At 56.2% G+C, this 57,204-nt stretch carries 54 protein-coding genes, 1 tRNA gene and 2 riboswitches (1 of these 57 only partly in view); of the genes, 30 read left to right on the top strand and 25 right to left on the bottom strand.

What is annotated here, in order from left to right:
* The 3 genes from GOV88_RS09625 to GOV88_RS09615 all read right to left on the bottom strand — a co-directional run.
* Positions 1–559, bottom strand: the 5' portion of a protein-coding gene (locus GOV88_RS09625) for a sugar transferase (protein ID WP_171124029.1). 17 nt of this gene lie to the left of the window's left edge; the window shows 559 of its 576 coding nt (coding positions 1–559); its start codon is at positions 557–559; its stop codon lies off the left edge, out of view.
* A 513-nt stretch (positions 560–1,072) separates the two neighbouring features.
* Positions 1,073–1,285 (bottom strand): hypothetical protein, encoded by a 213-nt coding sequence (locus GOV88_RS09620; protein WP_171123174.1) that lies wholly within the window; start codon positions 1,283–1,285, stop codon positions 1,073–1,075.
* Between the two features lie 309 nt (positions 1,286–1,594).
* Positions 1,595–2,998, bottom strand: coding sequence for an oligosaccharide flippase family protein (locus GOV88_RS09615; RefSeq protein WP_171124025.1), 1,404 nt, complete (start codon positions 2,996–2,998; stop codon positions 1,595–1,597).
* A 378-nt stretch (positions 2,999–3,376) separates the two neighbouring features.
* Between GOV88_RS09615 and GOV88_RS09610 the strand changes: the two genes are divergently transcribed.
* The 3 genes from GOV88_RS09610 to GOV88_RS20490 all read left to right on the top strand — a co-directional run bounded on the left by GOV88_RS09610 (position 3,377) and on the right by GOV88_RS20490 (position 6,708).
* A complete protein-coding gene (locus GOV88_RS09610) occupies positions 3,377–4,663 on the top strand; it encodes an O-antigen ligase (protein WP_171240274.1) in 1,287 nt (428 codons plus the stop codon).
* Positions 4,664–4,856: 193 nt separating this feature from the next.
* The gene (gene rfbF, locus GOV88_RS09605; protein ID WP_217350997.1) at positions 4,857–5,771 is read left to right on the top strand and encodes a glucose-1-phosphate cytidylyltransferase; all 915 of its coding nucleotides are present in this window, start codon (positions 4,857–4,859) and stop codon (positions 5,769–5,771) included.
* Positions 5,698–6,708 (top strand): NAD-dependent epimerase/dehydratase family protein, encoded by a 1,011-nt coding sequence (locus GOV88_RS20490; RefSeq protein ID WP_371808231.1) that lies wholly within the window; start codon positions 5,698–5,700, stop codon positions 6,706–6,708. Before rfbF ends, GOV88_RS20490 begins: the two co-directional genes overlap by 74 nt.
* A 15-nt stretch (positions 6,709–6,723) precedes the next feature.
* Here the strand turns inward: GOV88_RS20490 and GOV88_RS09595 are convergent, their stop codons facing one another.
* From GOV88_RS09595 to rfbC, 3 genes are read right to left on the bottom strand one after another with little or no spacing between them, the layout of a single operon-like run.
* Positions 6,724–8,046 carry an NAD(P)/FAD-dependent oxidoreductase gene (locus tag GOV88_RS09595; protein ID WP_171240273.1) on the bottom strand — a complete coding sequence of 441 codons (1,323 nt, stop codon included), beginning with the start codon at positions 8,044–8,046 and terminating at the stop codon, positions 6,724–6,726.
* A 1-nt stretch (position 8,047) separates the two neighbouring features.
* Entirely contained in the window at positions 8,048–8,983 is a 936-nt protein-coding gene (locus GOV88_RS09590) for an NAD(P)-dependent oxidoreductase (protein WP_171240272.1), read from the bottom strand.
* Between the two features lie 35 nt (positions 8,984–9,018).
* Complete coding sequence (gene rfbC, locus GOV88_RS09585; RefSeq protein WP_171240271.1) at positions 9,019–9,549, bottom strand: dTDP-4-dehydrorhamnose 3,5-epimerase; 531 nt, start codon at positions 9,547–9,549, stop codon at positions 9,019–9,021.
* A gap of 317 nt (positions 9,550–9,866) precedes the next feature.
* Here rfbC and GOV88_RS09580 point away from each other — a divergent pair, with 317 nt between their 5' ends.
* Positions 9,867–11,036: a glycosyltransferase gene (locus tag GOV88_RS09580; RefSeq protein ID WP_171123188.1), complete on the top strand. Its 1,170-nt coding sequence runs from the start codon at positions 9,867–9,869 to the stop codon at positions 11,034–11,036.
* A gap of 432 nt (positions 11,037–11,468) precedes the next feature.
* Here the strand turns inward: GOV88_RS09580 and GOV88_RS09575 are convergent, their stop codons facing one another.
* The gene (locus GOV88_RS09575) at positions 11,469–12,185 is read right to left on the bottom strand and encodes a sulfotransferase family 2 domain-containing protein (protein ID WP_171240270.1); all 717 of its coding nucleotides are present in this window, start codon (positions 12,183–12,185) and stop codon (positions 11,469–11,471) included.
* Between the two features lie 562 nt (positions 12,186–12,747).
* Here GOV88_RS09575 and GOV88_RS09570 point away from each other — a divergent pair.
* From GOV88_RS09570 to GOV88_RS09545, 6 genes are all read left to right on the top strand, one after another.
* Positions 12,748–13,503, top strand: a complete 756-nt coding sequence (locus tag GOV88_RS09570; RefSeq protein ID WP_171240269.1) for a helix-turn-helix domain-containing protein — start codon at positions 12,748–12,750, stop codon at positions 13,501–13,503.
* Positions 13,493–13,951, top strand: coding sequence for a plasmid mobilization relaxosome protein MobC (gene mobC / locus GOV88_RS09565; protein ID WP_254449206.1), 459 nt, complete (start codon positions 13,493–13,495; stop codon positions 13,949–13,951). The genes GOV88_RS09570 and mobC overlap by 11 nt, the downstream gene beginning before the upstream one ends.
* The gene (locus GOV88_RS09560) at positions 13,945–15,501 is read left to right on the top strand and encodes a relaxase/mobilization nuclease domain-containing protein (protein WP_171240268.1); all 1,557 of its coding nucleotides are present in this window, start codon (positions 13,945–13,947) and stop codon (positions 15,499–15,501) included. Before mobC ends, GOV88_RS09560 begins: the two co-directional genes overlap by 7 nt.
* A gap of 337 nt (positions 15,502–15,838) precedes the next feature.
* A complete protein-coding gene (locus tag GOV88_RS09555) occupies positions 15,839–16,132 on the top strand; it encodes a type II toxin-antitoxin system HigB family toxin (protein ID WP_170700930.1) in 294 nt (97 codons plus the stop codon).
* A 2-nt stretch (positions 16,133–16,134) separates the two neighbouring features.
* Positions 16,135–17,361, top strand: a complete 1,227-nt coding sequence (locus GOV88_RS09550; protein WP_171240267.1) for an ImmA/IrrE family metallo-endopeptidase — start codon at positions 16,135–16,137, stop codon at positions 17,359–17,361.
* Positions 17,362–17,538: 177 nt separating this feature from the next.
* Entirely contained in the window at positions 17,539–17,736 is a 198-nt protein-coding gene (locus GOV88_RS09545; RefSeq protein WP_171240266.1) for a hypothetical protein, read from the top strand.
* A gap of 261 nt (positions 17,737–17,997) precedes the next feature.
* Here GOV88_RS09545 and GOV88_RS09540 read toward each other — a convergent pair whose 3' ends face one another.
* The 6 genes from GOV88_RS09540 to GOV88_RS09515 all read right to left on the bottom strand — a co-directional run bounded on the left by GOV88_RS09540 (position 17,998) and on the right by GOV88_RS09515 (position 24,773).
* Positions 17,998–19,221: a retron St85 family RNA-directed DNA polymerase gene (locus GOV88_RS09540; RefSeq protein WP_171240265.1), complete on the bottom strand. Its 1,224-nt coding sequence runs from the start codon at positions 19,219–19,221 to the stop codon at positions 17,998–18,000.
* A gap of 185 nt (positions 19,222–19,406) precedes the next feature.
* Positions 19,407–19,718: a hypothetical protein gene (locus tag GOV88_RS09535; RefSeq protein WP_171240264.1), complete on the bottom strand. Its 312-nt coding sequence runs from the start codon at positions 19,716–19,718 to the stop codon at positions 19,407–19,409.
* A complete protein-coding gene (locus GOV88_RS09530) occupies positions 19,715–20,314 on the bottom strand; it encodes a hypothetical protein (protein WP_171240263.1) in 600 nt (199 codons plus the stop codon). The genes GOV88_RS09535 and GOV88_RS09530 overlap by 4 nt, the downstream gene beginning before the upstream one ends.
* Positions 20,311–23,757, bottom strand: a complete 3,447-nt coding sequence (locus GOV88_RS09525; RefSeq protein ID WP_171240262.1) for a class I SAM-dependent DNA methyltransferase — start codon at positions 23,755–23,757, stop codon at positions 20,311–20,313. Before GOV88_RS09525 ends, GOV88_RS09530 begins: the two co-directional genes overlap by 4 nt.
* 6 nt (positions 23,758–23,763) lie before the next feature.
* Complete coding sequence (locus GOV88_RS09520) at positions 23,764–24,339, bottom strand: hypothetical protein (protein WP_171240261.1); 576 nt, start codon at positions 24,337–24,339, stop codon at positions 23,764–23,766.
* Positions 24,339–24,773 (bottom strand): helix-turn-helix domain-containing protein, encoded by a 435-nt coding sequence (locus tag GOV88_RS09515; protein ID WP_256368366.1) that lies wholly within the window; start codon positions 24,771–24,773, stop codon positions 24,339–24,341. The genes GOV88_RS09520 and GOV88_RS09515 overlap by 1 nt, the downstream gene beginning before the upstream one ends.
* Before the next feature lie 176 nt (positions 24,774–24,949).
* On the opposite strand from GOV88_RS09515, the gene GOV88_RS09510 reads away from it, so the two are divergent.
* From GOV88_RS09510 to xerC, 3 genes are read left to right on the top strand one after another with little or no spacing between them, the layout of a single operon-like run.
* Positions 24,950–25,171 (top strand): hypothetical protein, encoded by a 222-nt coding sequence (locus GOV88_RS09510; RefSeq protein WP_171240259.1) that lies wholly within the window; start codon positions 24,950–24,952, stop codon positions 25,169–25,171.
* 19 nt (positions 25,172–25,190) lie between these two features.
* Positions 25,191–25,364, top strand: coding sequence for a hypothetical protein (locus GOV88_RS09505; protein ID WP_171240258.1), 174 nt, complete (start codon positions 25,191–25,193; stop codon positions 25,362–25,364).
* Entirely contained in the window at positions 25,361–26,479 is a 1,119-nt protein-coding gene (gene xerC / locus GOV88_RS20760; protein WP_171240257.1) for a tyrosine-type recombinase/integrase, read from the top strand. Before GOV88_RS09505 ends, xerC begins: the two co-directional genes overlap by 4 nt.
* 4 nt (positions 26,480–26,483) lie before the next feature.
* Here the strand turns inward: xerC and GOV88_RS09495 are convergent.
* Positions 26,484–26,559: transfer RNA gene (locus GOV88_RS09495), tRNA-Lys, on the bottom strand.
* Between the two features lie 211 nt (positions 26,560–26,770).
* Here GOV88_RS09495 and dapF point away from each other — a divergent pair.
* Positions 26,771–27,613 carry a diaminopimelate epimerase gene (gene dapF, locus GOV88_RS09490; protein WP_171124010.1) on the top strand — a complete coding sequence of 281 codons (843 nt, stop codon included), beginning with the start codon at positions 26,771–26,773 and terminating at the stop codon, positions 27,611–27,613.
* Positions 27,610–28,866, top strand: coding sequence for a tRNA (N(6)-L-threonylcarbamoyladenosine(37)-C(2))-methylthiotransferase MtaB (gene mtaB, locus GOV88_RS09485; RefSeq protein WP_171240256.1), 1,257 nt, complete (start codon positions 27,610–27,612; stop codon positions 28,864–28,866). Before dapF ends, mtaB begins: the two co-directional genes overlap by 4 nt.
* A gap of 141 nt (positions 28,867–29,007) precedes the next feature.
* Here mtaB and GOV88_RS09480 read toward each other — a convergent pair whose 3' ends face one another.
* The 3 genes from GOV88_RS09480 to petA are packed head-to-tail and all read right to left on the bottom strand — an operon-like array spanning position 29,008 to position 31,738.
* Positions 29,008–29,793, bottom strand: coding sequence for a cytochrome c1 (locus GOV88_RS09480; RefSeq protein ID WP_171124256.1), 786 nt, complete (start codon positions 29,791–29,793; stop codon positions 29,008–29,010).
* A 17-nt stretch (positions 29,794–29,810) separates the two neighbouring features.
* Positions 29,811–31,142 (bottom strand): cytochrome b, encoded by a 1,332-nt coding sequence (gene petB / locus GOV88_RS09475; protein ID WP_171240255.1) that lies wholly within the window; start codon positions 31,140–31,142, stop codon positions 29,811–29,813.
* Positions 31,143–31,153: 11 nt separating this feature from the next.
* A complete protein-coding gene (petA, locus tag GOV88_RS09470; RefSeq protein WP_171124003.1) occupies positions 31,154–31,738 on the bottom strand; it encodes a ubiquinol-cytochrome c reductase iron-sulfur subunit in 585 nt (194 codons plus the stop codon).
* A 485-nt stretch (positions 31,739–32,223) separates the two neighbouring features.
* Here petA and GOV88_RS09465 point away from each other — a divergent pair, with 485 nt between their 5' ends.
* Complete coding sequence (locus GOV88_RS09465; RefSeq protein WP_171240254.1) at positions 32,224–32,667, top strand: cytochrome c family protein; 444 nt, start codon at positions 32,224–32,226, stop codon at positions 32,665–32,667.
* Positions 32,668–32,679: 12 nt separating this feature from the next.
* On the opposite strand, the gene GOV88_RS09460 is transcribed toward GOV88_RS09465, so the two are convergent.
* Positions 32,680–33,291 (bottom strand): FMN-binding negative transcriptional regulator, encoded by a 612-nt coding sequence (locus GOV88_RS09460; RefSeq protein ID WP_171123999.1) that lies wholly within the window; start codon positions 33,289–33,291, stop codon positions 32,680–32,682.
* Positions 33,292–33,346: 55 nt separating this feature from the next.
* Positions 33,347–33,497, top strand: a riboswitch (FMN riboswitch).
* 68 nt (positions 33,498–33,565) lie between these two features.
* Here GOV88_RS09460 and GOV88_RS09455 point away from each other — a divergent pair.
* From GOV88_RS09455 to cobO, 5 genes are all read left to right on the top strand, one after another.
* The gene (locus GOV88_RS09455; RefSeq protein ID WP_171124252.1) at positions 33,566–34,006 is read left to right on the top strand and encodes a 6,7-dimethyl-8-ribityllumazine synthase; all 441 of its coding nucleotides are present in this window, start codon (positions 33,566–33,568) and stop codon (positions 34,004–34,006) included.
* Positions 34,007–34,148: 142 nt separating this feature from the next.
* On the top strand, positions 34,149–35,249 hold the full coding sequence (aroC, locus tag GOV88_RS09450; protein WP_171240253.1) for a chorismate synthase: 1,101 nt from the start codon (positions 34,149–34,151) through the stop codon (positions 35,247–35,249).
* Positions 35,233–35,907 (top strand): HD domain-containing protein, encoded by a 675-nt coding sequence (locus tag GOV88_RS09445; RefSeq protein ID WP_171240252.1) that lies wholly within the window; start codon positions 35,233–35,235, stop codon positions 35,905–35,907. Before aroC ends, GOV88_RS09445 begins: the two co-directional genes overlap by 17 nt.
* A gap of 32 nt (positions 35,908–35,939) precedes the next feature.
* A complete protein-coding gene (locus GOV88_RS09440) occupies positions 35,940–36,875 on the top strand; it encodes a DMT family transporter (protein WP_171240251.1) in 936 nt (311 codons plus the stop codon).
* A gap of 58 nt (positions 36,876–36,933) precedes the next feature.
* Entirely contained in the window at positions 36,934–37,533 is a 600-nt protein-coding gene (gene cobO, locus GOV88_RS09435; protein ID WP_171240250.1) for a cob(I)yrinic acid a,c-diamide adenosyltransferase, read from the top strand.
* A gap of 237 nt (positions 37,534–37,770) precedes the next feature.
* Here cobO and GOV88_RS09430 read toward each other — a convergent pair whose 3' ends face one another.
* Positions 37,771–38,637: a branched-chain amino acid aminotransferase gene (locus GOV88_RS09430; protein ID WP_171212054.1), complete on the bottom strand. Its 867-nt coding sequence runs from the start codon at positions 38,635–38,637 to the stop codon at positions 37,771–37,773.
* A gap of 160 nt (positions 38,638–38,797) precedes the next feature.
* Between GOV88_RS09430 and GOV88_RS09425 the strand changes: the two genes are divergently transcribed.
* From GOV88_RS09425 to dxs, 6 genes are read left to right on the top strand one after another with little or no spacing between them, the layout of a single operon-like run.
* A complete protein-coding gene (locus tag GOV88_RS09425; RefSeq protein ID WP_171123984.1) occupies positions 38,798–39,310 on the top strand; it encodes a MarR family winged helix-turn-helix transcriptional regulator in 513 nt (170 codons plus the stop codon).
* Positions 39,307–40,008: a response regulator gene (locus GOV88_RS09420; RefSeq protein ID WP_171240249.1), complete on the top strand. Its 702-nt coding sequence runs from the start codon at positions 39,307–39,309 to the stop codon at positions 40,006–40,008. Before GOV88_RS09425 ends, GOV88_RS09420 begins: the two co-directional genes overlap by 4 nt.
* Before the next feature lie 52 nt (positions 40,009–40,060).
* Positions 40,061–40,987, top strand: a complete 927-nt coding sequence (locus GOV88_RS09415) for a histone deacetylase family protein (RefSeq protein WP_171240248.1) — start codon at positions 40,061–40,063, stop codon at positions 40,985–40,987.
* Positions 40,984–41,226 (top strand): exodeoxyribonuclease VII small subunit, encoded by a 243-nt coding sequence (locus GOV88_RS09410; protein WP_171123978.1) that lies wholly within the window; start codon positions 40,984–40,986, stop codon positions 41,224–41,226. The genes GOV88_RS09415 and GOV88_RS09410 overlap by 4 nt, the downstream gene beginning before the upstream one ends.
* Positions 41,227–42,093: a polyprenyl synthetase family protein gene (locus GOV88_RS09405; RefSeq protein ID WP_171240247.1), complete on the top strand. Its 867-nt coding sequence runs from the start codon at positions 41,227–41,229 to the stop codon at positions 42,091–42,093.
* Between the two features lie 16 nt (positions 42,094–42,109).
* The gene (gene dxs / locus GOV88_RS09400) at positions 42,110–44,038 is read left to right on the top strand and encodes a 1-deoxy-D-xylulose-5-phosphate synthase (RefSeq protein ID WP_171240246.1); all 1,929 of its coding nucleotides are present in this window, start codon (positions 42,110–42,112) and stop codon (positions 44,036–44,038) included.
* Between the two features lie 100 nt (positions 44,039–44,138).
* On the opposite strand, the gene GOV88_RS09395 is transcribed toward dxs, so the two are convergent.
* The 6 genes from GOV88_RS09395 to GOV88_RS09375 form a co-directional block, all read right to left on the bottom strand.
* The gene (locus GOV88_RS09395; protein ID WP_171240245.1) at positions 44,139–45,035 is read right to left on the bottom strand and encodes a metal ABC transporter solute-binding protein, Zn/Mn family; all 897 of its coding nucleotides are present in this window, start codon (positions 45,033–45,035) and stop codon (positions 44,139–44,141) included.
* On the bottom strand, positions 45,032–45,934 hold the full coding sequence (locus GOV88_RS09390; protein WP_217350996.1) for a metal ABC transporter permease: 903 nt from the start codon (positions 45,932–45,934) through the stop codon (positions 45,032–45,034). Before GOV88_RS09390 ends, GOV88_RS09395 begins: the two co-directional genes overlap by 4 nt.
* Positions 45,927–46,685, bottom strand: coding sequence for a metal ABC transporter ATP-binding protein (locus GOV88_RS09385; RefSeq protein ID WP_171240244.1), 759 nt, complete (start codon positions 46,683–46,685; stop codon positions 45,927–45,929). Before GOV88_RS09385 ends, GOV88_RS09390 begins: the two co-directional genes overlap by 8 nt.
* Positions 46,685–46,816 carry a hypothetical protein gene (locus tag GOV88_RS20615; protein WP_256367674.1) on the bottom strand — a complete coding sequence of 44 codons (132 nt, stop codon included), beginning with the start codon at positions 46,814–46,816 and terminating at the stop codon, positions 46,685–46,687. The genes GOV88_RS09385 and GOV88_RS20615 overlap by 1 nt, the downstream gene beginning before the upstream one ends.
* A gap of 207 nt (positions 46,817–47,023) precedes the next feature.
* Positions 47,024–47,236: riboswitch (cobalamin riboswitch) on the bottom strand.
* A gap of 841 nt (positions 47,237–48,077) precedes the next feature.
* Positions 48,078–51,092, bottom strand: coding sequence for a UvrD-helicase domain-containing protein (locus GOV88_RS09380; protein ID WP_254449211.1), 3,015 nt, complete (start codon positions 51,090–51,092; stop codon positions 48,078–48,080).
* Positions 51,093–51,401: 309 nt separating this feature from the next.
* Positions 51,402–51,926 (bottom strand): hypothetical protein, encoded by a 525-nt coding sequence (locus GOV88_RS09375; protein WP_171240243.1) that lies wholly within the window; start codon positions 51,924–51,926, stop codon positions 51,402–51,404.
* Between the two features lie 456 nt (positions 51,927–52,382).
* Here GOV88_RS09375 and GOV88_RS20480 point away from each other — a divergent pair, with 456 nt between their 5' ends.
* The 3 genes from GOV88_RS20480 to GOV88_RS20755 all read left to right on the top strand — a co-directional run bounded on the left by GOV88_RS20480 (position 52,383) and on the right by GOV88_RS20755 (position 57,181).
* Positions 52,383–55,340, top strand: coding sequence for an AAA family ATPase (locus GOV88_RS20480; RefSeq protein WP_254449205.1), 2,958 nt, complete (start codon positions 52,383–52,385; stop codon positions 55,338–55,340).
* A 59-nt stretch (positions 55,341–55,399) separates the two neighbouring features.
* A complete protein-coding gene (locus tag GOV88_RS09365; protein ID WP_171240242.1) occupies positions 55,400–56,614 on the top strand; it encodes an McrC family protein in 1,215 nt (404 codons plus the stop codon).
* A 288-nt stretch (positions 56,615–56,902) separates the two neighbouring features.
* Positions 56,903–57,181, top strand: a complete 279-nt coding sequence (locus tag GOV88_RS20755) for an Arm DNA-binding domain-containing protein (protein ID WP_371808227.1) — start codon at positions 56,903–56,905, stop codon at positions 57,179–57,181.
* The last annotated feature ends 23 nt before the right edge of the window (positions 57,182–57,204 follow it).

Genomic DNA, 57,204 nt, shown 5'->3' with positions numbered 1-57,204 from the left:
TACACACTGCGCCTACGGTTCGGAAGAGAATCTTGAGGTCGAACCAGAACCCGATTTGCCTTGCATAGTCGCTGTCAAACAGCGCGCGATGCGAGAACTCTACATCGTTGCGATCGGAAACCTGCCACAGACCGGTGATTCCGGGCTTCATCAAACCGTATTCCAGACCCGGATATAGAACCTGCTGTTCAGGCAGCATCGGACGCGGGCCAACCAGACTCATATCCCCCACAAGGACGTTCCAAAGCTGCGGCAGCTCATCCAGCGATGTCATACGGATGAACCGGCCGAACCGTGTGACCCGTGGGTCATTTTCCAACTTTTGATGCTTGCGCCATTCAGCGGCCGCCGCCGGGCATTCTTTCAGATGTTGTTCCAGCATCCGCTCCGCATTCGGAACCATCGAGCGGAATTTCAGAAAGTCGAATTCCTTGCCGCCGATGCCCACGCGTCTTTGCCGGTAAATGGCCGGACCACCATCCAGTTTAACAAGGATCGAAATGACAAGAATGATTGGCAGCACAAATGGTGCACCGATCAGGATAAGAAAGATGTCCAACAGACGCTTACCCTTGACGGCGTAAAAACTTTTTAAATTGCAGAACTCGACAACTTCAGAAATAGAGTTTTGATTTGGTTTGCAAATTTCAGAATCTTCTATCCGAATAGAACTTCGAACATGGTTCATAATAACCCCCAAGACAACACAACAGCACTCAAAACGTCAGCGACAAAACATGCCACATACGCTTCGCCGCACGCTGCTCCGTTAAGTGCGGATGCAGCGGCGACTACAAATTCTATTCGCTCGAATTTGGGGTACAGCGCACCAAGTGCGTGATCCCACCCATGTTATAACCCGACTCGGTGCCAACACCGACCGGGATTATTGCCCCGCAATATGATCGCACCTTTAAAATAAAGAGACAACTTATTTGTTGGAGTTTATCGGAGCTCACAAACTTTTGCATCGAAACAGGGCATCATGGGGGTCAGCAGATGGCCAACCGACTGCAATAGTTTCCAAATTGGAAACAGTAAGGCGCATTTCTGCGCACCGTTTCCAAATTCGTTACTGACCGATCTTCGAGGGCAGTTTACTGAACACTTTCAGGCGCAACTTACGGCTGAACGTGAAATGCAAAACGGCAACCAGAAACGGCGTAAAGCATCCAATCAGCAATCCACCCAGCACGGCCACCCCCGTGCTTGCGCCCGTGAGAATCAGCGCGACACAGCACAGAACGGCAACCAGCGGCCCAGAGAGAAGATAAACGATTACCATCTATTACGTTGCTCTTGTTCGGTCTTTTGTCATCTTTATTTCACCTGCCATTTTGACCTCATGCTCTTGTGTGCTCAGGCAGTTGGTTTTGAATATAGATCGCCCCACACGATAAGCCATCAAGTGACACAAAATCTTGAGATCAGTGACAATCTAACATCATATTCAGCTAACCACGAGGGACCCAATCGCCCGATTCAAGAAACCCATGGCAACTGGGCAAAATTATGCCCACACACTGAAGGAACTGTGGCCAAACAGAGGTTAATATATTGTTAAGTATAATTTTTCCGCAGTGGCAAAGTTCGGCTAACGCGCCCGAGGCCGTATTCTATTCCAGACTGTGACAGCCGCGGTTTGCCGAATGAGTACAAGAGTGACGAACATCGCTAAAGACCCAGCCAAAAGCAAAGCGGCCTGAACGAGCAGCGTTGTAGCGTCTTCAGCCATCACACCGAACGGCACAAAAATCAGCCCCCCTGCAAAGGCTTTGGTCAATTCCCGAACGGGGACTTTCAGCGGATCGACCTTTCGTCCGATGTAGAAATACACGACAAAACTGACAAGGCTGCTGACCAGGAAAGCATAAGATGCGCCGGGGGCTCCGAACAGGTTGATGACAGCCAGCGACAGCAGGGCATGCACGATCAGCGTCCCGAACGTAATGACCAGTTGCAAGCCGGTCTTTTTGGACCTCATGAACGAATAGCTAAAGTAAGCCCCCTGCAGGCCCGTCACAAAAGCCGCGATTGCCAGAACACGCAGGTATCCGGCCGTTTCCTGAGCAAAGCCGTGGTCAAACAACAGGTTCGCGAATACGTCTGCCGCGCTGACCAGCGCCACGACAATGGGCATCGAAATCAGCATCAGGAACGAGAAATAGCGATCAAGAACCGAGTCGGAATGCGCAATTCCCTTAACCTCGTGCGCTTCAAAAACCGACGGCGCAACCACATTCGAAAGCGTACTCATCGTCAGCACAAGGGACCGCATGGTCAGCGCCTGAGCCGCCGCAAAATAGCCGGCCGCCTCGATCCCCACCAGCACCGCCAGCAACGATTGGGTAGACATCGCACGAAAGACCGAGGTTGACCCGACCACGGCCAATGGAAAGCCAAAGAAAAGGTATGTTTTCGCCTCGGCCCGTTTGGGGAAATAGACGCGCGACCGTCCGACCGTAACAAGCACCGCATAGGCCCCTGTCAGCGCGGCACCAAGCGAAATTCCGATCACGGCGCTTTCGTAACCGCCGCCATTGACGATGAATGCGACGGCCAAAGACACGCCCAGCGCATGACGCAGCAGTGTCACGGCCGCAAATTTCGGCCCTTCGTTATACTGCCGCAAGCAAACGGCGCCGATCTCGTGGATCGCATGGCTGATGCAAAACACGGCAGCATAGAAAAAGCTGTTTGCCCAGGCAAAGGGCAGAATGACGTAGGACATCGCCACGATTGCCAGCAAAGCAAAGACAATCAGGACGGCAGCCCCCAGAACCGTTCCGATAGTTCTGCCTTCGAACTCCTTGGCGTGGTGAAAGCGCCCGACTGAAATCACCAGCCAAAAGAATGTGAACGAGAACAACAGCGTGCCCAGCAGCAGGGTCAGGGTATAGCGCCCAAACTCTGCCGGCCCCAGCACACGCGTCATCACCACGAGGATCACAACAGACAGGAATGCGGACAGCATTCTGGGAACAAAATACCACGTCATGAAAGTCCGTTATGCGTAATAGGGCGCGGAGCCGTCATAAAAATACCCAACCGTCAGAAGCTGACATCAACTCATAAGACACAATGCACCCGGAAGTTTTCACATGGGGCCGCTCCCATCAGCTTGCGGGCCAATTCCTGAAAATGCCTCGTGACTACCCGGCGCAGAAACCGAATTTGTTAAACCATATTCCGCGCGCGATGTCGATTTGCTGAAATTATTGGTGAAACTGGGATTTGCCGCGCGCAAACCATCACGGAAACAGCACGAAGATGGACTCAGGCCGTTGGGCTTTGCTAGGCTTGGCTTTGTAGTTTTCTGAGTGATCTGTTGAATCGCGTATTCAGCATTTGGGTATTTGGGTTTGTTGGCCGTGTCATGAGGCATTCCTTTAGCAATATTCCCTATCAGCAGGTGGCGGGCACTTCGTTCCACCACAATGTCCTGCTGATCTGCATGGTCTTTCTGATTCTGGTCGGATCGGACCTTCTGTCTGTCGTCCTGTATCGCAACAACCTTGCCAATCGGATCGAGATCCTCACGCTGCTGCCGATCCTTGCAACCGTTGCTCTTTACTATCGACACCTGTTGCGCGGCGCATTCGCCTCACCCGAAATCGCGCTCATGATTATCATTGCCATTCTGTCTGCATCCTGGAGCGATTACCGATTGCTTACGATGGAGCGCACCGTTCCCTTGGCGGCGACCACCCTGTTTGGCCTGACCTTGGGCAGCATGATGTCCATGCGGGGTCTGGCGCTGTTCGTGGCATTGTATTTTGCCCTTTCCATGGCCCTGTCCCTGGCCGCCATCGGAGCGCTTCCGCAAGCACGTGGATTGCCGCCGTGGGAAAACTCGTGGAACGGCATCTATCTGCACAAGAACGAGCTGGGCGCGAATTCAGTAATGGCAATTCTGTCGTCATTCTTCGCGATGAAGATCACGACCGGACGGCTGCGCATGTTCTTTCAGATCACAGCAGGTGTAGCGGTTGTTCTTTTGATTGCCTCCGATTCAAGAACGGCGCAGATCATCGGGCTGTTTGTGATCTCGGGTTTCCTCATTACCAAAATAATGCCCCGGCTCGAGTTTCTATGGGCCTTGGGCTTCATACTGTTTTCCGCGTTTGTGATTGGAATGGGAACACTTATCCTGGCCTCCGACATTGCCGAGCCACTATTTGCGATGATCGGGCGTCAACCCACGCTGTCCAACAGGATTCCCATTTGGGAACTGACCTGGCCCTATGCCATGGATCGGTTTTGGTTGGGATATGGGTATGCTGGCTATTGGCACGACGCGGCCCCCCATATGCGCATCTACGAAAATCAGTACCAGCTTGGATTCACGCCCTACTATTCGCATAACGGCCTGATCGAAACCTGGCTGAACATCGGTTTTGTTGGCGTCGTGCTGCTGTTTCTTGCCTTCTTTCGGTTCTTCAGCTCGGTGTTTTACTGCATGCGACACCTGAAACCCCGGGATGACTTTGTCCTCGTGTTCGCGCTGAGTGTGGGTTTCATCTTTCTGAATATTACTGAAAGCAACGTTATGGGGCGTCTGGACGGGATGTGGATCCTGCTGGTCATGTACATGACCAAAACGAATCTTGTCGCCAAAGCGCTGGTCGCAGATTTCAGGTTGCGGAGCGCGTCATTGGCATGAGGTACTTCTGCGAAGATAGACAACAGGTTTTTGGGCAGTGCGCTCAAATCAAATCCATCAATTCGATGTCGCCAGCCTTAATTCAAGGCCTCAGGTTTCAACGATTGACAGCGGCCTGCCCTGTATTGTCGACTTTGACCATTCGTCGTTTTGAATCTTTTTTCCAACTTTTGTATCCGTTCGGGAGGCACCATTGAAAACAGCCATTTTTGCAGGTGGTAAGGGTTCTCGCCTGATCGAGGAAACCCGCGTTCGCCCCAAGCCATTGGTCGAAATCGCCAACCGGCCGATCCTGTGGCATATCATGCAGCACTATTCGACCTATGGGCATCATGACTTTGTGCTGGCCCTTGGTTACATGGGTGACCTGATCAAACGCTATATTTCCGATCTGTGTCAGTATGACGGGAATCTCAGGATCGACTTTGCCAAGCGCGAATTGTTCGGCGAGCCCGATTATCACAACAGTGTTCTGGATGCGCAGATGCCGCCCTGGACAGTCGATCTGATCGACACCGGGACGGAAACCATGACAGGCGGGCGACTGGCCCGACTACAACCGTATCTGGGCGACGAGACGTTTATGCTGACCTACGGCGACGGTGTTTCAAACGTCGATCTGGACGCTCTTGTTGCCTTTCACAAATCACACGGAAAGCTGGCCACGATCACGATGGTGCGCCCGCTGACGACATTCGGGCATCTGCAAGTGCGCGAGGACGGGTTGGTCGAAGGCTTCATGGAAAAGCCCGAGACAGCCGCCGACTGGATCAATGGCGGGTTCTTCGTGCTTGAACCCGAAGTGTTCGACGCCGTCGCCAGCGTGAATGGCGACGAGATTATGTGGGAAGAAGGACCCCTGCCCAAGCTGATGGAATTGGGTGAGTTGATGGCCTACCGCCATCCTGGTTTCTGGTATTGTATGGACCATCTGGCGGATAAACGCCGGCTTGAGGAGATGTGGAAAAATGGCAACCGACCGTGGGCAACATGGGAAAATTCAAAAGGTTCTGTTAACGGGTCATCTCGGCTACGTGGGGACGGTCACCGCCCCGGTATTGGCCGAGGCGGGAATCCAGGTGACTGGGTGCGATATAAATCTCTTTGACCGGGCCGATTTCGCCCCCGGCGGTGCCGTTCCCGAAATCCCGAACCTGGGCAAGGACATTCGCGACCTGACGGTTGACGACCTCGAAGGTTTTGACGCGGTGGTGCATCTGGCGGCCCTGTCGAATGATCCCTTGGGACAGCTTCGCCCCGGCCTGACACAGCAGATCAACCACGAAGGCACGGTCCATGTGGCGAAGCAGGCCAAAGCCGCCGGTGTGCGTCGGTTTGTTTTTGCGTCCTCCTGCTCGAACTATGGCCGAGCCGGAGAGGATTTTGTCGATGAAGATGGCCAGCTTAACCCACAGACGGATTACGGCGTATCCAAGGTTCTGGCCGAGCGGGACCTGAAGCCACTGGCAGATGACAGCTTCACGCCCACTTTCCTGCGCTTTGCGACCGCTTATGGTGCAAGCCCCCGAATGCGGTTCGACATTGTTCTCAACAACCTGATCGCACATGCCTATACCTCGGGTCGCATTCTGATGATGTCAGATGGCACGCCGTGGCGTCCGATCATCCACGTCGAAGACATGGCCCGTGCCTTCCTCGCCACGCTCGAAGCCGATCCTACCGAGATTTCGGGCGAAGCGTTCAACGTTTGCCGAACCGAAAACAACTATCAGATCCGCGATCTGGCCGAGATCGTGGCCGACACGGTTCCGGGTGCGAAAATCGATTATGCGGCCGATGCCGGGCCTGACAATCGGTCATACCGGGTCAGTTCAGCCAAGATCGAAAAGTCCATCCCGGGCTTTCAACCCAAATGGGACGCAGTCCGGGGGGCACAGCAATTATATGATGCCGTCAAAGCCTGCGACCTGCAGGTCGAGGATTTCGAAGGTCGCAAGTACAAACGTCTGGCCCAGTTGGAGGCCCTATTGCAGGAAAACCAACTGGATCAGGACTTTCGCAGAACCGTGCCGATCGCTTCGTGATCGGCACGCGCCGCGCTAGATGGCCTGAAGCTCTTGAATGACGGTTCGGGCGCCCCGCTCACCGGATTTGAACGCTTCATCCGTCCACTGATAACCCCACTCCCCGAACCGCCCAACATAGGTAATGCCAACCTCGTCCAGCCACTTGTGAACGATTGGCAGAGCTTCCTCGCGGTCAAGGTCGAAGATGATGTTGGCGTGAGTAATCAACCGGGCATCCGTGTGCAGAATCTTTTCGTCCTCGGCGATCAGGCCAATTTTGACGAGGTCATCAATCACCGGCTGGATCAGCTCTTCGGGCGCGACGTCCAGCGGCCTGTATTTATGTGAATAGTAGCATTCCGCCTGAATAGAGCCGCATCCTGGCGGGCAAGTCCGGGTCGACATCTTGTGGGGGAAGCTCAACCGGGTAAAGACGATGTCCTCATCGTAAATATATGTCCAAGTCGCAGGCGTGAAATCGTCGCGCGCCAGCCCGATATTCACAGTCACACATGTGGTACAGGCCAGTTTTGCCGCAGCATCCAGAACATGCTGGGGCGCCCCTTTGACCATGGGGATCAGGTCAGGCAGCGGGATGGATGAAATCAGCTTGCCATATTCTTCGGTCACGCCGTTTTCAAAACGGACAGTTTTTGCAATGGGATCAATGGCGACAACCTTGTGATCCAGATGCAGGTCAGTCTTTTTCAGGAACGGCTTGAGATAGGAAATGAACCCACCTTCGGTCGGGTAGCGGAAGTCGGTGATATAGTGCACGTCCGGCGTTTCCGCGAAAACCGCGCCGCGGATCACCTCTTCCATCGACGGGCGGTACAAACGCGGCCCCATCCAGACCGTGCTCATCTGATCGGCGTCAACGGTATGGTATTTCTTGCCATAAACCGCTGGAAAATGCGTGGCAAAGGTCTCACCAAAGACCGAGATTAGCCATTCCAGATAATTGGCGGGTTTTTCCACCACGTCCTGCTTGGAGGCTTCGATAAAGTCCAGAATACAATGGGTTTTCAGCTCATCCGGCAAGTTGTGCAAATTCGCCTGCGCCGGATGTTTGACCCATGCGCCGTGGTAATAATTGTTCACGTAAGCCTGCAGTTTCTCAAACTTGCCATCCACATTGCTTGAAAACAGCTCTTGAATGCGGGGGTCCTTCGAGAACGAGATATGCGGGCCGTCGTCAAAGATGAAACCGCTGTCATGCGCGAATGTCGCGGTATGACCACCGGGGAACGGGTTTTTGTCATACATTCTGCTCGTCACGCCCTCAGAATGTAGATGATGCGCAGCGCCGAGTCCGGCCATGCCAGAGCCAAGGATAACTATGTTCTCGTTACTCATATCAGGATTCTTTCACAATTTCGCGGCGCCACCAGGCGATGGTATCCGCAACTCCGGTTTCCAAATTAAACTTCGGGGACCAACCCAGCTCGCGACACAGGCGCGAGTTGTCAGCCTCGACCAAGGGCGGATCACCTGCGCGTGCTTCCCGTGCGCCCAACCGAACCAAGTCTTCGGCGTCGATCTGACGGGCGATCTCGGTTATCAGGTCGGCCAGCGGGATCGCGGTGCCGCTGCCGATATTCAGCGGGCCTTGCAGATCGCTGCCCAGCAGATCAACAAAAGCGCGGGCAACATCGTCGACATGCAGAAAGTCCCGTTTCTGACGGCCATGCGTGCACAGGGCTTCGCGACCTTCCAGCAGCGAAACGATCACATCCGCCGCAAGCCGTTTTGGGCTTTCACCCGGTCCATACAGGAAGAACGGCCGCGCCCATGCACCAGATAGCCCCAGCGCAGCACACATCCGTTCAAATACAACCGAAAGGCCAGCTTTGGCCGCGCCATATTCCGTGGCCGGAACCAGCGGAGTCACGCCTTCGCGCAGTTTGACGGGCGCACTCCAGTCATACTCCATGCACGAGCCGCAAAACACGACACGCTGCCCCCCGGCCTCGGCAAAAGAGAACAGCAAATCCACCGAATGCTGTACCCAGCGAAAGTTTTCCAGCGACTGCTGGTTGCCCGGCCCCATATACCAGGCCAAGGCCAGCAAGTGGCTGGGCTTCTGGCCCTGCAACAAGTCTCTGACCGCAGCGGTATCTTCCATGTCGACCTTTACCCACTCCACATCGCCATCCATTGGCGGCGGTGGATCAGTTCGATGGGTCGCGATGACCCTGTACCCGGCAGCAGCAAGGTTTCGCACACAAGCCCGACCGATGAAGCCAGAGGCACCCGTGACCAGCACTTTTGAATTTTGGGTCTTCAAATTCATCTGGTTTCAAGCTCCGGTCACAGAATCTGTGGGCGTTACGTGTCTAGCAGAGGCCAGGACGCGTCCTTTTCGGAAACAATACTGACTTTAATGGGCCATTGTATCCCGAGAAAAGGGTCATCGTATCGAATCCCCCCCTCCACACCGGGCGTGTAGAATTCACTGGCGGAATAGAACGCCTGCGCGCCGTCCGTCAGTGCAAGATAGCCATGCGCAAACATCTCTGGCACGTACAGCGCACGACGGTTCTGCGCGGACAGCTCAATTCCGAAATGCTGGTGATAGGTCGGGCTTTCCGGCCTTAGATCGACGATAACGTCGTAGATAGCGCCCGAGATACAACGCATGAACTTGGCCTCGGCCGCAGGTGCGTTTTGGTAATGCAGGCCACGGATCGTTCCCTTTTTCTCGTTATATGAGAGGTTTACCTGTGCGACCGCTGGTTTGAGGCCGTGCTGTTCGAATTCCTCAGCACAGAAGGCGCGGGCAAAAAAACCGCGATCATCCGAGATTTCCTGCAGATCGACAACAAAAGCGCCCTGCAAAGGCGTTTCAGTAAAAATCATTAACCATCCGCCTGTTCCAACGGTCACCAAATATCGGGTGGTTCAGATTCTGAGACCGGGCGTGGATCAGTGGTAAGAAAAATGACCCTAAAAAAGAGCCCGCGAAGTGAACCAGACGTAAAAACTTAACCAGACAACGCGGATTATTTCCATAGTTTTTGAAGCGGTCAGCCGATATCGTCCGGGCAATGCTGAAATCTCGATCTTACAGGGCAATCAGCCGGGCAAGTTGAAAGGTTCGGGAAGAAAGTCTTTGAATAGGCCACGTAGTGGTTGTGAAATACATTTTGTCTGGAATCCTTAAAAGGAACACGTATTTGACCAGCCCAGCCCCGTCCGCAAAGACGCCCAGAGAAGTTCTGATTTTCTCCCAGCGCAGCCTGAACGACAACGTCTCGCGCTGTTCGGGGTTTGAGTTCGAAGACGTGATTGCCGAAATCGAAAACGCCGAGATTCTGGCGCCAAAGCGCGCCAAGGAACGGCGCCTGCCCTTTAACCCCAAGCGGTGGCTGTCCAAACGCTCGGATCTGTTCAGGCACTGGCCGTCCGGCGTGCAGAAAACCAAGCTGGATCGCGACTACGACCTGTTCTTTTGCGATGCGCAAAAACCAGAAGAGCTTTTGGCGCTGGACGCGATTTCTAACTGGCGCGCACGCTGCGGTCTGGCCGTCTGTGTTCTGGAAGAGGTCTGGTCGAAGGAGTTGGATCTTCATCTGCCGCTTATCAAATATCTGGCCCAATTCGACCTGATCTGCTGCGCCTTTGCTGAAACTTGCGATGACCTTCAGCGCATAACAGGAAAACCCGTCATTCACCTGCCTGGCGCGGCTGACATGGTTCGCTTTGCACCAGAAGCAGCAACTTCGGACCGCCCGATCGACGTTTATTATATGGGCCGCAGACGTCCGGAATTGCATGATAGGTTGCTTCAAAAGATCAAGGAACGCGGCGGTTTCTACCTTTATGACTCGGCGACCAAGCCACCCGTTACCGCGCAACACCGCGTGCACCGTGATCTGCTGGCAAATCTCGTTCAGCATTCCAAACTGTTCATGGTCGATATCGCCAAAATCGGCCACGAAGATCAGATAAAGGGCAACATCGCGTGGGGACCGCGCCACGTGGAAGGCATAGCGGGTGGGGCCGCGCAGGTTGGCTACGCCCCCGAAACCGAAGACTATGAACGGTATTTCGACTGGCCCGAGTCCGTGGTCAGGCTGTCCGAAGACCCTGACGCGGCCATTGACCAAATTGTTGCTTTGCTGGACGACCCCGCAGAACTGGACCGCATGCGCAGGATCAACCTCGCAGCGGCAACGCAAAAACACGACTGGCTGCATCGCTGGGCACAGATTCTGGACCACCTGCAAATCCCCCAGACAGACGGGATGGCAAAGCGCCGTCAGCATCTTGCAAATATCGCAGCCGGTTACAGAAGTGATGATCCTTCATACACGGATGCGACCAAGCTCGTGAGTGCGCCCTGACCGATCTGAGCCACGCCCAAGCACCCGACACAAGGCCGACGCTCATACACTAATTGTAGCGAAAGTCGCGGGGCGGCAAGTTGCACTCTACAACCCCCTCTAACCAGTCAATGAAAAAACCGGTATGCGCTCAAAACAATAACATGCCGCCCACCTTACGATGATGACATTGTGGCAAAACTGTGTCCACGATTCTTGCGGAAACGAATTGTTTCCTAAATAGAAACCTATAATTTTCAGTAAGTTAATATCAGGTTACGTGAATATATGCAATAATGTTTCACTATCGTGAAACGCAAGGCAGTTACTGTTGCCGGATAGAAAACAGTATCCCCCGATGCCTTGAGTCAGGCTGTACGGAAGCCGTTCATAGCGACGCCCGTGAAACAGGGTATGGGATCAAAATTGAGCTTTTCCACTGGCAGACGCCTCTCAATCGAACCGGTAACCAAAGGCCTCAATATCTTCGCCATAGCGCCGGCCGATGATCTGACGGGTGCGCTCATCAAACGCCGTGTGATAGCTTTCTGCGGCCGGTTTGACATTCTGCGCTGCGATTCTGGGGAATGTCACACCGGTCAGGCTTTCAACCCTATCGAGATCAGCATCAAAGCTTTCGATCTTGCCCACGAAATCGCAGATCTGCGCACCCGCACTGGTGGACAGGTGGCGCGTCTGCGACAACCAGTGACGGTCCGCCACAGCATCGCTTCCATAATCGCTGTCCAGCCACTCGACAAACTCCGGGAACGGCATAAACGGGCGAATTCCTTCAAACCGCGACAGAATCGACAGCTTTGACGCCGTCACTGCATCGGCAATCTTGTCCTTCCAGCACGAATGAACCCGAGACCAGGGATTGCGTACAAAAGAGAACACAAAATAGTCCGGAAAACCGGCGGCAATCTCATCTGGCGTGCTGTCGAATTCATGACCCGGCGCATTGCCGCTGGCCTGAGCAAACATCGCCTGAACGGTGCGGCTGGCAACCTTTGGAATCGGAGCAGCCAGAACCTTCTGTTGCCGCAACACAAACCTCTCGGCCCTCGGATCGCAGCTTGGCGGCGTGCCTTGCCTAAGCAGCCTCAACCCTTTGAACGCGGCCTGCGACATGGTTGGGGAAAAAAGGCGACGGTGCCGAAGCTTCATCCTAACCCTCTGCTCGCCATACGGCTGTCTGGTGTCGCGTCAGCACGTTCGAATCCCTTTCGTATGGCCCTGTTTTTGAAAGATAACACATCCATTTTACCTTGTCCCAGCCCCCGCAAGGACTCCGACGTCACACCTGCTGTTAACTGCACAAATACAAAGCCGGTCCGAATGGCTTGGATATGCGCGATGACCCAAAAACTGTACATGACGACGGGCAAAGCCCTAAATGGTGCCAAAATTCCCGCAAACAGGTGATTTTCATAGATGGCAAACAACCAACATCGGTCCTTGGAAGCCTAAACACATGACGCTGTTTGAAAAAGTGGTGAGCCGTGCAGGACTGTGCGGGGTGAGGGAAATCAAAGGCTTGCGCTGGCGAACCGGAAAATCCCACCCCTTGATTTGATTGGGCTATTCGGGCCTCTGGCGAACCGTTTCAGGGGCCCCATAAACCGAAAGGCCGCTGACTGGGCTGGCCCCCGCGTCAACGGCCAAATCGAAAAGTTTGCACAGAATGGATACCAGATCGCGGGCGTGATCGCAATCGCGGGAGGGGCCGATGTCTGAGCTTCTGCCCTTCTGCAAGATCAAGCTGCAATACCTGCTGGAGATGGTCACCGACCAGGAACTGGACGATAACGGCCTTCGCGTGGCGCTCTATCTGGCACTGGCACATGCCGATCATGAGACCGGCGAGAGCCGCCCGTCTTTCGAGACCATCGGCGCGGCAATCGGCAAGCACGCCAAGTCGGTCAAGCGAGCGCTGAACAAAGTCGAGGCGGCGGGTTACATGACCATCGAGCGCGGGACCAACAAGGGGAACGCGTCGCGTTATCGCCCGACCGAAGCGGCTCTGAAACGAGCCACGGATCGCCGCCGGGAGGGGGACAAAGTTGTACCGCTTAGCCGCGCCAAAGGGGGACAATCCTGTCCACAAAGCGGGACAGACCTGTCCGGGAAAGGGGGACAGGATCGCCCCCCGAACAGAGAACAAGAACTTAGAAAAGAACGAGAGCGCGCGTCCGCGCCGGATTGGTCCGATGAAGGGCAATCCGGCGGAGCACGCCCGGACCTCGTTTTCGTCCCGAGGGGCATCTGCTTTGTTCGGGACTGGAACGAAAGACTAGCCCGGGAAGGCATGACCACGCTGGAGCGCAGCCTGCCCCAGTCTCCGCACGAACATCACCTGGGATACTGGCTTCCGGCACGGACACCGGCCCCGTTAGGCAGCGCTGAGTGGCAGGACCAACTCCAATTACTCAGAGATTTGATCCGCGAGACGTCAGAAAACGCGGAGCACTGCCATGCGGTTTGAGCAAACAGCAAGGCGACCCATGTCATACGCTGGCGCGGATGCCACAGGACCTTGCGAGGGGCGGCAAGCCTCCCCTTCGAACCCCACCGGCGCGGGAAAAGCCCGCGCAAAGGAGCCGTTGACAGAGACCTTCGTCTTCCGTTGCACGGCGGCTGAGAAAGCCGAGCTCCGCGCCAAGGCCGAGGCCGCGGGCCTGCCCGCCGCGACGCTCTTGCGCGAGGCGCTTGGCCTGACCGAGGCGCGCCGCCGCAAGCCAGTGCCGCGCGTCGATCCGGCGCTGGTGCTGGCAGTTGGGCGCATAGGCGGCAACCTCAACCAGATCGCGCGATGGCTGAACCGCGCGATGCTGGCGGGTCGCACCGACCTCGGCAGCCTGACCGTCGCGCGCCGCCTGTTGGTGATCGAACGCCAGCTTGCCCAGCTCCTCGAAGAGGCGCGGCGGTGCTGATCAAGTTCTTTCCCAACGGCCAAGGCGCGGGCGCGGGGCCGGTCGGCTACCTCGTGGCTGAGCGCGTGCTGGCCTATGACGGCAATCGCGACCTGATCCGCGATGCCGATGGCCACCCCCTGACCGTGGTGCGCGATCCGTTGCCCGAGGTGCTGCGCGGCGACCCAAGCCGCACCGAGGCGCTGATCGACGCCAGCCGCCACCAGTGGACTTACCGTGCGGGCGTGATCAGCTTTACAGCCGAGGACGCCCCCAGCGAGGCGCAGCAGGCCGAGGTCATGGACGCCTTCGAGCAGCTGGCTTTTGCCGGGCTGGACGGCGAGCAATACGCCATGCTTTGGGTCCGTCACAGCCACGAGGACCGGGTCGAACTGCACTTCTGTACCCCGCGCCTGGAGTTGACCACCGGTCGCAGCCTGAACATCGCACCGCCCGGCTACCAGGACGCCTTTGACAGCCTGCGCGACCTGATGAACCAACGCCACGGCTGGGCCGACCCGATGGAGCTGGAGCGCGCGCAGGAGGTGCGTGACACCATCGAGGCCCCGACCCGTGCCCAGGGCCGCGACGAGCTGCATGCTTGGATCCTCGATCAGATATCGATGGGTCTGATCGAGGATCGCGCCAGCATGGTCGAGGCGCTCACGGACGCGGGTTTCGGCCTGCCCCGAGCGAGCAAGGCCTACCTCACCGCGCAAGACCCCGAGACCGGCGAACGCTGGCGCCTGAAAGGAGAGATTTTCCATGAAGACTGGCAAGCCGACCCGGCTGAGCGAGAAATTGAACGCGGAGCTGGACACGATACGCCACGACTACGCCGCCTCGATGGCATCCCAGCTGGAGAGCTTCAGGAGCGATTTGTCGGTCATTGCGAGCGACGCGCGGCGTACCATCAAGAGCGATACGCTCCAATTCCTGAACGAGAGCAGGAGCTTGTTCGAGACGCGGACGGAGCAGATCAGGCTCTGGTTGACGATCTCCCCCTGGGTGATCTCGGGGCTGATCGTGACGGGGATCGCCTCGATGATGGCCGCGAGCTGGTTCTGGACGGTACAACTGACACGCTCGGAGCTGACGGAACTGGGCCTGACGCGGATCGACCGGGGGGAACAGACCTTGCTGATGCTAGACCCGGCCCGGACCGAGCTGAAGACCTGCACGCTGGCCGGGACACCGGTCATCTGCATCAAGACCAAGGAGGAATGAATGACGACGCCCCTCACAGCCTTGGAGCGCGACTTGCTCACCTGCGTCGAGCGGTTGGTGACGGCCTGCGAAACCTCAGCAGCGGAATTGAGCGGCTTGGAAGCGCGCTCGACGAAGAGGCTGCAAGCCCAGTTGGATGGTATCGCGGGCTGCGCGACGCTGCTGATACGCTCGCAGATCGCGTCAATGCAGGCGTTGCGTGGCTTGCTGAGCGAAGAAGCCACCTACAACGCGCTGGACGCGAAGTTGAACGAGAGTTTGAGCTTAGCGAAAGCCGCCGAGAAGAAGCTAAGGTAGAGCTAGAGGCGCGGGAACGGGAGACGGATTGGGGGCTCACGCTTTGAGCGTGGCGCCAAGTTATACATTGGCTCTTGCGGACAGTTTGCCATGCCGTGGTTTGGTGGATCGCGCCTTCCCGGGGCATGCGACAAAAAAGATCAAGAAGTGATCAAGAGTAAACAAAACGAGATTTTGTGTTTAGTCGGTTCCGGCATCTCAAAACTTGGTATTGGGCGTTGCTCTTAGGTTGTATTCCGCGTCATTATCAATGTCGGCATCAAGAATGGATCAAGAAACTCCGCTCTCTGCTTAGCTTGCCGAAAAGGTGCGAATCTGATAAATGATCCCAAATAGGGAGCGAATTAAAACTTGACGACTTGGGAACATTGGACTAGATAGACGATGAGAATCATTGCTCGACCGAAGTTGATTGCCTTCTCCAAACGCTTCCCAGACTCAAAGTCGCAGCTGGATGTTTGGTGGGCAGAAGCGCATCGCGCGACCTGGAAAACACCTGCGGAGATCAAAGCGCAGTATCGTAACGCGAGCATTCTGAAAGGCGGACGAGTGGTCTTCAATATTTGTGGCAACAAATATCGGCTGATTGTCAGATTCGACTACGAGAAGGGTATTGGATTTGTCCGGTTCCTCGGAACACACGAGGAATACGATCAAATCGACGCTGAGGGAGTTTGATTATGAGCGAGAATCATATCCGACCAATTCATTCAGAGCAGGATTACACCGACGCTCTTGCCCGCATAGAAGCGCTAATGGACCTCGATCGCTCTGAGGCAGAAGATGATGAGCTCGATGTGCTGGCGACACTTATCGAGGTTTATGAAGATCGTCACTTTCCAATGGATTCACCTGATCCAATCGAAGCAATCAAGTTTCGCATGCAGCAGCTCGAAATGAACCAGAGCGACTTGGCTCCAATTTTTGGAAGCCGCGCAAAAGCATCGGAAGTTCTGAGTGGAAAACGTAGTCTGACCCTCAAAATGATCCGGGCTTTGAATGAACATTTGGGCATTCCGGCCGATGTGCTGATACGAGATGGTGGCGCTCTACCTACCGCTCCGGCGGGAATCGATTTCGAACGCTTTCCCGTGATGCAAATGGCGAAACAAGGCTGGATCAAAAAAACGGCAGACATCAAGGATCGCACCGAAGAAATTGTTCAGAATCTGGTCGCATGCGTTGGGGGACAACAAGCGCTTCCACAGGCTCTATTTCGCCAAGGCGGAGGAACACGGGCTAATGCCAAAACAGATGTTCATGCTTTGCAAGCTTGGTGCTTGCACATACTGTGCAAGGCTCGAAAAGCAGGGTTGGAAGGTGTTTATGAACAAGGCTCTCTCGACCTCGATTTTCTTCGTGACTTAGCCCGCCTAAGCGAATTTGATGAGGGGCCGAAACTCGCCAAAGAGAGGCTAGCCAAGCAAGGCATTGCGCTAGTTGTTGCTTCGCACCTGCCAAAGACCTACTTGGACGGCGCGGCACTTTGGACAATAGATGGTGTTCCAGTTGTAGGCATGACGCTTCGATATGATCGCCTAGATAACTTCTGGTTCTGCCTCCTTCATGAGTTGGCCCATTTGGGGCGGCACTTCAATAATGGAGATGACGAAGTCTTCATCGATGACCTGCAACTTCGTGAACGCAACCATGAGCGTGATGATATCCGCGAACAGGAGGCTGACGAGTGGGCGCAAGAGGCTCTTATTCCCCAGGCGCTTTGGGAAGGCCATCCTGTGCGTTCGAGACCGAGTGTGCAGAATGTTCTTTCTCTTGCGCGGCAGGCGAAGGTTCATCCTGCTATCATCGCAGGCCGCATTCGCCACGAAAGACAAAACTATAGGCTGCTTTCGCAGTTTGTTGGCGCGAAACAGGTTCGTCCATTGCTGATGGAGGGTGCTGCTTAATGAATTTAGCGGGGTGCCCTGCAAGGCAACCCCGCTTTCACAATACGCCGAACGGACACAGGCGCATCCTGTTCGTCGTGACTCCGGAGACCGAAGCGCTCTTGTGGTGGTAGACAAGGGATAGACGGTTCGGGACTCCAGAGCAAATGTTTTAACAAGCGCCAAGGAGTACGCTGAATGGCTACTGTCAAGACCCTGACACCAGAACAGGTGTCAACTATCAAGGCTCGCCTTGCGCAAGGCGATTTTCAACATCGGATCGCAGCCGACTTCGATCTCAATCAGGGGCGCATCAGCGAGATCGCTACCGGGAAGCGTTTTGCGGACATCCCCTCCGCTGCTACGGAGGCGTCTTATGTCCGACAATCTGTTTAAGCCTGGTCAAAAAGCGCCGCGTTCCGGGCAGTATGAAATCACCGGCCCTCGTGGGGGTGGAACCGGAGTTGAACGCACCGTGACACGCAACGAACCTCTGCCGCCGCCAGAGCAGAAGGGTCAGAAGTATCGTTTGGTGGACCCCACAAAGCACCGGCGATCCAAATAACATTGGACCGCGGCCCAAGTTTCTTGGGCCGCGAGTGCCCGCTGCCTCAGATTCATTGAATTAAGCATAGTTACACTTGGCAGAAGGTACTCTCAAAGGTGCTTGATCGCCCATCTTTGTGCGGCGTTTCTATCAGCCGCGCCAATCTTCCGAAATGCCTCCTGTAGCCTCTTCTTAATAGCTGCCTCGGTGGTCCCGAGTCGCGCGGCCAATTCAGCGTTGGTTCGTCTCGGACCGAGCCCAGCCAAAGCCTCAGCCTGGCGGACAGTCAAACCATTCGGGAGTATTGGTCGCATGCTCTGTCCAACCACAGTTTGCGCTTTTACCTCAATGAGTTCGCTGGCTTCAGCCGAAAGCCTTTGCATCTGTACGCTATCTTCAAACTGGGCAGCCATACCAACTACCCCGCGTAAAAATGCCAGATTTTGTCTCGTTAATCGGGAAGCCAATCCAAGCTTATGAAGTTTCGCCCTAGTGCGTTTTCGCCAAACGCGCGATGGCTGCATCTTGTCATTAATTACAACGCCGGTGACCTCCATGCGTCCTTCCGATCCTGCAAACCGCGTTTTCTCCGGCTTTAGTTCGAATCCAGACGTCTCAACAGCTTCCCGCACATAATCAAGAAAAGTCGGGTCAATTCGTTGGTGCGAGCTGAAAGTCAGATCATCCGCGTAACGCGAGTATCGGTGGCCTGCCTCTTTGGCCAACCGCGACAACTGCTCATCTAGCTCGCGCAAAACCAAGTTGGCAATGGCTGGGCTTGTCGGCGCGCCTTGCGGTACACGGTCGTCTAGGCAGCACAACTCTGCAAGCATATCCGCCACATCGTCCTTGTAACCGAGCGAGACGAAGATATTGCGCACCTGGTTAATCGTTATCGACGGAAAAAACTGCTTGATATCAACGTTGAGAACGTGCTCCGCGCCAAAGTGGTACTCGGCGTTCTGTACGGCGCTTCGCCCCGCCACAAATCCGAATACATTCTCGGCGATCTCGACGTGATTCAGTATATTGTCCAAGATCCACCAGTGGACGACCTTAAGGTAGGTCCGCGGCGTATTAATCTCACGTTCGGTACCGTCCTTCTTCTTCAATGGGAATGAACGATAGTGCTTTCCTGGACGACGGCGAATAGAGAAAATTGTCTTGGGGCTGATACCGAGGAACAGCGGTAATGCGCCCGTGGTCAGTATGGGCGGCAACCCAAGCTCACGAAACCGCGCGGCTTCTTCATCGGGAAAGACACCGTGCTCTGCCCGAAGAATCTCTTCGAGGTGGGCAAAATCCTTTGGGAAGTAGTATGAGCGAGTTGGCATCTACAGCAACTTCCAGTCTCTGAAGTGAAGACTGCCTTGAGCGCGTGGCCTAGGTCGAAGAGGCGTTTTGGCGGCAAGGTCCGGCAAAATGCCTCTTCGACCTAGGCCACGAGCCCCTATAAACCAAACCTGAACAACGGCTCGCCGAAACAGCGAACAAGCTGAACGCGACACCAACTCGCACATCATTTGTACCTCCTTCGCTGGGCTTTCATCAAGAACAATCGCCGGTTGTCGATAGAACGTTCTAGGCCCTCACGGCGTACAATCTGCTTGCCCTTCGGTGTCATGAAATACACGCCGCGCTTTACAGGTATTACGAGATCATTTTCCCGGGCGTCCGAGTGTGCCTCACGAAGTTTATTGTTTTCGTTCAACCAACTAGAAAGCTCCTTACCGAGCAGCTTCGCAGAATAGTCTTCTATGTCTTGAATCCTAGCTGGCTGAATAACCGCCAGGATTGAAAGGTAGGCAAAAAGAGGGTCAATGGTTCTCATCGGCCAGTTATCCTTCTCGCGGCGCGTCTCCTAGCTCGAGCGGTCACAAAAGGTTCGACGTGTGTCCAGCATTGATCTTTGTCAGCGTAATCAATGAATTCAACATTTGCTCCGTTCTCTCTGGCCTCGATGATTGGCCCAGTGTTCATGTAATTTTCGTGGGTCTGATACTGTGCATCAACGATGACCAGCATCTTCCTGCAAATGTCTTCGTCATGGCAAAATGAGCCCAGCTCAAGGAATGAACCTGGGCTACTTGGCAACATTACAACTGCGTCGGTCCTACGTGATTTAGCATGATCGAATTCGGCCAATGCCGCGTTGTTTTGGTCGCCAAGTAAGGGCGCGGTAGCACCGATGAGCTTCTCATATTCACCTAGAGTCACGTGCCAACCGGCATTGGTGAGCTTGTGAAAAAGGAAGTAACGCAAAACTGCCGCCGTATTTCGCGAGTTCTTTCTAGGCGCTTTGTTAATATTTATGAAAGGACCGGCCAAGAATGCCACCCGTTCAAGCCCAGAGGCCCTTTGCGCATTTCTGAGAAGCTCCTCTTCGAGAAGCTGTTCCACCTGCAGAGGAGGGATGTTTCCCGTCATGCTGCGTACTTGCCCTCGTCAACGAGTTCGGCTTGGCCAAGAGCGGCCAGACTTTCCAGAAGTGGCTTCACGCTTGTTGTCCGTGCGCGCATAAAGCGGCGGGCGATTTGGTCGGGAGTGGCTTCGCCCATCTCGTTAAGCGCTTCGCGAACAGCGGCGATCTGGTCGGGGAGGGTTTTGGGCCAAGGGGCTTTTTCGACTTTGGCAGCGACACCGAGGTCCATGTCCTTGGTCTTGCCCTTCGCGGCCACGCGGCCTTCGGGGTTCTGGTAGTCGGGGCGGAGCCAGCGGATGTGACCGCGCGCCTCTTCCTCGGCGCGTTCCTTGTTCAGGGCGACAAGCCGGAAGAGGATGTCTTCGTCACTCAGGTCCACAGGCCAGCCATAGGCCTCGGCCACGGCAGCGTCGATCTGGTCGTGCAGGTCCTTGAGGATGCCGATCAGGCCCTGATCGTAAATCTCGCGATCCTTGCCCTCGATGGTTTCTCCGGCGCGGAGCTTCTCCAACACGTTGTACATCTGGGTCAGGGTCAGCTTGGGGTGGGCGGCCTGTTGGCGCTTGCGATGGGCATCGAGGTCTTCGCCTAAGGCGCGGAGGTGGGTGCGCTGGTCGTCGGTGAGGTCAGGGAAGGAAAAAGTGTTAAAGCAGTCCGTATGGTTGTATGTGGGGTCGTTGCCGACACCGAGCATACCGCCCACGGCGAAAGCGTAAGTCACGTGGTGTTTGGATGACAACACAGCCAGGTGGCTGGGGTCTTCACTAGCAATAACAACTACTTTGCTTTCGCTGATTACGTCTTTGTTGACAAAGGAAAAATTGCGATACTTCGCAGTTCGAGTTGTGCCAATGTAGCGCTCTAAGCCATTGGTAGCGTTTCTAAAGTTTTGATGTGTGCGGCCGAACCAGTGCCAATTTTCCTTCCTCCACGGGTCGGAGTTTTCGTCTCGTTCTGGCTTTACATTGTCACGCAGGTGTTGGAGCGCTTCCGGAAATCTCTTGCTGATTTCGTCGCGGCTGAGCGGATAAAAATCATACGCTCTGCGATAAGCTTTGCCATCTTTGAGATCGGCTCCGTTGATATAGACACGGAGGTAGCTTTCTATGTCTGGGTACTTATTGAGGACTGGTTCCGCTTCTGCTTCTTCGAGGATGAATCCTTGACCGTTAAGCTGCATACCCTTGATCGCCAAGCCTTCATTTGCGTTCAGTTTTGCCGTGCCGAGAACGTCTGCACCAATCTTCAAGTTTGCAAAAATCTTGCCAACCTGGTGGTCGAAAGTAACCGCCCTGCCATCGGCCTCGTTTTTCTCTTTACTCTCTAAGGACACGTTGAGCAGACGACCCGGGCGACGGCCCGCCGCGCCAACCGTCATCGCGATCCGCACGGCAGCGCCGTAAAGAGTATCGACCCAAGGGTGATCCGGTATCGCAAAGAGCAGGGAGAGCGCTTTCTTAGGATCGTTCAAATGCGGCTCCAAAACCCGGCGATTAAAGGTCTGGCGCAGGGAGTTTGTGGTGATCAGGCCGAATCGGCGGGTGCCTTTGCCCGTCTTGGCATTGAACGCCCGCGTGGCCAGCGCGGCCTTTTCCCACCAGAACATGACCAGATCGGCGCTTTGCGGCATCTTTGGATAGGCTTTCCACAGCGCCTCGACATATCCGTCACCGAGGTTGTCTCGCAGGCGAGAGGCCCCAATAAACGGCGGGTTGCCGACGATGAAATCGGCATGCGGCCAGACCGTCGCATTGGGCTTAGCATAGTCATAGACCTGCACACGCGCGTTGGGATCTGGCACTTCCTCCCCGGTTACCGGGTGGCGCATGGTGGTGACACCATCCCAGCGGGTGACGGTCGTGCCGTCTTCATCCATGCGTTCTGTCCGATCCGCCCATTCCAGCACGGCATCGCCTTGTCGGATGTTCTTGAAGTCGCGCAGCACAGGTTCGGAGGGGGCGGCGTTGCCATAGGTGCGGAAATGCCATTGCAGGTAGCCGATCCACAACACCAGCTCGGCCACGTTTGCGGCCCAGGGGTTCAGCTCGATCCCAAGGAATTGGTGCGGGTCCACGGTGATCAGGGGCCGCGTGTCACCCAGATCGTGCATGAGCGATGTGACTTCGCCCTCAAGCCGCTTCATCATTTCCAGCGCGACATAGAGAAAGTTGCCCGAGCCGCAGGCGGGGTCCAGCACGGTGGTTTCGCACAGCCGCGCGTGGAAGTCGCGGACGAGTTTGAGTGCGTCGTCGGTTTTGCCGTCCTCGGTTAGGCGCTGCACGGCGGTCTGCACGTCGCGCCAGTCTCCCCGCAGGGGTTCGATGATGGTGGGCGTGACGAGCCGCTGCACGTAAGCGCGCGGGGTATAGTGCGCGCCGAGTTTGTGGCGCTGACGCTTGTCGAGGGCACGTTCGAGGAGCGTGCCGAAAATCGCCGGTTCGACCTGTTTCCAGTCTGCCTCCGCCGCTTCGATTAGGAGGTCCAACTGCAGGTTGTTAAGCGGCAGCGCCGAGGGGTCCTTGAACAGACCGCCGTTGAACCGTTTGACCTTGGTCAGCAGCGCATGTGCGTATTCGCCCTTGTCCATGGCCTGCCACAGCCCCGCCAGCGCGTGTTTGGCATCCTCCGGGTGACCGCGAAGCTTGTAAAGTAACTCTGTGAAACTGCCCCGTGGGATTAGATCCACATCCTCGGCAAACATCGAGAATAGGCAGCGCATTAGGAAGCGGGCAACGGTCTCGCTGTCGTGGCCCTGCCCTTCGAAGCTTTTGCCCAGCTCGGCAAGGTGTGCGGCAATGTCGCGCGTGACCTCAGCGGCCTTAAGCGAGGGGTCGAGGCTATACGGATCGGTCCAGATTGTGCAAAGGAGGTCCCGTATTTCGTCCTTGCGCAGGTCTTCGAGATAGATGCGATAGCGATTGCCGTCCGGGAATTGGTTGTAGCCCTGCCCCTGCCTGGAGAAGTCGGCATAAAGCTCTATCACGTGGCCCACGTCCACGATCATTAGAAAAGGAGGCCAGCCGTCGCCCCGGGCAACGGCGCGGGCGTAGTTGTCAGCCTGGTTGCGGGCTTTGAGCATAGTGTCGTCCCAGGCGGCAGTACCCCGCACGCCATGGCCGGTACGCTTCTGAGCCCGCGGTTGGGTGCCAGTTACAAGATCAGAAGGGCGATTTTTCTTCTGGTTCACACCTTGCTTGGTTTCCAACACGAAATGTCCGGCACGGTACACGTCGATAAAGCCAGTCGTTCGTTTATGCGTATGAGCAAACTTGATTGGTCGTTCGAACCGGTAATGGTCATTGCTGTCATCATCGGTAGCCGGATTGGGCCTTTCGAGACCCAACAGTTCGGTCAGCTCGATCACGAACAACTGGTAATTAGCATGTTCGCTACCGCCAGTGTCTTTCCAGCGGGAGATAAATTCATCGATCCTGAAGGCATCACTCATAGAAAATCAACTACTTGGCGCGAGACCGCGTTCATTCAAAAAAAGTTCGATAGAGGCGGCCTCGATCAATTGAGCTTGGGCATCGCGTTTCGCAGTCACCATTTTCTCGATTACAGCGCAAACAGAAAATGCAGCCAGACCCGGTAGAAACCACGACCAAGTCGTTAGCGGCATTTGCCCACCCGTCAAAACGCCCTGATAGAGCGGCCAAATGAAAAATAGTAGTGCGAGCGCGCCGACGCGCCTAACCGGCTTCATTTTTTCTTCGGCCTCTACGGCCAAACGATTGTGAGATTCTAGAAGTTCGCGCTCCCACTCCAAGAATTCGTCAAAGACTTGTCCAGCGAGATAATGTCCGCAGCGGCAATAGTCGCGCGTGATGTACTCAACCTGCCCACAATCTGCACAGCGGATCGCGTTGATGCTGTCAGCATTTGGACGCAAGCGTTTTTTGCGTCCTCCAACCCTTGTATCATCGTCGGGCCCACAAACATCTTCCAAAATGCGTTCAGTATCGCGACTGAGCCGCAGCTTGCGTGGACGGAGCTCGAGTACGTCGTCAGGAAGTTCTTCTCTCAGCATCAGCTTATTAGCCTCAAAACACTGTCAATTCTTGTTATGTCCGGTGCACTACTTTCATTCGCCAATGCATCGGTGTTAAGGATTTCGTCGAAAAGGAACATGATGGCGTCCCATTTCTTTTCCGGTGTCACATTCAAATCTCGATCAATGATCCGCCTCTCTACGGCGATACCGATCCTGCGATAGGCGGTCGCGATCTCTTCGTGCCGACGGCTCTTTCCGTCTTCGGAATCTCCTTCGAGCATCCAAAGAGGGTCGACATCGAACTTATCGTAGATTTCCAGAAGCAATTGCGCGGTCAGGTCACGCTGGCCACGTTCGTAGTTCTGGTAGGCGCTTCGGCTGATGCCAAGCGCGTGCGACATCTCCTCTTGGGAGAGGCGCGCCATATTTCGTACTGCTGCAAGGCGATGCCCAAGGCCAGAAACAGCCATTTTCAACTTTCGTTTGTATTTGCGTTGACCTCGTTTGTAGTCAATTGTATCACCAATGGATACGAACGATGGCGAAGCGCTTGATTCATGCAGTTTCAGCGTAGTTTTGTTTCATTCTGGACGCAAAGCGTTTTCTTTCGCTTCAGTTCGTGAGCAACGACGACAGGAGGCGAAGCGTGGGAAAGCTGCTTGAAACCCCCAAGGAACTGGCCGAGCGTGTGGGCATACCTGTGTCCAACGTGCGCTATCTGATCCGCGAAGATATGCTGGATCACATCTTCACTGCACCAGGTCGTCGCAATCCTAAAATCCCTCGGGGCGCATGGGAGCGGTACGTCGAAAAATTCACTGTGAAAGCAGCAAGCGAGAGGCCAAATGTGGCCTCCGATGCGAATTGAGTGAGTAAGGGAAGAACCGATGGCAATGCCCCGCGCGACGCTGACACAGAGCGAGTTGACACGATACCTTAAAGCCTACCGGGACGCGGGCATACCGGTCGTACGGTCCGAGATCAGCCGTGACGGCAAGGTCGTGATCTACAGCACCGAGAGGCAGACCGACGAGGTCAACAACCCATGGGACCGCCCGTGAAACGTCGCAAGCAGTTTCCCGGCGCGACGGCCTATTTCGATCGGCACGGGAAGCGGCGGTGGCGGTTTCGGAAGGGTGGGTTTTCCGCGGAGCTGGGGAGCGATTACGGGTCGGAGGAATTCGTCCGACGCTATGAGGATGCAATAAACGGGCACAAGACACGCGGCTTGATCGGGGCGGACAGGATCAAGCCCTACAGTGTCAGCCAGCTTGTTGCGCTCTGGTATCGCTCGCCGGAGTTCCTCGATCTCTCGCCAAGCACGCAGAAGGTTTACCGTGGGATTGTCGAAAAATTCCGGGAGGAGCATGCCGACAAGCCAGTGCGATTAATGCAACGGCGGCATGTGCAGACGATTCTGGCCGAGAAGGCAGAAACTCCGACGGCAGCAAACAACCTGCGCAAGCGGCTGATTCAGTTGATGGATTTCGCGATCACGCTGGATTGGCGTGGCGACAACCCGGCGCGGGCAACGAAGCCGTTTCGTGTGAGTAGTGACGGCTTCCACACTTGGGACGAGGACGAACTGGCGCAGTACTTCAAGGTCCACCAGCCCGGAACACTTGCGCACACGGCAGTTACGCTGATGCTCTATACAGGCGCGGCGCGGGTCGACGCGGTGAAGTTGGGGCCGAAGAACATCCGAAACGGTAAAGTCGAATATCGGCGGCAGAAGACGCAGCGGTCAGGCGGGGTCCTGGTTTCCGTGCCGATTCACCCGGACTTGGCCGAGGTTATAGGCAACTTGCCAAAGGACCGACCCTTCCTGGCCACCCAGAAGGGCACCATGCGTTCAGCCGGTGGCCTAGGCAATCTTATGCAGCGATGGACGGAAGAAGCAAAACTGCCCCAGTGTTCTGCCCATGGACTTCGCAAAGCATGCGCGCGCCGTTTGGCCGAGGCCGGGGCCACTGCTCATGAGATCGGCGCGGTCACGGGCCACAAAACGCTGGCCCTCGTGCAGCGCTACACCGAGGCCGCAGGCCGCGAAGGCATGGCCGATTCCGCCATTGAGAAACTGATTGCCCGCCCAAATGGCGAGCGCAATTGGGCGAACCCTTCCAAGAGGTTCGTCAAATTTGGCGACAACCCCAAGAAGGGAAAGGACAAATTATGAAAAGTGGTGAGCCGTGCAGGATTCGAACCTGCGACCCACTGATTAAAAGTCAGTTGCTCTACCAACTGAGCTAACGGCCCACTCTTTTGTCTGGATCTTCTCGATCCGTGGCGCTCTCTAAGGCATTTTCCCAACTGGGTTCAAGGCCTTTTTTGCACCTCGTTTCGCCAACAATTTCTTGCGTTTCGGCGTCCCGATAGGCGGCCTACTTAGGCAGGTGGCGCTGGGGGGTCAACCCCTTTTTTGAGGAATTTGCACTGCGGGCTGGATTCCCGTCCTGCGCAACGCTATATGCCCGCCATGCAACAAGATCCAAACACCGGTTTGCCCTTCATGAAGATGCACGGGCTGGGCAATGACTTTGTCATTGTGGACGCCCGCGCGCAGTCCGCCGAAATTTCCCCTGCGCTGGCAAAGGGAATCGGTCACCGGCAGTTTGGTGTTGGATTTGACCAATTGGCCGTTATCGAAAACGGCGAATCGGATGCGCATCTGGTCTTCTACAATGCGGATGGGTCGACTTCGGCCGCCTGCGGAAATGCCACACGCTGCATTGCGCGGTTTCTGATGGAAGAAACCGGAAAATTAGCCCTGACCCTGACAACAGAGCGCGGGACGCTCTACGCGCAGGATGCAGGCGACGGCCTGACGTCGGTCAACATGGGGCATCCTCAAACCGATTGGCGCGACATACCTCTGGCCGAGGATGTAGACACCCTGGAACTGCCAATCGAAGGTGGACCGACGGCCACGGGCATGGGCAACCCGCACTGCACATTCTTTGTCGAAGATGCCGACGCCATTCCCCTGACCGAGTTCGGCGCGCGCTATGAACATCACCCGCTTTATCCCGAACGCACCAATGTGCAGGTGGCGCATGTAATCCGACCGGATCACATCCGTATGCGCGTATGGGAACGGGGTGTGGGCATCACTTTGGCCTCGGGCTCATCGTCCTGCGCAACTGCGGTGGCGGCTGCACGTCGCGGCCTGACGGAGCGCAATGTACAGATTGAACTGGATGGCGGTACGATCTGGATTGATTGGAAAGACGACGGTGTCTGGATGACCGGCCCGACCTGCCACGTCTTCTCGGGTACCCTGACACCTGAGTTCCTGAGGACGCTTGGATGAGCATCCCTAAATTCACCACCCTGGGCTGCCGCCTGAACGCCTATGAGACCGAGGCGATGAAGGAGTTGTCGCAGCAGGCGGGCCTGTCGAACGCGGTCGTGGTGAATACCTGCGCCGTCACGGCCGAGGCCGTCCGAAAGGCCCGGCAGGAAATCCGCAAGCTGCGCCGCGAAAACCCCGATGCGCGGCTGATCGTAACCGGTTGCGCCGCCCAGACCGAACCCGAAACCTTCGCCCAAATGGACGAGGTCGATGCCGTTATCGGCAATACCGAAAAGATGCAGCCCGACACTTGGAAAGGCATGGCCGCCGATTTTATCGGCCAGACCGAAGCGGTTCAGGTCGACGACATCATGTCCGTGACCGAAACCGCTGGCCACCTGATCGATGGCTTCGGCACCCGCTCGCGTGCCTATGTGCAGGTTCAGAACGGCTGCGATCACCGCTGCACCTTCTGCATCATTCCCTATGGCCGCGGAAACTCGCGCAGCGTCCCCGCGGGCGTGGTGGTGGATCAGATCAAGCGGCTGGTGGACCGAGGCTATAATGAGGTGGTGCTGACCGGCGTAGACCTGACCTCATGGGGCGCAGACCTGCCAGCACAGCCCAAGCTGGGCGATCTGGTGCTGCGCATCCTCAAGCTGGTGCCGGACTTGCCGCGCCTGCGGATCAGCTCGATCGACTCGATCGAAGTGGATGAAAACCTGATGCAAGCCATCGCCACCGAGCCGCGCCTGATGCCCCACCTGCACCTGTCGCTGCAGCATGGCGACGACCTGATCCTGAAACGGATGAAGCGCCGCCACCTGCGTGACGATGCTATCCGCTTTACTGAAGAGGCCCGCAAGCTGCGCCCAAACATGACCTTTGGCGCGGATATCATCGCAGGTTTCCCCACCGAAACAGACGCCCACTTCGAAAACTCGCTGAAACTTGTCACCGACTGCGACCTGACGTGGCTGCACGTCTTCCCCTATTCCAAACGCGAAGGCACCCCGGCCGCCCGCATCCCGCAACAGATCAATGGCAATGTCATCAAAACGCGCGCCGCCCGACTGCGCGCCGCCGGGGACGCTCAGGTCGCCAAGCATCTGACCGCCCAACTGGGCAAAACCCATCACATTCTGATGGAAAACCCCACCATGGGTAGAACCGAGCAATTCACCGAAGTCACCTTCACCACCCCTCAACCCGAAGGCCAGATCGTCACCGCCACGATCACGGATCACACCGGTAGCCAACTCAAAGCCTGATCCGCGCTTCATCTGGCCAAAAATATCCCGGGGATGAATTGGCCGCAGGCCAAGAAGGGGCTGGCCCCTTTATCCCGCCCTCAACGAAAAACCCCCGCTACCGGATGGCGCGGGGGTTCAAATTTCTAGCTGTCGAAAACCTCAGACGGTCTTCTTGCCTTTTACACCAGCCCACAAACGCTTGTTCACAAGGTACAGCAGGACCGACAGAACAGACAGGAACAGCACGCCGACAAAGCCGGAATACTTACGCTCCATCATCTTCGGCTCGGCAGTCCACATCAAGAAGGCCGCAATATCCTCGGACATGGCTTCGACGGTGGCCGGATGACCATCCGCGAATTCTACCTGATCTTCGGACAGCGGAGGCGCCATCGAGATCCAGCCGCCCGGGAAGGCTTTGTTCTCATAAAGAACGGTGCCCGCCTCTTCCTTTTCCTCACCGGTGTAACCATCCAGCAATGAGGCGATGTATTCCGCACCACCCATACCTTTGAACAGTTGGTTGATCCCCAGACCATAGGGGCCGTGGAAACCGGCACGGGCCTTCGCCATCAGGCTCAGGTCAGGCGCGCCAACACCGTTGTTCGCCGGGAAGTGGTCAGTTGGGATGGCCGGGCGGAAATCGTCCAGCTCAGGATCGAACACTTCGAAGTTACCCGCCGCATAGGCGATGACTTCTTCTTCCGAATATCCCAGCGCTTCGAGATCACGCAAAGGTACATATTGCAGGCCGTGGCAGGCCGCACAAACCTCGGTATAGATCTGAAGACCGCGCTGAAGCTGATGCTTGTCCCAGGTACCAAACGGCCCTTCGAACGAGAAGTGGAAATCCTCGATATGCTGCTCGCCGCCACCTGCCGCGAAGGACGCAGCAGGGGTAAGAGCCAAAGCAAACGCGGCACCGATTGCAAGTTTCTTGAACATGTTTCCGGTCCCTCTTCTTACTCGGCCGGCGTGGCGTCGGCGTCAGCCTTGCCATAATGCGCGTTGAAGTCTTCTTCGATGGTTTCCGGCTGGGCATCGGGTTTTTCGATAACACCCAGGATCGGCAGGATCACGAAGAAATAGGCGAACCAGTAGGCGGACGCGATCAGCGAGAAAGTCGCATAAGGCTCTTCTGCGGGCATCGCACCCAGCCACATCAGGGCAAAGAAGTCGATGATCAGCAGGTAGAACCACCACTTGAACATCGGACGGTATTTGCCCGAACGCACGGTCGAGGTGTCCAGCCACGGGGCCAGCGCCATCGCCAGGATCGCACCGAACATCGCCAGAACACCAAAGAACTTGGCGTCGATGATGCCACCAGTGATGAAGCTGGCGAATTGCACAACCCAGACCTCACCGGTGAAGGCACGCAGGATCGCGTAGAACGGCAGGAAATACCATTCAGGCACGATGTGTGCAGGCGTGACCAGCGGGTTGGCCTCGATGTAGTTGTCCGGGTGGCCCAGATAGTTCGGCATGAAGCCGACAATCGCCCAGAACACGACCAGGATCACGGCAAGCGCAAACAGGTCCTTGATCACGAAATACGGCCAGAACGGCAGCGTGTCTTTCTCGGCCTCGGCTTTCGAACCACGGCGCACTTCAACACCCGTGGGGTTGTTGTTGCCGGTGGTGTGGAAGGCCCAGATATGCACGATCACCAGCGCCGCAATCACGAACGGCAGCAGATAGTGCAGCGAGAAAAAGCGATTCAGCGTGGCGTTATCCACCGCCGGTCCGCCCAGCAGCCAAGTCTGGATCGCGTCACCCACAAACGGGATCGCGCCAAACAGACCGGTAATCACGGTCGCACCCCAGAAGGACATCTGACCCCAGGGCAGAACATAGCCCATGAACGCGGTGCCCATCATCATCAGGTAGATCAGCATCCCGATGATCCACGTGATCTCACGCGGGGCTTTGTACGACCCGTAAAACAGGCCACGGAAGATGTGGATGTAAACCGCAACAAAGAACAGCGACGCGCCGTTCATGTGCAGGTAACGCAGCATATAACCGCCATTCACGTTGCGCATGATGTGCTCGATGCTGGCAAAGGCCAGATCAACATGCGGGGTGTAGTGCATCACCAGAACGATCCCGGTGACGATTTGCAGCGCCAGGCAAAACGCCAGGACGATGCCCCAGATCCACCACCAGTTCAGGTTCTTGGGGGTGGGGATCATGATGGTGTCGTAAATCAGGCCGACGATTGGCAGGCGGCTGTTCAGCCACTTCTCGCCGTTTGTCTTCGGCTCGTAATGATCGTGGGGAATTCCGGACATCTGGGTCTCCCTTAGCCGAGTTTGATGGTGCTGTTGTCCGTCCACTCAGCGGGCGGGACAGGCAGGTTTTCAGGCGCGGGGCCTTTGCGGATACGACCGGCAAGGTCGTAGTGCGAACCGTGGCAGGGGCAGAACCAACCGCCAAAGTCACCGGCATCGCCCAGTGGCACACAGCCAAGGTGTGTACAGACGCCCATCTGAACCAGCCACGCACCGGGTGCCTCGCCCTCCGGCGAGGGCATCACGCGGTTTGCGTCCGTCGCTGGCGCATCGGCCGGTTGGTTGAAGTTGCGTGCCAGCGGATCGGGCAGCGAATCAACGCCTTCGGCGTCCTGTTCCTTCGCCTCTTGGATCTCGGCACCGGTACGGTGACGGATAAAGACGGGTTTACCCAGCCACTTGACAGTCAGCTGTGTCCCCGGCTCAACGCCGCTTACGTCCACACGGATCGAGGACAGCGCCTGAACGTCTGCCGAGGGGTTCATTTGGTTGATCAGGGGCCATACGGCTGCACCCGTCGCAACGACACCTGCGCCGCCAGCGACGTAGTAGAGGAAATCTCTGCGGGTGCCTTCGTGGTCTTCTGCGTGGGACACGAGGTTTTCTCCGATTCCGGCGCCCGGAGGATACCGGGCAAACATGCATCAGCACCGCATCAAAGCGGCGTCTCATCGCGGCTATCTAGCCGGGAGAAATCGGTTCGTCCAGCGGTCATAGGCGCGCACTACGCCGCATCTGGGCATTCATGTCACAACGTAACCCTGAATTTTCAAGCCTCGGGGGGATTTTTGGCAGGATTCCCGCTGATCGTCGCGCGTTCGTCGAAATGTGATTCGGATCAGCAGGATGCGGTGACAACCGATGTGCACAAGGGTACCAGATCCGCTGCACCCCGCGTCGAATTGCAAAGTTTAGGTCAGAATTAGCCACAAAAATTCTACTTTTGCGTGATTTCGATCTCCGTAAATATCAGATCAAAAATAGATATTCTCAAAATCCTTGAAACGCATCATTTCGATTGCACTTTTAACGCGAATGCATAAAGGCGCAGGGAAAAGCCACCGTTAACAGGACGCCTTTCATGCCAAACCTATCTGTACCCATTCTGACCTTTGCGCTGCTTGCGTCGACTCAGGCCTTAGCTGCCGGTGACCCGGCGCGGGGCGAGACACTCTATTTTCGCTGTTCGTCCTGTCACGCGATAATCAAGGGCGGCGAAGTTCTGGTCAAAGGTGGCATCACGGGGCCGAATCTCTATGGCGTTGTCGGCCGGGCAGCAGGAACCGAGAACGATTACCTGAACGGAAGCGAACGGCTACCCGTTGGTCTTTTCACCGATGACATGATCCGATCTGGTCAGGAAGGCTTGATCTGGACCGAAGAGAACATCGCAGCCTACTCCAAAGACCCGATCGGTTTCATTCAGGATTTCCTGAACGACGAAAAAGCGCGCCCCAACATGAGCATCAAGCTGAAGGAAGGTGCTGAAGATATCGCGGCCTATCTCGCGACTTTCTCCAACTAACCCCTGGTCTGGTCACGCGTCGCGCATCAGCGTGGCCAGCCATCCCAACTCGACGCCGAGCCCGCCTTCAACCCGTTCAGCCGCCGCTTCGCGCGCCTCGTCGGGTTTGTTCTGGTTCAGCTTCCAGGTTCCCTGAATATCGTCGACATACATCCGGCAGGGCACGATCATCCTTAGCATGCGATCCAGCGCATCGGGCGACATCTTGTCAGCGGTCCATGCGGGCTTGGGTAAAAGCCGCTCTTCATAAAAGGCCGATTGTCGGTCCAAAAGACCCCGCAACTCGGCCTGAGGGCGCTTTTCAATCCGCCCAGTCAGATGCACGGCGACATAGTTCCATGTAGGAACCTGATCTGCCAGACCGTACCAATCCGGAGAAATATACCCATCCGGCCCGGATACCGCGATACGCCCAGCGCGCGGGGCGGTTAGGGTGCGCAGGATCGGATTCGACCGCACCAAATGCAGTTCGACCATTGAACCATCGGAACTCAGCAAAAACGGCACATGGCTGATCAGGGGTGCGTCATCAGTGGACAGCGCCAAAACCCCAAAGGCCCGGTCACGGGCAAAGTTGATGTGGCGGGTACGGTCTTCGGCGCGGAAAGCCGGATTTGGGTGCATGGCATCTCTCCTGACGGAACGACTTGCAGATTCGCTTGGTCCTTGGCAAGGTTTGCCTCGTTCTCAGGGCGGGGCGGAATTCCCCACCGGCGGTATGCGGGCCATGACCCGTAAGCCCGCGAGCGGCCCCGGAATCTTCGGGGTGACAAGCAGATCTGGTGAGAAACCAGAGCCGACGGTTACAGTCCGGATGGAAGAGAACGTGCAGCGCGCCAATTGGCGCGGCTGCTCGTGATCGCCTTGGGTGACGTGTCTGTTTACGAAGGAGATCACAATGACACACACCCGCTATGCTTTCGTCAAAGCCAACTGGCATTCCGATATTGTCGATCAAGCGCTGGAAGGATTCCAACAGCTTATCCCCGCTGATCAGATTGACGTCTTCGACGTGCCCGGCGCGTTCGAGATGCCGTTGCTGGCCCGCGACCTGGCCCAAACCGGCAAATATGCCGCCATCGCCTGCGCCGCTTTCGTGGTGGATGGCGGTATCTACCGACACGACTTCGTGGCGCAAGCCGTAGTCGACGGCCTCATGCGCGCCGGGCTGGACACGGGCGTTCCTGTCCTGTCAGTCTCGCTGACGCCGCACCAATATCAGGAAACCGACCACCATAATGCGATCTACCGCGCGCATTTCGTGGAAAAGGGCCGCGAGGCAGCGCAAGCCGCGCTCAAAATCAGTAAAACCCGCGCTGCACTTTTAGAACCGGCCTGACCCTTCTTCTGTTCAAAAATACTTCGGGGGAATCGCGGCTTGCCGCGATGGGGGCAGCGCCCCCTCCCCGCGCTCCAAACGCAAATCCGCTTGAGGCCCAAGGCTCTCCCCGCTAATCACAACCCTCAAAGGAGCACGCCCCATGTCGATGAACAGCTTTGGACACCTCTTCCGCGTCACCACCTGGGGTGAAAGCCATGGCCCCGCATTGGGGGCGACAGTGGACGGGTGCCCTCCCGGGGTCACCATTGACGAAACTATGATCCAGCACTGGCTGGACAAGCGGAAGCCGGGGCAGAACAAATTCACCACGCAAAGGCGCGAGCCGGATCAAGTGAAAATCCTGTCCGGCGTGTTCGAAGGCCAAACCACTGGAACGCCCGTACAGTTGATGATCGAGAATACCGATCAACGCTCCAAGGACTACGGCGACATCATGGACAAGTTCCGTCCGGGTCACGCCGATATCACCTATTGGCAGAAATACGGCATCCGCGACTATCGCGGCGGTGGGCGCAGCTCGGCTCGCGAAACCGCATCGCGGGTCGCGGCCGGAGGGCTAGCGCGCGAGGCGATCAAACAGATCGCGCCCAACGTGCAGATCACCGGCTACATGACCCAGATCGGCCCGCACAAAATCGACCGTACCAATTTCGACTGGTCGCAGATTGAACAGAACCCGTTCTGGACCCCCGATGCCCAAGCTGCTGACGATTGGGCAGCCTATCTGGACGATCTGCGCAAGTCCGGCAACTCGGTCGGTGCAATTGTCGAGGTGGTGGCGCGCGGCGTTCCCGCTGGGATCGGCGCACCGGTTTATGCCAAGTTAGACACTGATCTGGCCGCCGCGATGATGTCGATCAACGCCGTCAAAGGGGTCGAGATCGGCGAGGGTATGGCCGCCGCCGAACTGACGGGTGAGGCCAATGCCGATGAGATCTTCATGGGTCAGAACGGCCCGCAATACAGTTCAAACCACGCGGGCGGCATATTGGGCGGCATCTCGACCGGGCAGGACATCGTGGTGCGGTTTGCAGTCAAACCCACTTCGTCGATCCTGACCACGCGCAAGACGATCACCAAGTCGGGCGAAGAGACCGAAATCATCACCAAGGGCCGCCACGACCCCTGTGTCGGCATCCGTGCGGTGCCTGTGGGCGAGGCGATGATGGCCTGCGTGATCCTGGACCATTTACTTCTGCATCGCGGTCAGATTGGCGAGAACCGTGGACATATCGGCTGATCTGCGCCACCGGTTGCGCGGCATTGTCGTGCAACGCATGGAGACCGACCCGGCGCATGATCTGGCGCATCTGGACCGTGTCTGGGTGAACGCGCAGGCCATTTCGGACGAAACAACCAATATGCGCGTCCTGCTGGCGGCCAGCTATTTGCACGATCTGGTCAACCTGCCCAAGAACGACCCGGATCGCCACCTTGCGTCCCGTCGGTCCGCTGAAGAATCAGAGCCTATACTGGACAATTTCGGCTATACGCCCGAGGAAATCAAAGCCACGCGACACGCCATTGCAGCCCATAGTTTTTCCGCAAATATCCCCCCTGAAACCGCAGAAGCCTGTATTCTGCGCGACGCCGACAGGCTGGATGCGCTGGGGGCCATCGGTGTTGCGCGCAACTTCTCGGTTTCAGGCGCGTTGGGGCGGTCACTCTACGATCCGGCAGATCCATTTGCAGAATCCCGGTCACTGGATGATCTGCATTTCTCGGTCGACCACTGGAAGGTCAAGTTACTGAAACTTCCGGCAGATATGCTGACGAAACGCGGCAAGGCCCTTGCCCGAAAACGGGCCGAACGTATGATCCGCTTCCTGACCGAATTCGCCGAGGAAATCGGCCATCCGCTTCCGTCGGACTGGTCGCAACTAAATTCCACGCGTTGATCTTTGCCCGCCAAAGGCGCAGGGTCGCGCCGATGGCTGACCCCCTAACGTCAAACAAACCACTTCTGGCTGTGGCGCTGAAACTCAGCGCCCTGGTTCTGTTCACGTCGATGCAGGCCCTGGTCAAAGCCTTGTCTGACACCTTCCCACCCGGAGAAATGGTGTTTTTTCGCTCGCTCTTTGCCGTGCCGGTCATCATAGGCTGGCTGGCCTGGCGCGGAGAGCTTTCGCAAGGCCTTGTGGTCAAGAAGCCCATGGGCCACTTCTGGCGCGGTGTTTTGGGCACCAGCGCCATGGGGCTGACCTTTACCGGCCTCAGTCTGCTGCCCTTGCCCGAAGTTACAGCCATTGGCTACGCCACGCCGATCTTCACCCTGATTCTGGCTGCAATCATGCTGGGGGAACGCATTCGCATGATCCGTATCGGCGCCGTGGCTTTGGGACTGCTGGGGGTTCTGATCATGATCTGGCCGCGTCTGGGCGGCAACAACATGGACACGGCCGCCACAATCGGGGCGCTGTGCGTGTTGGCGTCGACCATGGCGCGGGCCTTTGTGCAAATACATATCCGACAATTAGTTCAAGTGGACCATCCTGCGGCAGTGGTCTTCTATTTCTCGCTGACGGCTACCCTTCTGTCTGCGTTAACCGCCTTTTGGGGGTGGACGATGCCAACGCTGGAACAGACTCTAATACTGGTCGTTATGGGCCTAACCGGCGGGGTCGCGCAGATTCTGGTGACCACGTCCTACAAGTTCGGACAGGCCTCAATGCTTGCGCCCTATGACTATACCACGATGCTATTTGCCGTATTGATCGGGTATATCTGGTTCGATGAACTGCCGACGCTGGTAATGCTGGGCGGGGCCGCACTTGTGATCGCCGGTAATGTGGTTGTCATCTTGCGCGAGCGCCAACTTGGGATTGGACGCGAAAAGGCGCGTCAGGCGACAGATCCCAAAGCCTGATCTTTACCTTTTTCGAACTTCACCTAATTTGGGGCCAACACCAAATAAGGGTCCCAAGATGAGCGACGCAGAAGATCACAAGGAAAAGATGCAAAAGGTGCAGGCAAAGCACCGCAAAAAGGTGTCCGAGGCCGTCGATCCCGGGCGCGGCTTGGTGCTGATCAACACAGGCAAAGGCAAAGGCAAGTCATCTGCCGCCTTAGGAGTTGTCATCCGCGCGCTCGGATGGGGTCAGAAAGTCGCCGTGGTGCAATTTATCAAGGGAAAGTGGAAAACCGGCGAGCGTCGCTTTTTTGAAGAGCGCGATTTGGTGACATGGCACACAATGGGTGAGGGCTTTACCTGGGATACGCAAGATCGTGAACGCGACATCGCCGCTGCCAATGCCGCGTTTGACAAGGCACGGGCGCTGATGGCCAGCGGTGACTATGACCTTGTGGTTCTGGACGAAATCAACATCGCCTTGCGGTATGAATATTTGTCAGTCGAGCAAGTGATTGATGGGCTGAACTCGCGATCAGACAAGACCAGCGTATTTCTGACTGGCCGGGACGCACCGCAAGCCCTGCGCGACTATGCCGATCTGGTGACGGAAATGACCGAAGAAAAACACCCGTTCCAAGCTGGGATAAAAGCCCAGCGCGGCGTGGATTTCTGAGGATTAGAACCGCATTGCAGCCCCCGACCACTGCCCGGGGGAATGCAAGGTTTCGATCAGATCGCTTTGGGCTTGGGGTTCAGCGTGACGAACCACAGTTCAGCATCAGAGCGAATTGATCGAACGCTCACTTGCAACACCGCCCAACCAAAGGGGCGATCTGCACCAGACCTCTAACCGTGGGCAAAGAAAAACCCCCGCAGTAGCGAGGGTTTTGGTTCTTTCAGGTTTTTCAGATCACGCGCGTACAAGCGACTCGTAATCCTGTGCAATCTCACGCGTGATATCACCGACTTCGAACGTGTAGTCGCCGATCTGACCAACCGGGGTGACCTCGGCGGCTGTGCCCGTCAGCCAGCATTGTTCAAAATCAGCCATCTCTTCGGGCATGATGTGGCGTTCGTGAACCTTGATGCCCTTGTCTTTCAGCATCTGGATCACGGTCTGACGAGTGATGCCGTTCAGGAAGCAATCGGCCAACGGTGTGTGAACCTCGCCATCTTTGACGAAAAACACGTTGGCACCGGTCGCTTCGGCGACATAGCCCCGGTAATCCATGAACAGTGCGTCCGAACAGCCCTTGGCCTCGGCCTTGTGCTTGGAGATGGTGCAGATCATGTACAGACCCGCAGCCTTGGCGTGAACCGGGATGGTTTCGGGGCTGGGGCGTTTCCATTCAGCGATATCCAGCTTGGCACCCTGCATCTTGGCATCGCCGTAATATGCCCCCCATGGCCACACAGCCACGGCCATACGTACTGGGTTCTTGGCCGATGCCACGCCCATGTCATCACCTGACCCGCGCCAGACCAGCGCCCGGATATAGGCGTCCTGCAACCCGCTGGCTTTCAACGCCTCTTCCTTTGCGGCTTCGATCTGATCGACCGTATACGGCATCGGGATATCCAGCGCCTCGGCCGAGGCGATCAGACGTTCCGAATGCTCACGGCTTTTGAAAATCTTACCGTTATAGGCACGCTCACCTTCAAAGACGGACGAGGCGTAGTGCATTGCATGTGTCAGGATGTGGACCTTGGCATCGCGCCATGGCACCAGTTCACCATCCAACCAGATGACACCGTCACGATCGTCATACCCCGCCATGCGCAACCTCCTGAATCGGGCTTGGTTTTTCAATTATTGCGCTAATTAAGTCCGAAGCGGACATAATGTTGCGCAAAAACTGCGATTCGATACCTGTCCACTCTTGGAATGTCAATAACGCTGACATAAACTCGGCCTTGAGTAACCAATGAGGCATGATATGTCCGACACCCGTCCCGCCCAGGTCTTTGGCGGTGAAAGCCTGTTGTTTCTGACGGATGAACAACTGCGGCAGGGTATCGAAGCCATGTTCTTCGCCTATCGCGGATTCACAGCGGACCCGGACCGCATCCTGTCAGAGCTGGCCTATGGCCGCGCGCATCACCGGGCCATCCACTTTATCAACCGAGCACCGGGGACGACCGTAAATAACCTGCTGGCGATTCTCGGTGTTACCAAACAGTCCTTGAACCGCGTCCTGCGCACCCTGATTGACGACGGCCTGGTGGAAAGTCGCGTTGGAACAGTGGACAAACGTGAAAGACACCTATTCTTAACCGATAAGGGAGAGGAGCTGGAGGCCAGATTGTCCGAAGCCCAACGCGTACGGATGCGCGCCGCCTATAAGGACGCCGGCCCCGAGGCCGTTTCAGGTTTTCGCAAAGTGCTTGAAGCGATGATGGATGCTGATATGCGTCATGCCTATAAGAAACTGCGGGATACCACCTCATGAGCGATATGGACGCCCATCTGCTGATTGTTGACGATGACGAGCGCATTCGTGATCTGCTCAAGAAGTTTTTGATGCGGAACGGTTTTCTTGTCACAGCCGCGCGGAACGCCGCCCATGCGAGGCGGGTCTTGTCAGGCCTGGATTTCGACATGATCGTTCTGGATGTCATGATGCCCGGAGAAGACGGCGTCAGCCTGACCAAGGCGCTGCGAGAGACACACGCAACCCCGATCCTGCTGTTGACGGCGCGCGGTGAAACCGAACACCGGATTGCGGGGCTTGAGGCCGGGGCCGACGACTATCTGGCCAAACCGTTCGAGCCGAAGGAGCTGTTGTTGCGCATCAACGCAATTTTGCGGCGGATGCCCGAAACACCTGCACAGGAAACGGCAAGCAAAATCCTGATCCTTGGGCCGATCCGGTACGACGTGGAGCGCGGAGAGATGTGGCAGGGCGAAGACCCAGTTCGTCTGACCGCAACCGAAAGCCAGTTGATGAAGATTTTCTCGGCGCAGCCCGGAGAACCCATAAGCCGCGCCAAGCTGGTCGAAGATCTGGGCCGCGACAAGGGGCAGGCACAGGAACGCGCGGTGGATGTTCAGATCACACGTCTGCGACGCAAGATCGAACAGGACCCAAAGCAACCCCGCTATCTGCAGACAGTCCGTGGGGCGGGTTATATGTTGGCCCCGGATTGATTTTGCCGCTGCGCGGCGATTTTATGCCTTCGGCGAGGATATTTTTAGCCTGATGAAGACTGCTCTTTTGACCCACGCGGATTGCCTTGAACATATGACCCCGGACGGACATCCCGAACGGGTCGCGCGGCTTGAGCGTGTTCTTCATGCGCTGGAATCGCTGGATTTGGACCGAAGGACGTCTCCGCTTGCCGCGGATGATGACCTGCTGCGCATTCACCCCGAAAGCCACATACGGAGTATCCGCAGCAGCCGCCCGACTGAAGGATACAGGCAGATTGACGGCGACACTTTCATGTCTCCGGGATCGGTGGATGCGGCGTATCGTGCAGCGGGTGCTGTCGTTCGGGCGGTCGACCTTGTTCTGGGCGGTGACTCTCCGAATGCATTTTGCGCAATCCGTCCGCCGGGGCACCACGCCGAGTCCGAGACGGCGATGGGGTTTTGTCTGTTCGGCAATGCGGCGCTGGCTGCCAAACATGCGCTGGATCACCACAGGTTGAAACGCGTGGCAGTGGTAGATTTCGATGTGCACCACGGAAATGGCACGCAGGACTTACTGTGGGATGAGGCGCGTGCTTTGGTCATAACCAGCCAGCAGATGCCGTTGTGGCCCGGTACGGGACGTCCTGATGAAACCGGAGCCTACGATACGGTTTTGAATATTCCGCTGCCGCCTCGGTCCGGCGGAGCAGAGATGCGCGCAGCCTACGAAGCCCAAGCCTTCCCGCGGCTACGGGCATTCAAGCCAGAACTGATCATCATCTCGGCGGGTTTCGATGCGCATCAGGATGATCCTTTGGCAGAGCTTAACTGGTCGACCAACGATTTTGCGTGGATCACGGCCGAGCTGTGCAAGATCGCGGATGAGTGTTGTAACGGGCGTATCGTCTCGACTCTGGAAGGCGGGTATGATCTGAACGCACTGGCCGAGGCCACACGTGCCCATGTGGAAGAATTGATGAAGGCAGCCCGATGACCGATACCCCTGTAGATCAGATGACATTTGAGCAAGCGATGAAAGAGCTTGAGGCCGTTGTTGGTCAACTTGAACGAGGCGATGTGGCGTTGGATCAGTCCATTGCCCTGTATGAGCGCGGTGCCGCCTTGAAAAAGCGCTGCGAGGACGAATTGAAGCGGGCTGAAGAAAAGGTGGCCGCGATCACGCTGGATGCGGACGGTCAACCAACCGGGACGACTCCTGTCGAAGGCCTGTAAATGTTTCAGGACATTCTGGCACGGGATGCCGCGCGGATTCAGAAGCAGTTCGATCTGGTTCTGGGCGGGCTGGATGATCTGGATGTGACCCATGCGATGGCGTATGCCACCGAAGGCGGCAAGAGGCTGCGTGGATTTCTTGTTCTGGAAAGCGCGCGGCTGCACGGTGTGGACCCGGCGCAGGCCATTTGGCCCGCAACGGGGATAGAAGCGCTGCACGCCTATTCGCTGGTTCACGATGATCTACCTTGCATGGATGACGATGATCTGCGCCGGGGGCGTCCGACGGTCCATGTGAAATGGGATGAGGGAACGGCGGTTTTGGCCGGGGATGCATTGCAGACGCTAGCATTTGAGCTGTGCGCCCGACCCGAGGTCGGATCGGCCGAGGCTCGCGCAGAATTGGTACTGACTTTGGCCAAGGCAAGCGGTGTGCAGGGCATGGTGCTGGGTCAGGCGCTTGACATTGCTGCGGAAACCGCGAAATCGCCATTATCGCTGGATCAGATTACCCGGCTTCAGGCTGGCAAGACCGGTGCGTTGATTGAATGGTCGGCCTGCGCCGGTGCGCGTTTGGCTGGCGCGGATCCCGAACCCCTGCGCCGATACGCGCGGGATCTTGGACTTGCTTTTCAGATCGCTGACGACATCTTGGATATTGAAGGAGACGCGGCAATCGCCGGAAAGCGTCTTCAAAAGGATACAGAGGCAGGCAAGGCAACTTTTGTGTCGCTGCTGGGTTTGGATACCGCCAAAAGCCGGGCGGCCGAGCTGGTGGATCGGGCCTGCGACGCACTTGAAGGCTATGGGTCAACCGCGGAAACCTTGAAGGACGCCGCGCGCTTCGTTATTGCCCGGGACAGCTAAGCCAGGAACGCGCCAAATGTCAGATCGCCCGAACACGCCCTTGCTGGACCTCGTGAGCCGCCCCGCGGACCTGAAGCAGTTCTCGGACGCGCAGCTACGTCAGGTTGCGGATGAACTGCGAGCGGAAACGATCTCGGCCGTTTCGGTCACGGGCGGGCATTTGGGTGCAGGGCTGGGTGTGGTGGAACTGACCACAGCGCTGCACGCCGTGTTCGATACACCGCGCGACAAGATCATCTGGGACGTTGGGCATCAGTGCTATCCGCATAAAATCCTGACCGAACGGCGCGACCGCATCCGTACTTTGCGCATGAAAGACGGGTTGAGCGGCTTCACCAAGCGCAGCGAAAGCCCATATGACCCGTTTGGCGCGGCGCATAGCTCGACCTCGATCAGTGCGGCACTCGGGTTCTCGGTCGCGCGCGATCTGGGCGGTGTCACGCCCGAAGGATTGGGCGACGCGATCGCCGTGATCGGCGACGGTTCGATGTCGGCGGGCATGGCGTTCGAGGCGATGAACAACGCGGGCCACCTTAAGAAACGCCTGATCCTGATCCTCAACGACAACGAGATGAGCATCGCCCCCCCGGTCGGCGCGCTGTCCAATTACCTGTCCCGAATTTATGCCGAGGCTCCGTTTCACGATCTGAAAGCGGCGGCAAAAGGTGCAGTTTCTCTGCTGCCAGAGCCTTTCCGCGAGGGCGCGAAACGAGCCAAGGAAATGCTCAAGGGCATGGCAGTCGGCGGCACCTTGTTCGAGGAGTTGGGGTTTTCCTATATCGGCCCGCTTGATGGTCACGATATGGACCAGTTGCTGCCAGTTCTACGCACGGTCAAAGCGCGCGCGACTGGCCCGATCCTGATCCATGTGCTGACCAAAAAGGGCAAGGGATACGCTCCGGCAGAGCAAGCCCGCGACAAGGGCCATGCAACGGCCAAGTTTGATGTCGTGACCGGAAAACAGAAGAAAGCACCGTCAAACGCGCCGTCTTATACCTCGGTCTTTGGCAACACGCTGGTGGATGAGGCCGCGCGGGACGACAAGATCGTTGCCGTCACTGCCGCGATGCCGGATGGAACCGGCCTGAACCTGTTTGCCGAACGCTACCCCTCGCGCTGCTTTGACGTGGCGATAGCCGAACAGCACGGCGTAACCTTTGCTGCCGCGCTGGCTGCAGGCGGGATGAAGCCCTTCTGCGCGATGTATTCGACTTTTTTGCAGCGCGGTTATGACCAGGTCGTGCATGACGTGGCCATTCAGCGCCTTCCGGTGCGGTTCGCGATTGACCGGGCGGGCCTTGTAGGGGCAGACGGGGCGACCCATGCAGGGTCATTCGACATTGCCTACCTCGCCAATCTTCCCGGTATGACGGTCATGGCCGCCGCGGACGAAGCCGAACTGGTGCACATGGTTGCCACGGCAGCGGCTCATGACGACGGGCCAATCGCATTCCGCTATCCGCGTGGTGAAGGGGTCGGGGTTGACCTGCCTGAACGGGGCGAGGTTCTGGAAATCGGCAAAGGACGTATGATCCAAAAAGGGGCGCGGGTGGCGCTGTTGTCATTCGGCACCCGATTGGCCGAAGTGCAAAAAGCGGCTGAGGCTTTGTCAGCGCGCGGGATCACACCGACAATTGCGGACGCCCGGTTTGCCAAGCCTTTGGACCGTGACCTTATCCTGGACCTTGCGGCCAATCACGAGGCGCTGATCACCATCGAAGAGGGTGCGATTGGCGGTTTCGGCTCTCATGTGGCGCAGTTGCTGGCCGACGAAGGCGTCTTCGATCACGGCCTGAAATATCGGTCGATGGTTCTGCCTGATATTTTCATTGATCAGGCAAGCCCGGCGGATATGTATGCCGTGGCGGGAATGAACGCGGAACAGATCGAAGCCAAGGTGCTTTCGGTGCTGGGCGTCACCACAATCGGTGAAAAGCGCGCCTAATCGGGCCAATCGGCAGAGCAAAAACCGGAGCTTTCGGGCCCCGGTTCAATTCAACCGCGAGGCGTCAGTAAATCTGACCTCCTCGCGTAGAAACTTCTAATCAGCTTGCGGGTTCGCCCAGCGCGTTCATCAGCGTGCCCAGATTGTGCTGGAACATAGCAAGGTAGCTGGTCGCTGGGCCTCCCCGCTCGGACAGCGCATCGGAAAACAGGCGGCCACCGATGACAATGCCGGTCTCGTCCGAGATTTGCTGAACCAGAGCGGGGCTGGTGATGTTTTCCACGAACAGAGCGGCTGCACCTTCGGCCTTCAGTTGGTCGATCAGGATGGCCAGATCTTTTGCGGATGGTTCCGCCTCGGTGTCGATCCCGACAGGGGCCAGGAAGGTCAGGCCATAGGCATCAGCCAGATATCCGAACGCATCATGCGCGGTCACGACGGTGCGGCGGTCCGCAGGCAAATCTGCCAACTTGGATTTGGTCTCTGCGTCCAGCGCCTCAAGCTCTGCGATATAGGCGTCAGCATTGGCCGCGATCTGATCCGCGTGCTCAGGCATCGCAGCTTTCAACACATCCGCGACATTGGTCACATAGACCACCCCGTTCGACAATGAGTTCCACGCATGCGGGTCGATTTCGCCGTCGACCTTGACCGGAGTAATCCCATCGGTGGCGACGTGTACCGTGGCATCAGTACCCGATTCTGAAATGAGCGTGTCGGACCATGTTTCAAAGCCCAGACCGTTGACAAAGATGATGTCTGCCTTGGCGACAGCTTTGGCGTCGGCGACCGAGGGCTGATAGACATGCGCGTCTGCATCGGGGCCAACGATCGTCGTCACGTTGGCCAGATCGCCAACGACCTCTTCAACCATGTCCCCGAGGATCGAGAAACTGGCGACAATCTGGACGTCGTCCTCACCTGCAATGGCCGGAAATGCGACCAACGCAAACGAAGCCGAGGCGATGCCGGCATAGAGCGATTTTATAAGAGTCATTGTGCTTTCTCTTCTTGTTGAATCTGAGCAACGGGAATGTCGTTGGACACGACTGGTTTGCGGGCTCTTTTGCCAAAACCAAGTGGGCCGAAGATGGCCGAGACTAGGAAAATTCCGCCCGCGACCAGAACAATGGCCGGTCCGGACGGGGTCTCTGGGAACAGGTAAGACAGGGTCAGCCCGATCCAGCAACTGGACAGCGCAAAAACGAAGCCCAGAACCAACTGAGCTGTAATCGTACTGGCCCAGTATCGTGCCGCTGTTGCGGGCAGGATCATCAGACCAACGGCCATCAGCGTGCCCAAAGTCTTGAATGCGGCCAGCAGGTTCAGCACCAGCAGCAGCATGAACCCCTGATCCACCAGCCAAGGCCGCCGCGTTTGAGTTTCAAAGAAAACCGGGTCGCAGGTGCTGACAATCAAAGGCCGCAGAAGGAAGGCAAAGGCCACCAGCGTTACGGTCGCCACACCGCCCACCAGCAGCATCGACGCGTCGTCGATCCCAAGGATCGAGCCAAACAGGAAGCTTTTCAACGGAACAGCCGACCCCGCCGCAGACAGAATGAATATCCCAACCGCCAGCGCGATCAGATAGAGCGACGCAAGGCTGGCGTCGCTGCGCAGGATCGTTCTGCGCGCCAACAACGCCGTCAGCATTGCGACACCGACGCCCGCGATCAGACCGCCCACCAGCAATGACATGACTGACAGGCCAGCGGTCACGAAACCAATGACAATGCCCGGTGTGATCGCATGCGCCATCGCCTCGCCCGCCAGCGACAGACGCCGCAGAACAAGAAACGCCCCGACCGGAGCAACCGAAGCCGACAAGACGGTCGTGACCACGAAAGCACGGCGCATAAAGGCGAAGCCCCACATTTCGCTGAGCAGTTCAAACATGCGCGGGCTCCTGCGGTTTTGGGCTGGACCGGAACATCCAGGACGCCTGACTTTCGGACAGATACCCCTGCGCCACCAAACGGTCCGGCGTCAGTACATCATCCACCGGGCCATGCGTGGCCTCTTGCCCGCCAAGCAACAGGGCGTGGCTGCAATGGTCCAGCACCGAAGACAGGTCGTGCACCACCAACACGACTGAGCGTCCCTCGTCACGCCAGCGGTGAATAATCGACAGCAGATGCGCCTCGGTGCTTTGGTCAACGGCTGCAAATGGCTCGTCCAGCAGGATCAGCGGTGCGTCCTGCATAATGACACGCGCGAACAGGGCGCGCTGCAACTGCCCACCTGACAGCATGTGAATTGGGCGGTCAGCGATATCAAGAACACCGGCCTCGTCCAGCGCAGCGGTCATTCGGTCACGTGCCGCATTGTCCAGCCCCGACCGAAATCCAAACCCGCGCCAGGCACCCATTGCCGCCAAGTCCCGCACGCGAATTGGGAAACGCCGGTCAAATTCTGTCATTTGTGCCAAGTAACCGATTTCGCGCGGGCGGCCCTTGGGCCAATTCAGGCTGCCCGACAGCGGGTCCATCAAGCCCAATAACATTTTCACAAACGTGCTTTTACCTGACCCGTTGGCACCTAACACAGCCAAGGTTGTTCCCGCCTCGATATCCATCGTCAGTCGGCGAAACAACGTCAGTTCGCGGTACCCAAGCGTCACATCGCGGATTTGCAGAACGGCCGTCATCAGATCACCATGTAAATCGCAAGCCACAACAGCGCAGACAGCACCAAGGCACCCGCGACCAGAACCGGCACGCTGAGCTCGGTCAGGCAGCGTCCGCGTTGGCCCACGGCATAATTCGAACGGCGCGTCATGGGGTTGCCTCGCAGGGCATAAGGCAAGCGTAATCAGACAGCGTCAAGGCGGCGATGTCCCTGCACATTCTGCAGGGCCTGAACTGACAGTAATGCAATGACATGCGCATCGCCTCCTTCATTCAGACGGGGGACAAGCGAGTACAAGACAACGGGCGGCACAACCGCTTGAAACATTGTCATCTCCCTCTGGGACACCCCGCCCAGGTTCTTAAATATTCGGATGGCAGGTCTCCTGACTTACGGGTCTACGCTTTCCCGATCCTTCCCAGACAAATGCCCAGTGGACGATCTCGGGTCGCTCACCGCCTACAGTTGCGGGGGCAGTCACGGACTTGACCCATTTGACCGGGTCGCACCGTATTCCCTTTTATCCCTTCCCGCAAACAGCGGTCGGGAACCATCCCGGCGACAAAATAGGAACCGGGTCGATTCGGCAAGGGTCCACACCCAGCCTTGGCAGTTGTACGCCGCTGCGCGGGGCGCGACAAAAGGAAGCCCGACCCCAAGACCACATGCGCTCTGAACAGAGGTTAAATGCGAGAATAAACGCCATGTTGCGGTTTTCCTTTGGCATTGCCTCTCAACTTCGACCCTTCCGGCCAAGGTTGAACACCTGATCTTGAAGCAGTTTCGACTAATGAAGGGCAAGACAGCGATCCAACTTGTCGAATCGTTTTTCTGAAACAGACGTTGAGACCCACTATATCTAAGTGTTCGGTATGCACTACCGCGGTTTGCGCTGTTACGATGCCCCGCGATTACCCAATTGCTAATCCTGACCGCAGCCCGGACCGAATTTATCAAAGTCGAAAACGCAACCGGCACCAAGAAAAATGGCTGAAAGCCTTGATCCCAAATCCTAATTTGCATCGAAATTGAGAGGAGTGGTGCCTCAAGAGGGACTCGAACCCCCGACCTTGTCCTTACGAATTTTACCGTCCATGTGTTGGACGTGACCGGATCAGGCCCGCCGAACCCACATAACTCATTACGATTGCTTGACTAATTATCGTGTCGATCTTGGACGGTGCTGGACCATGGAAGAGAACGTTTGACGTACATCCCCTACTAATCCCCTACTAGTGACCCTACTCCATCGACGGGTGTCGAGACAGGCGGCCCAACTGCGTGCCCAGCTTCGAAGGAGTTGGCGAGGTACCTCGAGCGAACTGGTGAAATCACAAGCGCCATTTTCCAGAATTTTGCTTGGCGGTTCAAAGCCTCTCGTACACCGCGAACCCGCAACACCCACTATCGCTCATTTCTTTCGCGCTCGGCCGTGTTTCGATCTCGGAAGATATGCGGAAGACGGGTCAAATTCAGTGCGAACACGGAAAATCTCGTATGGGGCTGTACGAATTCCTATCATGTAGCGGCCATCAGGCGCTCGCCTCTTGTCCTTCTTAAAAGACCATCCTCGAGACGCAGCATAGTCAACCAGTTCCTTAACATTTCGGATCTGCGCTCTATCGAGTAGTTCTTGTAAGGCGCGTTGATTTGGATCGTTGTTCGGATTTGGCGAGCCTGGGCCTTCCCTCCCCAAGCGAGCATGATTTGACCTCTTTATGCTCTGCTTCCCTTTACAATCTGGATACTTCACACACCCAAGAAATTTACCCCACTTACCTGGGCGCTCGACCAGCCAACCATCTGAGCATTCCGGGCAAGCTGGAAAAGTTGCTCCACAGCTGCAAGCCAGCTGTCCGGGCTGGGTTTTGTCCGCGACTGGGAGATCCTTGCCGCATACGTTGCAAGGTCGAAGCGTCTCACCGCAGAGCTTTCGGTGCTCGCACTGGAAGTACGGGTTCCCCTTCTTTGAGGTTTGCGCGAGCATTCTGCCCCCGCATGCACCGCATCGGTGTTCGGCAATGCCCGCTTCACCGAGCTCAACCGCTCCATAATCAGGGTTTTCAATCAGCTCACGCGCGAAGACAGAAGGCCTTTGCCGATCTGCCAGAACCGTTACGGTTTTCCGAGCTCGCGTTAGGGCGACGTAGAACAGCCTCCTTTCCTCGGCGTGGTCGTATTCCTCTGGCTTAGGAAGAACGAGATCCAGCAAAGGATCGTCCACAATCTCAGACGGAAACCCCATGCGGTCAGAGGCCGCTTTTAGTATCACCACGTGATCGGCCTCCAATCCCTTGGAGCGATGGACCGTCATGAACTTTAGAGAGAGGTTTGAAAAGCGCCTTCGCAGCTGGGGCAGCTCTTCTGGGCTCAAGTAATTATAGCGACCAAGCAAGAGAACGGATGTTTCGCTTCCGCTGGCGGCAGCTTCGACATCTTCAAGAGCAGATTTGAGTGCATCAAGCTCCTGACCCCACCCGTAGTGTGCAACCCTAATCGCCGGGATTTCTGATGTACCCGCCGGAATTACTTGTTTTGTGATTTGTGACGGGTTCTGAAGAACGAATGTTCGAGCGGGTATGGCAATTTTGTCGACACTTCGAAATGTGCGCCCAAGATCAACCGAGCTGTGTATACCAGATGCCCCAGCGAAGACGCCGCCAAACTCTTCACCGAAGTCTCTCATCAGATGAATATCTGATCCAGTGAACCGATAGATTGACTGCCAATCGTCTCCAACTGCAAAAACCCGCGCGTCTTGATGTTGCGATTTGAGGGCCTTCAGCAGGCTCGCTCTTCCTTCGGAAATATCCTGAAACTCATCCACCAGAAGGTGGCGGTAGGGGCTCTTGTACCGACCCGCTTTTACATGCTCCGTCGCCCGAACGATCATATCTTCAAAGTCGATGCGGTCGCCCAACCGATTTTGATAGGCGTTAAGTACTGGTTCGAAGATTTTTAAGAACGCAGCGCCGCGCGCCTTATCACGGGATCTTTTCGCCCGGTCTAGACAGTTCGAAATACTCGTCCCAGAGCTTTTGAAGTGCCGAAGGAACGTGCCTAGGACTTGCGTAAAGGTGTCTACCTGACCCATTTCCGTCAGCTGTTCGAAGACCTGCTCAGGTGGGATTGGGTTGGGGGTGGCGTAGGGCGCAAGCTTCTCTTCCAGCGTCTCTGTCAGACGACCTTCAACACGTTCGTAGCTGAAAGTTTCGACCAGAGTTGTTTCATGTTCGGCGTGGACCTTCCGTTTCCACTCCATGCCTTCAAGATATTCTGTGCGATCGACGTGAGGTGCAGTTGTAAGCCTGGCTTCTCCGTTCGGTCCTTGAGACTTCCGAACGCCGAAGTGCTCAATATAGACGCCGCTTTCAGTAAGTCGGAAGTCCGGTGTGTAGGCAGTCCTGTCGTTCTCTGGGAGATCGTGTTCGTAGTCAGGCTCATATTCGTAGGCTATGCCATTCAAGTAGAGCCAATTGGCGATTTCCCACTCTTCGAAGCTCTTCACTAGTTCGCCTTGCAGCGTTCGAAGCTCATGCGACTCAACGTACTGATAATATTCGTCCTTTGTCTTGAAGTCCCATTCGCTCTTGTAGGGCCAATAGAACTCCGAAAACCACTTTAGGAGCAGCGCACCGAGCGCCGGTTGCGCCGCAATGTCGTTGAAGAGAATGTCCCGTAGAAGCACCGTGAATTGCTTGTCGTCGCTTGCATGCGCCGCCAGCGCCGGAGCTCCGCTCTCGACCTGGCGTATGATACTATTGCCAAGTGCGTGGAAGGTCAGCGCGTCCACCTTCGCGCCTGCCCGCTCTTCGATGCGAGTGGCCATTTCGGCGGCCGCATCTTTTCCGAATGCCATGAGCAAAATTTCGTCTGGTCGCCGAATACCGCTTTTGATCAGGTATGCGGCTTTGGCGACGATTACACTTGTCTTGCCGGAACCTGCCCCAGCAAGAACAAGCGTCGCGTCTTCGTCGGTAGTAACAGCCAGTCGCTGCTCCGGCGTCAGTGGGTTTGACTCGATCGTGTTGAAGAAGTCTTCGAATTGGCCGAGCTCCGCGTCAGTAAATATCTTGATTGCGGCGTTGCGCAATTGCACTGGCTCTCTCTGAAACTTCCAAACTCGATCCAGGATTTTCTGCTGTTCAGGTGGCAGGACACCTTTGGGTATCTCGGCTGGCAGTTTCTCAACTACAGCGTTTGCGCGCTCCAAGAATGGTTGGAGAAGGCACGCTGATGGATAACGTTTCGGCTGATCCAAACGTCCAACTGCTTCAGCCAGAGCGCGGAGTTCTCCGTCAGAGTGGTCGACCTGCTCGACAAAGTGTCTCCGCCAAGCAGTGTTGGCCGATGTGACGAAGTCGGCTGCATCTGACTTCTTAAAGCTGGCGACTTTGACCTCCTCACCGCCCCTGATGGTCACCATCACCGACGACTTCCCCAAGGTCTTGGTTACTTGCAGGGGGTGCGTAATGTCCGCGAACGAATATTGTCTGGGGGCTCTAGATAGTATTGTTACCCCAGTATTCGAAAGCGCGATTCCTCTGTATCGGTGCCCCAGAAGGCTCATTACCAGGCCGGCAAGCCGGCTTCGCACTATCTCTTTCCGCTTCTTTGGTTCCATAGTGCGCAATTACTCCGGTTCTTAATCGCCAATTTTCTACAGCAAAATCAGACGGCAGTAAGGCAGCAACCTAAGCGCAGGTGCGTTCCCAAAGGCACCAACGCGCCAGCGCTAAGCGCGACGATCGCCCCGGATTGCCCATTCACCGCGACCAACGTTGGCGAAAAGATCAGTCCCACGATAGTTGGCCGAGTCGGACGAGTGATCTTCCAGCGTCCTTCTAATAGTTGCATCAAGCGTCTTTGGAACTGAGCGCCCAGCGTTCTGGCGGATATTCTCTACTTCCCTATAGATCGAATGCAGGGTGGCAGTGCCTCCGAGTCTACGAATTGCTTCGAACACGTCATCTACCCAGCGGATCTTTCCCAATGGAGTCTCCTTCTCAATTGTTTGACCAAGAGTCTTTTCAGAGCTTTTTACCTCTAAAGACTCGGAAGAATCGGTTGGTTGTGAGAAAGACTCGGATCTCGGATGTGTTCCTTCCGACTCCGCCGCCAGATTTTTTGCTTCAGAGTCTTTGATCAACGTGTAATCCGGCAATACTCTAGAAAGTATTTCATTTTCAGACTCTTCACCGTCTGTTCGCAGCGCCCAGATCAAGGCGAATACGCTGGTTTCGACTTCAATACTGCGCATTGGGACCTCCCATTGTAGCGGTTCGGCATATGTAGTGAGCCGCATGCCTCACGTCAAGAGGTAAACATTTACAATCCCCCAATTGGTTTGATTGGCTTGCGCTTCCTGCATTATCCGTCGCCGCAATTCCCCTCACCTGTAATCACAGCTTGTGCACGGCTCTCCCGAAGCGCCCAAATGTTAACCTGAACCGCAATACACAGTTTTGTTAGCCACAGGTGCAACTGCCAGCCGCACCAAACCCGGTAAACACGGCAAACCAGGGCAACCCCACCCCATCGACGGCGTACGGCGCTTACGGTGGGCGAGCCATCCCAGGTTCGAACGAGTTGGCGAATGGAGCTGGGCCTTGGTGCCGTCATCGCAATATGGGTTCGGCATAATCTACTACCATGCCGCGTTTGGCTCGTTATAGTTGTCACAAAATTGCAGTAAAATGGAAATTTGTGATTAAAAATGGCGACTTGGACGGGATATGAAACAACACCGGCAGTTCTTGCTCAGGCAGACGCATGGAAATCCAGGTGCCTGCAGGGCAGTGGCAGCGTTTTTTCAGATCAGGCACTTTGGACCACCGAAAATTTCGCTGATCTAAGGACACATTTTGTCGATAACCCAATTTTGGGTGATCAAAAATTCTATGAAAAACTTGCCCTTCAGCTAGAAGGCGCAAGACCGGAAGTTGCTAAGCTCGCAGCCGAGGCGTTGTGGTTGTTGCTTATGTTCGTCGGCGATAGCTACTTTGGTGCCGCAACCAAGACGGACCGCATTCGAGAGGTCTGGGAGCTTTCGGGTGACCAGCTCCCTAAGACTGCGGCCCTTAATGCAGACGCATTGGCTGGGGTCGCCAACCCAGGGACTGCATTTCTTACAAAGATTCCCGATGAGTTTGGCTTTCTTACTGAGTTGCTTGTTGCTTGGAAACAGATGCCGGTCGAGAACCGCTCGACATTGCTGGACGACGCCCCCTGGGAGCTATGTGAATGGGTCGCAAGTAATGATGGCAGTGCGGTTAGAGCGTTTCGCCACATGTTTCTGTATTTTTGCTACCCGTCATATTTCGAACGGATTTGCAGCAGAAATCACAAAAAGCAACTCTATGGTTCTTTTTCTGAAATCTTAGATCAGGATCAGGACTTTTTTAAAGTCGATAAAACTCCATGCAATTTGGACAAAACCATTCTCTCAATCCGCAAGAAATTGGAAGCAGAGCACGGCACAACAGGGATCGATTTTTATGACAAGAACTTAAGGGACAGATGGGGAAAAGAGGACAAAGATTCAAAAAAACGCAAGACCGGTGCCGGTAGTGAGCAACCCGCCGCGGGTCCCAACATTTGGATTGAGAAGACGATCGTCAAAAGCAGACCTGATCGTCAGTCAGGGGAACACCGTCTTGGCGAGGCACTTTGGTCGCCACAACGCGCCAAAAACGGTGGTGACTTCTATTCAAGTATGCGTTTGGTGGCACCTGGTGATATCGTTCTGCACCTGACAGACAACCTCGGTTTCACAGGCAAGTCCGTAGTTGCTGAGGAGGTGAATGATCAGTTTGTCGGCCTTCCAGACACCGATTGGGCAGGCCAACCTGGCTATCGTGTCCAACTACGTGAATTCGAACCTCTGGACCCAGAACTAGCGCGCGATGTGTTCTTCAAGGACGCGGAAATCGGACCAGAAATGCGCGCCCTCTTGGATACCGAAGACGGCCACGGTCTGTTCTACAATCGGAAACTCGAATTGAATCAAGGCGCGTATTTATCCAAAGCGCCTCGGTCTTTGGTGTCCCTGCTTAATAAGGCGTATCAGAAGACCGCAGGGAGAAAGCTGGTTGATTTGCCCGATGTGACCACCCCCGTCAAACGCCGAAAGACGAGCACAATGCAGACCAAATCTCTCAATACGATCTTCTACGGACCCCCGGGAACTGGGAAGACATATGTCACTGCAAGGCGCGCCGTAGAAATCTGTGATGACCTGGCTCCCGCTGAAAATGGGGAGCTACGGGAACGTTATGACCAGCTCGTAAAACAAAAGCGGGTCGAATTCGTTACTTTTCACCAGACGTATGGCTACGAAGAGTTTGTTGAAGGGCTACGACCAGAAACGGGTGAAAGCGACGACGAGACCTCGAGCGCGGGTTTTCGGCTTCAACCCGTGGACGGTGTGCTCAAAAGGATCGCCGACAGAGCAAGAAAACTACCGAGCACGACTGCAGAAACTTTTGACCCTTCAGGGCGGAAGGTCTTTAAAGTTTCACTCGGGCGCAGCAATAACCCCGAAGACGATTATTTGCGCGATGAATGTCTAAAGAATGGATATGTCCTCTTGGGTTATGGAGGCGAAATTGACTGGTCAGGTCCGCAGTTTGATAGCTACGAAGCGATAGCAAATCGATGGCGAGAGGAGCCTGGGCAAGAAGACACTGACGGGCGCCATGGCAACATCGTATTCACGTCACAGATACGCGTTGCAATGCAGGCTGGCGATGTCGTTCTAGCAAGTCGAGGAAACCGTCGGATACAGGCGATAGGCATTGTATCAGGACCTTATGAGTATGTTCCTCGCGACATTGATGAATACCACCATCGACGCCCAGTTAAGTGGCTCTGGAAAGATGAAACGGATGACGGCATTGCCGTAGAGGATATTTACTCAAAGAACTTCACCCAGCACCCGATCTATCAGCTCTATAACAATCAGATTAACTGGGACGCTTTGGTGCCTTATGTCCAAGAAAAGAGATCGGCCGCTCCACCACCACCCCATGTTTTGATTATCGACGAAATTAACCGTGCTAACATTTCCAAGGTTATGGGTGAGCTCATAACGCTTTTGGAAGAGGACAAGAGATCCGGCGCACAAAACGAAATCTCTGTGACTCTGCCGCACTCGGGCGAGGCATTCACGCTGCCACCAAACCTTCACATCATTGGAACAATGAATACGGCTGATAGGTCAATTGCTCTGCTCGACACGGCCCTGCGACGGCGCTTTCATTTCGTAGAAATGCCACCGAAGCCCAATGTTCTCAAAGAGATTGACGGCGTTGATGTCGCCTCTGTGCTCGAAAGCATCAATTTCCGTTTGGAGTGGTTCCTTGGAACGGACCAACTCATTGGTCACGCGTGGTTGATGGGCGCAACGACTCTCCCTGAACTCGATGCAGTCATGTCGAAAAAAATAATGCCTCTTCTGCGCGAATACTTCCATGAGGACCTTGATCGTGTTCGGGCCGTGCTTGGCGGTGGAGACAGCTTCTTGCAGCGTGAAAAGATCCCGACACCACCCGGAATCGATGACTATGGCGAGGAGCGCTGGAAGTTTGTGGATCGCTACTTAAGCGAAGGTTCATACGGGTTAGCGGCTTATGCGGAAGCCATTACTGGTGCGGAACCGGTTGATTCTGAATGACGGCTCTAGGATCCAAACCACTACCAACCATTACACGGCGCGAATGGCAGGAACTGCGCGTGGAGGATGGCGGCCTTCGCGAGTCTCAAGCCGACAGGTTACACGGTGTTGCTGTACAAGCTGCGCGCCAACTAAGGCTTCCAGAAACTGGCGTGCTTACCAGGACCCATCATGGATTGAGAGCCCAGCAGGTCACGGGAATTCTGTCGATCCCAGGCCTTACCGTTGAAATACTCCCCAAGATTGAAGGCGAAGACGGCGCTGTTCGCGGTGCATTAATCCGAATGCTTGCGGTCGCCTATGACTTGCGCGTTTCCGAAGGGGAATTGTCCTCTCTGCAAACCCAAAGGCACGACTTGCTTGAACTGCTAATCCGCCTTTTCTGCGAGAGACTGCTTGCAGCAGTTAAGCACGGCCTTTCACGGCAATACCTAGAGCGAGAGGACGACCTTCCCGTGTTCCGCGGCAGTCTGCTCGTAAAGCGCCAGTTGACGATACACGCAGCGCGCCCGGACCGGCTGGCGTGCAGATTTGACGAACTAAGTGAAAATACTCCGATCAATCGGGTTCTCAAGGCAGCGGTACTCCGGTTAGCGAAACTTGCTCGAACTGCCGACAACCTCAGGCGGCTGGATGAGCTGGCAAGCCGTCTTGAGCATGCGGGAACCAGCGCTAGACCGCTTGCAGAGCCGGTTCGCTTAGACCGTACGAATACCGCATTCCATAGCGTGTACGGTTTGGCGAGATTGTTCTTGTCAGGCGATTGGCAAAGTACCGTTTCTGGTGGGCCGTCAGGGTTCTCTCTGCTCTTCCCGATGAACGACCTGTTTGAGAAGTTTATTGGTAAAAGCTTAAAGCGCGCGTTGTCACCATTGCCGGTACGACTCCAAGATCGCAGGCATTATGCTTTGAGGCACCTTCCAGGAGGAGCGGGGGCATTTTCACTCAGACCCGATGTAGTTGTTGAGGCCGAAGATGGGCCCGTGATCCTCGATACGAAGTGGAAACGTCTTGATACTGAAGACGTAAGAAATCGGAACGTGTCACAGTCAGACGTTTATCAGATGCTGGCTTACGCTCATGCCTACGATGCCGATCGGCTTATCCTACTTTACCCATGGGACAGCCACCTAGGCGAACCGGGACTATTGAAGGAATGGAATGTGGCCGGTACGAAGCGCTTGCTACAAGCGGTTTGCGTAGACGTAGGTCGTCCAAATCAGGTGATCCATCAGCTTCGTCGGCTCTTCTTGTCATTCCCTGCGGATCGATAAACCGGGTCACCCCACCCCATCAACGGGTATTTGTTAAAGGCAGGGGGTGCAGGTCCCGCGCCCCGAGGTCATGGGCGGAAGGGTGCCCGTCGATCGAGAATCGAAGACCGGCCTTTCGAAGGGGTTACTCTAACACCACCATCCTTGAAACCCGGCCTCACGCGCGTGCGCGCGCGAGAGGCAAGTCGGACCGTCTTGGACGCAGACAGACAGAGCCGCCCAGAATCATCTATCTATCTGATTTTCATTGTATATTTTCGAAGAAACCCCATATTGAATGTAGGATTCATGGAGGTAAAAATGCCCGCATTTCACTTCACTAAGCGCTCTGTCGAAGCACTTGATAATCCCGCGAAAGGGCAGGTTTTGTATAGAGACACAACGCTCAAAGGCTTCGGTGTACGTGTGGGCTCCGCATCCAAAGTATTTTTCACCGAAGGACAAGTGAACAACCGAACTAGGCGAGTGACTATCGGGCGAGCAGACGTCATCAGCGTGGATGAAGCTCGCAAGCGTGCTCTTGGAATTCTGAGCGTGTCTGACGTCAGCGCCAATGGGACATTTTAGGTCGATTTGATAAGAGAGGGTTT

Origin of the sequence: Ruegeria sp. HKCCA5491 (assembly GCF_013034565.1) — a bacterium.
Taxonomy (GTDB): domain Bacteria; phylum Pseudomonadota; class Alphaproteobacteria; order Rhodobacterales; family Rhodobacteraceae; genus Ruegeria.
Note: the sequence above shows the minus strand (reverse complement) of the source record. Positions and strands in the feature narration are given on the sequence as shown.

Bases quoted from the DNA above. Each gene is read 5' to 3' on its own strand.
- GOV88_RS20755 (WP_371808227.1), top strand. From the start codon at position 56,903: ATGGAGGTAAAAATGCCCGCATTTCACTTCACTAAGCGCTCTGTCGAA.
- GOV88_RS09505 (WP_171240258.1), top strand. From the start codon at position 25,191: ATGGCAATGCCCCGCGCGACGCTGACACAGAGCGAGTTGACACGATAC.
- GOV88_RS09390 (WP_217350996.1), bottom strand. From the start codon at position 45,934: ATGTTTGAACTGCTCAGCGAAATGTGGGGCTTCGCCTTTATGCGCCGT.
- GOV88_RS09545 (WP_171240266.1), top strand. From the start codon at position 17,539: ATGGCTACTGTCAAGACCCTGACACCAGAACAGGTGTCAACTATCAAG.
- GOV88_RS09520 (WP_171240261.1), bottom strand. From the start codon at position 24,339: ATGCTGAGAGAAGAACTTCCTGACGACGTACTCGAGCTCCGTCCACGC.
- GOV88_RS09420 (WP_171240249.1), top strand. From the start codon at position 39,307: ATGAGCGATATGGACGCCCATCTGCTGATTGTTGACGATGACGAGCGC.
- GOV88_RS09575 (WP_171240270.1), bottom strand. From the start codon at position 12,185: ATGAAGCTTCGGCACCGTCGCCTTTTTTCCCCAACCATGTCGCAGGCC.
- GOV88_RS09610 (WP_171240274.1), top strand. From the start codon at position 3,377: ATGAGGCATTCCTTTAGCAATATTCCCTATCAGCAGGTGGCGGGCACT.
- GOV88_RS09620 (WP_171123174.1), bottom strand. From the start codon at position 1,285: ATGGTAATCGTTTATCTTCTCTCTGGGCCGCTGGTTGCCGTTCTGTGC.
- GOV88_RS09615 (WP_171124025.1), bottom strand. From the start codon at position 2,998: ATGACGTGGTATTTTGTTCCCAGAATGCTGTCCGCATTCCTGTCTGTT.
- GOV88_RS09440 (WP_171240251.1), top strand. From the start codon at position 35,940: ATGGCTGACCCCCTAACGTCAAACAAACCACTTCTGGCTGTGGCGCTG.
- dapF (WP_171124010.1), top strand. From the start codon at position 26,771: ATGCCCGCCATGCAACAAGATCCAAACACCGGTTTGCCCTTCATGAAG.
- cobO (WP_171240250.1), top strand. From the start codon at position 36,934: ATGAGCGACGCAGAAGATCACAAGGAAAAGATGCAAAAGGTGCAGGCA.
- GOV88_RS20615 (WP_256367674.1), bottom strand. From the start codon at position 46,816: ATGACGCGCCGTTCGAATTATGCCGTGGGCCAACGCGGACGCTGCCTG.
- GOV88_RS09455 (WP_171124252.1), top strand. From the start codon at position 33,566: ATGACACACACCCGCTATGCTTTCGTCAAAGCCAACTGGCATTCCGAT.
- GOV88_RS09395 (WP_171240245.1), bottom strand. From the start codon at position 45,035: ATGACTCTTATAAAATCGCTCTATGCCGGCATCGCCTCGGCTTCGTTT.
- GOV88_RS09555 (WP_170700930.1), top strand. From the start codon at position 15,839: ATGAGAATCATTGCTCGACCGAAGTTGATTGCCTTCTCCAAACGCTTC.
- GOV88_RS09460 (WP_171123999.1), bottom strand. From the start codon at position 33,291: ATGCACCCAAATCCGGCTTTCCGCGCCGAAGACCGTACCCGCCACATC.
- GOV88_RS09480 (WP_171124256.1), bottom strand. From the start codon at position 29,793: ATGTTCAAGAAACTTGCAATCGGTGCCGCGTTTGCTTTGGCTCTTACC.
- GOV88_RS09590 (WP_171240272.1), bottom strand. From the start codon at position 8,983: ATGAATTTGAAGACCCAAAATTCAAAAGTGCTGGTCACGGGTGCCTCT.
- mobC (WP_254449206.1), top strand. From the start codon at position 13,493: ATGCGGTTTGAGCAAACAGCAAGGCGACCCATGTCATACGCTGGCGCG.
- aroC (WP_171240253.1), top strand. From the start codon at position 34,149: ATGTCGATGAACAGCTTTGGACACCTCTTCCGCGTCACCACCTGGGGT.
- GOV88_RS09535 (WP_171240264.1), bottom strand. From the start codon at position 19,718: ATGAGAACCATTGACCCTCTTTTTGCCTACCTTTCAATCCTGGCGGTT.
- GOV88_RS20480 (WP_254449205.1), top strand. From the start codon at position 52,383: ATGGCGACTTGGACGGGATATGAAACAACACCGGCAGTTCTTGCTCAG.
- GOV88_RS09595 (WP_171240273.1), bottom strand. From the start codon at position 8,046: ATGAGTAACGAGAACATAGTTATCCTTGGCTCTGGCATGGCCGGACTC.
- petB (WP_171240255.1), bottom strand. From the start codon at position 31,142: ATGTCCGGAATTCCCCACGATCATTACGAGCCGAAGACAAACGGCGAG.
- rfbC (WP_171240271.1), bottom strand. From the start codon at position 9,549: ATGATTTTTACTGAAACGCCTTTGCAGGGCGCTTTTGTTGTCGATCTG.
- GOV88_RS09410 (WP_171123978.1), top strand. From the start codon at position 40,984: ATGACCGATACCCCTGTAGATCAGATGACATTTGAGCAAGCGATGAAA.
- dxs (WP_171240246.1), top strand. From the start codon at position 42,110: ATGTCAGATCGCCCGAACACGCCCTTGCTGGACCTCGTGAGCCGCCCC.
- GOV88_RS09380 (WP_254449211.1), bottom strand. From the start codon at position 51,092: ATGGTGACCATCAGGGGCGGTGAGGAGGTCAAAGTCGCCAGCTTTAAG.
- GOV88_RS09375 (WP_171240243.1), bottom strand. From the start codon at position 51,926: ATGCGCAGTATTGAAGTCGAAACCAGCGTATTCGCCTTGATCTGGGCG.
- GOV88_RS09550 (WP_171240267.1), top strand. From the start codon at position 16,135: ATGAGCGAGAATCATATCCGACCAATTCATTCAGAGCAGGATTACACC.
- GOV88_RS09540 (WP_171240265.1), bottom strand. From the start codon at position 19,221: ATGCCAACTCGCTCATACTACTTCCCAAAGGATTTTGCCCACCTCGAA.
- GOV88_RS09415 (WP_171240248.1), top strand. From the start codon at position 40,061: ATGAAGACTGCTCTTTTGACCCACGCGGATTGCCTTGAACATATGACC.
- GOV88_RS09385 (WP_171240244.1), bottom strand. From the start codon at position 46,685: ATGACGGCCGTTCTGCAAATCCGCGATGTGACGCTTGGGTACCGCGAA.
- GOV88_RS09405 (WP_171240247.1), top strand. From the start codon at position 41,227: ATGTTTCAGGACATTCTGGCACGGGATGCCGCGCGGATTCAGAAGCAG.
- GOV88_RS09425 (WP_171123984.1), top strand. From the start codon at position 38,798: ATGTCCGACACCCGTCCCGCCCAGGTCTTTGGCGGTGAAAGCCTGTTG.
- GOV88_RS09515 (WP_256368366.1), bottom strand. From the start codon at position 24,773: ATGGCTGTTTCTGGCCTTGGGCATCGCCTTGCAGCAGTACGAAATATG.
- mtaB (WP_171240256.1), top strand. From the start codon at position 27,610: ATGAGCATCCCTAAATTCACCACCCTGGGCTGCCGCCTGAACGCCTAT.
- GOV88_RS09465 (WP_171240254.1), top strand. From the start codon at position 32,224: ATGCCAAACCTATCTGTACCCATTCTGACCTTTGCGCTGCTTGCGTCG.
- GOV88_RS09525 (WP_171240262.1), bottom strand. From the start codon at position 23,757: ATGAGTGATGCCTTCAGGATCGATGAATTTATCTCCCGCTGGAAAGAC.
- GOV88_RS09430 (WP_171212054.1), bottom strand. From the start codon at position 38,637: ATGGCGGGGTATGACGATCGTGACGGTGTCATCTGGTTGGATGGTGAA.
- GOV88_RS09530 (WP_171240263.1), bottom strand. From the start codon at position 20,314: ATGACGGGAAACATCCCTCCTCTGCAGGTGGAACAGCTTCTCGAAGAG.
- GOV88_RS09570 (WP_171240269.1), top strand. From the start codon at position 12,748: ATGTCTGAGCTTCTGCCCTTCTGCAAGATCAAGCTGCAATACCTGCTG.